We start from the raw sequence: 47,034 nt of genomic DNA, 5'->3' as shown, positions 1-47,034 counted from the left end.
GCCCCCCGCCGCGCCCGCCGCGGCGGCCCCCGCCCCCGCCGCGCGGGCGCGCCCCCCGCCACCGGGCCGCGCCCCTTCTCGATGTTGTCGCTAGCCGGCGCGGCGGCGGTTGCCGCCGCCGCCACCGCCACGGGACTGGCGGCGCTGCTGCTTGCGCTCGGTCGCCGCGGACGGCGCGATGTCGTCGTCGTCCGTGGCCAGGTCGGGCGACTGGAAGATCACCGCGAACGGGCTCGGCGGGATGATCCGCTCCGGCTCCTGGCGGACCGGCGGCGGAGGCGTGGCCAGGAAGCTCGGCTCCGGCACGGACTCCACGACCGGCGCCCTCACCGGCTCCACGACCGGCTCCACGACCGGCTCGGCGACCGGCTCGGGCGCGGCCTCGGCCGCACGGCGCCTGGAGGGCGCCTCGGCGGCCTTCTCGCGGGAACGCATGTCGGGGGCCTCGGCCTGGTCGGCCCTGCGGGAGCGGGTCCGCTTCGCCGGGGTCTCCGGCGTCTCGGTCAGCGCCTGCTCGATGGCCGACGACGCGGCCCCCCTGCTGCGGACGCGCGTGCGCTTCGGCTCTGCGGCCTGGACCTCGTCGGGCGTGAAGATGGCGGGAGTCTCCTCCGTCTTGGCGGCCACGATCTCGACCTCCGGCGTCTCGGGTGCGGTTTCGGCCAGCTCTCTGCCGCCGCGGGTGCGGCGACGCTGGCGCGTGGCGCGGGCCGGGCGCTCCTCGCGCTCTTCCCGCTCCTCGCGACGGCGGTTGCCGCCGCGGGTCCGGGCCCGGCCGGTCTCACCGAGGTCCTCGATGCGCTCGGCCGACAGCCCCGCGCGCGAACGGCTCGCGTGCGGCAGGACGCCCTTGGTGCCCGCGGGGATGTTCAGCTCGGTGTAGACGTGCGGTGAGGTGGAGTAGGTCTCCTCCGGCTCGGCGAAGTCGAGGCCGAGCATCTGGTTGATCATCTTCCAGCGGGTCAGCTCCTCCCACTCCACGAAGGTGACCGAGATGCCCGTGCGCCCGGCCCGGCCGGTACGGCCGATGCGGTGCACGTAGGTCTTGTCGTCGGAGGGGCAGTCGTAGTTGACCACGTGGGTGACGTCGTCGATGTCGATGCCGCGGGCCGCCACGTCGGTGGCCACCAGCACGTCGATCTTGCCCGCCCGGAAGGCCCGCAGCGCCTGCTCGCGCTGGCCCTGACCGAGGTCGCCGTGGACGGCCGCGACCGCGAAACCACGCGTGTCGAGCTGCTCGGCGACCATGTCGCAGGCCCGCTTGGTCTCGCAGAAGACCATGGTGAGCCCGCGGCCCTCGGCCTGGAGCAGCCGGGCGACGATCTCGATCTTGTCCATCCGGTGGGCGCGCCAGACGATCTGACGCACCTGCGGGGTGGCCTCGCCCTCGCCGCTCTCCATCTCCGCGCGTACGTGGGTGGGACGGTTGAGGTATTTGCGGGACAGCGAGACGATCTCGCCCGGCATGGTGGCCGAGAACAACATCGTCTGCCGCTCCGCGGGGATCAGCTTGAAGATCCGCTCGATGTCGGGCATGAAGCCCAGGTCCATCATCCGGTCGGCCTCGTCGAGCACGAGGGACGTGACCTGGCTGAGGTCGAGGTGCTTCTGCTTGACCAGGTCGAGCAGACGTCCCGGGGTGCCGACGATGACGTCGACCCCGGCCTTGAGCGCCTCGATCTGCGGCTCGTACGCCCGGCCGCCGTAGACGGTCAGGACCCGCGAGCCGAGCTTGCCGGCCGCGGTGACCAGGTCTTCGCTGACCTGGACGGCCAGCTCACGGGTCGGCACGACGACCAGCCCGCGGGGCTTCTTGCGGTTCTTGCGCGGCTTGCCGATGCTCTGGAGCATCGCGATGCCGAACGCGTAGGTCTTGCCCGTACCCGTGCGCGCCTGGCCGATGAGGTCCTGGCCGCTCAGGGCGAGCGGTAGCGCCATCTCCTGGATGGGGAACGGTGTGACGATACCCTCGGTCTCGAGGGCATCGGCGATTTCTGGTGTGACTCCGAGGTCTCGGAAAGTCGTCAGCGTGGCCTGCCTCAGTCTCAAATGAAGGCGGGCCTGCCGGGACCGACGGGCGGAAAAACAGCCCCCGTTACGTGGGTCCTCGCGGTAGAGCCAGCCCTCTCGCGTCATCGCGACCGCGCACCCGGGGAATCGGGGGTTATCGGGGGAATCCCCCGAACTAACACAGTGCGGTCGCACTTTCACAGAGCAGTGTACTCGATACCACAACGCTGGCCGAGCTCGCTTATGTTCCCGAAGATTCAGCGAAGTACGCTGCCCCCATGAAGGAGTCTCCTGGAGTCGTCGACCTGCTCGGTGTTCTAGCTTACGCGGAACTCAGCGCGTACGCCCGGATGACCGAGGACGCCACCACCCTGGCACCCTCGCTCGCCGACCGTGCCGCGCTCAGCGAGCTGGCCGCGGCCGAGTACGCCCACTTCCGCCTGCTGCGCGACCGCCTGGCCGAGCTGGGCGCCGATCCGGAGCAGGCGATGACGCCCTTCGTGACGGCCCTGGACGCCTGGCACGCCCAGACCCGGCCGGCCGACTGGCTGCAGGCCCTGGTCAAGACGTACGTGGGGGACGGGATCGCGCTCGACTTCTACCGCGAGGCCGCCCGGCACCTGGAACCGTCGATCGGCAAGCTGGTGGACGAGGTGCTGGTCGACGAGGCGCGGTCGCAGTTCGCCGTCGAGCGGGTCAGGGCGGGGATCGAGGCCGATCCCACGGCGGGCGGACGGCTGGCGCTGTGGGCCCGGCGGCTCGTCGGCGAGGCGCTCAGCCAGGGGCAGCAGGTGGCGGCGGCGCGGCCGGAGCTGGCGATGCTGCTGGTGGAGTCGGCCAAGGCGGCCGGCGGGGAGGCGGCCGACATCTCACGCCTCTTCGCGACCCTGACGGAGGCGCACAACAAGCGGATGGCCGCACTCGGCATCTAGCTCCCCATCGACGCTCACGAGAGCTTGTGGCGTCCGGGGAGGGAGCCGCCGCGATGGTGGAGGTCGATGACGTGCTTGGCGCGGGGGCGAGGAGTTCGGGGGCCGGACCGCCCGCCGTACGGGATCGAGGGGGCGGGCGATGCTCAAGCTGGTCACCCGGCGGGAGCTGCTCGCGGGCCGGGGCGTCGAGCATTTCGGTACGGCTTGCAGATGTTGAAGATGCCGGTCTGGTCGTGGAGGGGGGCGAGGGTACAAAAGGGATGTAACGTGCCAGACATGAGGGCCTCGCGCCGCTACGGCAGTTCCTTGACGAGATGTGGGCCGAATCGCTGGACCTCGCGCGCTGTGTTGCGGAGGGGGAGCGCTGAGTGTCCGACGGGCGAGCCGAAACGGGATGACGCCGACCGGCGCCGTCCCGCCCGAGGCTGCCGGCTCACGGACCCACGCGACCACCCCGGCCACCCCTGACCTCGGCTCACCTGGCCTCGGCGCCCCTGACCCGTCACATCAGACCGCCGCCACGTCAGACCTCCGGCCCGTCGGAGCCCGGCACGCCTGACCGTGGCGCCGGAGTGGTGCCCATACGCAGGGCAGGGGGTGTGGCTCGTGAGGTCGCTGGGTTCCCTGGGATGCGGGAGCCCTGGGCCTTCGTGAGGGGATGGGCCCCCTGCGCTGTGGTGCGCGGGAGCCCTGGGCCTGGTGGGGCGTGATGAGGTGTGCCGTGGGCCTCGTGAGGGGTACGGCGGTTGGCCGTACCCCTGGTGGGTGGGTTAGAGGGTGCCGCCGAAGCCGACCGGCCTGGACTCGTCCTCACCGATCTCGATGAACCCCAACGAGGCCACCGGCACGACCACGCGCCGGCCCTTGACGTCGGTGATGGCGAACACGCCGCGATCGACCGACAGCGCGTTCCTGATCTCTTCTTCGACCTGCTCGGCGGAGAGGTCGGTCTCGACAACGAGTTCGCGGTGTACGGAGCGTACGCCGATCTTGACTTCCATCGTGGCTCCCTAGTCGACTGGGCTAGCGCTCAGTCCCATCGTCGCCGCTCCGAGGCCCGGAGACGGTGAATGATCGCGCCCAGCGAACGGGTTATGCCGTACGCGGAAAACCGCTGATCCCCCGCCAGGCAAGCCGCGCCATGAGCTGCTCGGCCGCGTCCTTGGGGATCGAGCCCTGCGCGGTGACCCAGTAGCGGGCGCTCACCTCGGCCATGCCGACCAGGCCGACGCCGAGCAGGTGGGCCTCGTCGCTGGTGCAGCCGGTGTCCTCCTGGATGACCGCGCTGACCATCTCGGCGCACTCCTGGAGGGACCGCTCCACCCGCTGGCGCACGGGCGCGACGTTGCGCAGGTCGGACTCGAAGACGAGCCGGAACGCCTCCCCCTGCGTGGAGACGAAGTCGAAGAACGCGCTGAACGTGGCCTGCACCCGCAGCTTGTTCTCGTGGGTGGAGGCCAGGGCCTCGCGGCACCGGTTGACCATGTCGTCGACGTGCAGGTCGAGCAGCGCGAGGTAGAGCTCCAGCTTGCCGGGGAAGTGCTGGTAGAGCACCGGCTTGCTGACACCGGCCCGATCGGCGATCTCGTCCATGGCGGCCGCGTGGTAGCCGTTCTCCACGAAAACTTCCTGCGCGGCGCTCAGCAGTTGCCGGCGTCGGGCCAGTCGGGGCAGCCGGGTGCCCCGGGGCTTCGCGTCCGGGGTTGCGGTCACGCGGGTCTCCATTGGTCTCTCAGCGAACTGTGCCGACATCCTACGTGCGGCCGGTCGACACCTCGGTGGTCATCGTCATACACGCTCGGTCTGGCGGGTGGCCCGTGGCTCAGCGGTAGTCGTCGTCGTCATAGTCGACGACGCGGTCCTGGTCGGCGGCGTCGGCGGGGTCGGCGTCGAGCGGGACCTCGCGGCGCGCCCCGCCGGCCTCCTGCCGGACCTCGCGATGCTGCTCGGCGGCGTCGGCCTCGGGCGTCTCCGGCGACAATTCCTCTTCTTCTTCCTCCTCGTCGTAGACATTCTCGTCCCCGCGGGTGTCCATTTCCGACATCTCGGTCCCCCTCTTGGTGTGGACGGGTCCAGACTACGCCCGGCCGAAAAGGTCGCCGTGCTTCTCCACTCTGGCGAGTACGTCAGGCGCGGTGAACACCAGGTCATCGGGGTGTTCACAGCCCTCGACCTCCTTCCACAGCAGCGGCGTCGAGACCGTCGGCCGCTCCCTGGCCCGCAGCGAGTACGGCGCCACGGTGGTCTTGGACGGATTGTTCTGGCTCCAGTCGATGAACACTTTGCCCGGCCTGGCCTTCTTGGCCATGACGCTGACGATCTCCTTCGGGTGCTCCTTCTCCAGGGTCTGGGCCAGCCTCTTGGCGTACGCGGAGGGCTCCTCGCGGCAGTCCCAGTCGGCGTAGAGCTGCATGCCCTTGTTGCCGCTGGTCTTGGGCCTGGCGGTGAGCCCTTCGTCCTTCAGCAGCTCGCGCAGCATGAGCGCCACGCGGCAGCACTCCACGATGGTCGCCGGCGCGCCCGGGTCCAGGTCGAACACGAGCGTGTCGGGCGGCAGCGCCGTGCCGTCATCGTCCACGCGCCACTGCGGCACGTGCAGCTCCAGCGCGGCCAGGTTGGCGTAGTAGGCGAGCGTCGGCAGGTCCTCGACCACGGCGAAGTCGATGGTCCCGCGGTTCTTGGTGCTGCCGGGGGCGGGCAGGTTGACCTTCCTGACCCACTCGGGGGTGTGCTCGGGCGCGTTCTTCTCGAAGAAGAACTGTCCGGTGACGCCGTTCGGGTAACGCTTGACGGTCAGGGGCCGGCCCGCGAGGTGCGGCAGCAGGACGGGGGCCACGCGGCTGTAGTAGTCGATGACCTCGGCCTTGGTGAAGCCGATCTCCGGGTAGAGCACCTTGTCCAGGTTGCTCAGCGTCAGCTCGCGCCCGTCGACCCTGACCGGCACCTTCTTCACAACGTCACCTCCGCGGGGACCTTGTCGGCACGCAGTCCGCGCCAGACCGGATGTCTCAGCCGCAGCTCGTCGGTCCACATCGTGTAGCCCACCTCCCCGACGAGATCGGGCCTAACCCACCGATTTCTCCACGGGACCGCGTTCGTGAAGGGGCTGCGCGGGATCTCCAGAGGTTGGAGCGCCTGGTGGAGGTCGTCCAGGATGGCGTCGGTGAACCCGGTTCCCACGTGGCCGACGTACGTCAGCCCTTCACCGGTGAAGACGCCCATGACGAGCGAGCCGATCCCGTTCGCCCTGCGGCCTTTGCCGGGTTTCCAGCCGCCGATCACGACGTCCCTCGTGCTGAGGTGCTTGACCTTGATCCACCACGGCGAGCGCACGCCCGGCCGGTACGGCGAGTCGAGACGCTTGGCCACCACGCCCTCAAGGCCCTGCTCCCGCGTGGCGGTGAGCAGGTCGGAGTCCCCGGGGAAGCATGGCGGCGCCCCGATGTCCAGCTCGTCGAGGAGCGCGCGCCGGTCGCGGTACGGCAGGTCGAACAGCGGCCTGCCGTCCAGGCAGAGCAGGTCGAAGGGCATGTACGTGACGGGGTAGAGCTCCAGCACGGCCGATTCGGGATCGGTCAGGTGCATACGATGCTGGAGCCGGACGAAACTGGGCCTGCCTCGCTGGTCCAGAGCCACGACTTCGCCGTCGATGACGGCGTTCTTAACCCCGAACCCCGAAATTTCGGGGTATCGCCGGGTGTACTCCACGCCGTGCCGTCCGGTCACCCTCAGTCCGTCGGTGAGGTGTACGAGCGCGCGGATGCCGTCCCACTTGACCTCCAGGCCGTACCGGTCACGATCGGAGGGTAGTTCCCCAGGTACGGCCAGCATTGGTTCAACCGGGTATGGCATTCCTTGCCCCATGACGGGTATGTGCCCATATGGTGAGCCCGCTACTGCTGAGGAGTGCCCATGCGCAGCATCTGGAAGGGCGCGATCTCCTTCGGGCTGGTCACCATCCCGGTGAAGCTGTACTCGGCGACCGAGCAGAAGGACGTCAGCTTCCACCAGGTCCACCGGGAGGACGGCGGCAGGATCCGCTACAAGCGCGTGTGCACCGTCGACGGCGAGGAGGTCCCGTACGCGGACATCGCCAAAGGGTACGAGCTGGCCTCGGGCGAGATGGTGGTGCTCACCGACGAGGACTTCGAGGACCTGCCGCTGAGCACGTCGCGCAGGATCGACGTCCTCCAGTTCACCCCGGCCGAGCAGATCGACCCCATCTACTTCGCCAAGTCGTACTACCTGGAGCCCGACGCCCAGGGCGCGAAGCCGTACGTGCTGTTGCGGAACGCCCTCGAGAGCTCGGGGCAGGTGGCCGTGGTCAAGGTGGCGCTGCGGCAGCGGGAGTCGCTGGCCACCCTGCGCGTACGGGATGGGGTGTTCGTCCTGGAGACCATGTTGTGGCCGGACGAGATCCGCGCCCCCGACTTCGAGTTCCTGGAGGAGGACATCGAGGTCCGGGCGCAGGAGCTCAAGATGGCCGAGTCGCTGATCACCACGATGGAGTCGGACTTCGACCCGAGCGAGTACCACGACACGTACCGCGAGGCGTTGCAGCAGGTGATCGAGGCGAAGGTGGCGGGCAAGGAGGTCGTGGCGGCGCCTGAGGAGGAAGAGGCGGGGCCGGCGGTGGACCTCATGGCGGCCCTGCGCGCCAGCGTCGAGGCGGCGAAGCGGGAGCGGACCGGGGAACCGGCCAAACCGAAGAAGGCGGCGGGCGGCAAGTCCTCCAAAGAGGCCAAAGAGGCCAAAGAGTCCAAAGAGTCCAAGGAGGCCAAGGAAGAGGAGAAGGCCCCCCCCAAGCGCAAGGCCCGCAAGTCCGCCTGACCAGCCGTCGGCCCACCGCGAGTACGCCTGCCGGCCCCTTGCCAGTACGCCCCCAACTCACCGTGGGCACATCCGCCCGACCACCGTGAGGATCGGCGCGGTCGGCAGACCCGTCGGCGAGGGCGTGGGGGCCGCGTCGGGTGACCGGCTGCCCAATTCCGTAAGGGCGGCACCGTCTCATGGGTGAACCCGCCGACGTCGTCTGCTCGGCGGCCTCGGGAGCTGAAGACGGCGATCACCCTCTAGGAGGGGCAGAGCGGCTGGCAAGCAGGGGCCCATCCGGCGGACACGTAGCGCTTACCCGCTGGGGGAGCCGGCAACGGCCGAGGCGAGCCGGCCGGAGGCCGTGTGCGGCGTCAGAAGCGGCATATAGAACCCGGGCGGTGGTGGCGGTGAGCACGGCGACGGCGGCGAGGGTCACCCGCCAGTTGAGGTGCCGGCCGACGAGGGTGCCTGTCGGCCCGGTTGGGAGAGGAGGCGGGGAGTAGGGCGGACCGATGGCGATCCCCGCCCTTCCGTGCGATCCCGCCCTTCCGTGCGATCCCGCCCTCGCGTGCGATCCCGCTCTCGCGTGCGATTCCCACCTTTGTGTGCAGCGTCAGCCCGCGCTGTGGTGGACGCCCGTCTGCCCGTGGGGTTGCGGAGGGCGACGGAGATCGCGACAGCGAAGGAGGCGGCCACCACCGGCGCGGCGACGACCTGCGCCGCTGGAAGGGGGCCGAGCGCTCCAGGGCTGACGTGCTGACGATCCCCTGACCTCGGCTGCCCCCACCGCCCCCTGGCATCTACGGCCTGCGGGCTCTACGGTTTCCCAGCTTCTACGCCTCTGTAGCTTCTACGACCCAGCGGGTTCTACGGCCTTGAAGCTTCTACGACCCAGCGGGTTCTACGGCCTTGCGGGTTCTACGCCCCTGCGGGTTCTGGGCTCCCGCATCTACGGCCCTGCGGGTTCTACGGTCTTGGGGTTCTACGGCTTGCGGGCGTGTTGGTGGGGAGGTGGGCACAGCGTCTCGGGCTCACATAGCGCTCATTAGCCATAAAGCGGACATTATCTTCATATCGCAATAAGTGGCACCAATTGCCCGCCGTGAATCGGCTGGGCCTCGCCGCTGGAGAGGGGTGTCGGATTTCCGGATCCCTCAGACTCCGCTCGGCCGACCCGCCTCCGGCGATCATGATAGATTCGGACATATCATGGCATATCAGTCAATAATTGTTTAATGCAAGCAATAAGGCTGTTAATGCATAGCAAAAAGGCGGCGGTTCTGTGTTGCCATGCCCGCGTCCAGGAAATGACATTTCACGGATGGCTCATCACAGGTCGTCCAAGGGCAGTTCCCTGGCAACCGGGGAGCGTTGAGAACGGGGCAACCAATCCTTTAGGGGGAAACGCAATGCCCAAGCTCAAGAGTATTCTCGCAGGCCTCGCCGTCAGCACGGCCATGAGCGGCGGTGTCGTCGCGCTGGGTGCGGCGACCACCATGACCAGTGCCGACGCCGCCACCAGCGCCGGTGTCGTCACGTCCACCAGCTTCCAGGCCGGCTGCTTCCGCAGGTCGCGGTGCGGCGGCTGGGGCTGGGGCGGCGGCGGTGGCTGGGGTAACTGGGGCGGTGGCGGCTGGGGCTGGCGCCGCAACGGCAACCGCGTCGGCAAGGTGAAGGTCAGCATCCACAACCGCAACTTCAACCGTAACCGGGTGACGGAGCGGGAGGACGTGAAGCCTCTCATCCGCCACCGCGACCACGACCACGACCACGACCGCGACGACTGGGGCTGACGAACGGGGAGGGAACCGTCGTCCTCATGAAGGCGGCGCCGCGCTGAATTCGACCACCGGGTACCGGGCTCGGACAACGGTCTGAATCGCGGCCGGCGCGCTGGAGGAATCGTTCTCTCCGTCCCTTCGGAAATTCTGGTGAGGGCTTCATCGGCATCGGCCGGGAAGCCCTCACCTGCGTTTCCAGCGCGACTTACCATGCAAATCTGTGCCTACCGGCAAAAGTGGACAATTGCGGTTTGCTGGCCATACATGGGGATATATCAAGGTCATGGATGGCAGGCAAGGCAAGCCATACCGTCCACGTCGTTTCCTGGGAATCCGGAAGCGTCGATCAACGGGGCATCCAAACCATTAGGGGGAAACGCAATGCCCAAGTTCAAAAGTGTTATCGCAGGCCTCGCCATGAGCACGGCGCTGAGCGGCGGAATGATCGCCCTCGGTGCGGCGACCACGGCCACCAGCGCCGAAGCCGCCACCAACGTCACCGCCGCGGCGACCACCACCACTCTGTCCGGCTGCTTCCGTCGCTCCTGGTGCGGCGGCGGCTGGGGCTGGCGCAACAACTGGCGTCGCCACCGGCTCCCTCGGATCCGCATCATCATCGTCAACCGGAACCGGAACCACGACGTGCTCGCGCGTGACGCTCGTCAGCAGGTTCGCGCTGACGACGACGTCGAGCGTGACTGGCGCTGACCAGAGGCTCTGAATCCGGGGCGCGAACCACGATCGCGCAACTGAGTGCCCGCATTCCGCCGAACCCTCGTTCCCCTTGAGAACGAGCTCTCGGCAGGGAGTGCGGGCACTCACTCGTCTCACCTTCTTGTCCGTACGGTCTCGGGACCGGGTGACGCATCCTGTAGGGCAGGCCCTTGGGGGCGTCTGGAGGGCGGGGGAGGGCGGGGGACAAGGTGAGTGCCCGCATCCGGGGGGTGATCCCCGCTCTCCGTCGAGAGCGGGATCGGCCGGATGCGGGCACTCCTCCGTGTCGGCGTGGTCTCACTTCTCAGGCGAGGCTCTCGCTGAGCGGGCTCTCACCGGGTGAGACCTCCCGCCTAGTTGTCGTTGTGCTCGCGGTCGTCGTGCCGCTGCACGTTGTTGTGGTTGCTGTTGTGGTTCGTGTTGTGGATGACGACGCGGACCCGGGGGGTGTTGTTACGACGCCAGCCCCAGCCGGCACCGCGTCCCCAGCCCCAGCCGCCGCCGCGTCCCCAGCCCCAGCCGCCGCCGCAGCGGCGGTGGCAGCCGCCACCCCAGCGGTTGCCCCAGCTGCGGCCCCAGCCGCCCCAGCCGCACCGGGTCTCCCGGAAGCAGCCGGCGAGGGTGGCCGCGGTGGCCGAGCCGGTGACGCTGGCGGCGTTGGCCCCGGTGGCGGTGGTCGCCGCGCCTACGCTGACCACACCGCCGGTCAGCGCGGTGCCCATGGCGAGCCCTGCGATAACACTTTTGAGCTTGGGCATTGTGTTTCCCCCTAAAAGGATTGATTGCCCCGTACTCGTCGCTCCGCGAAATCCGAGCTTTCTGGACTTCTGTCGGAGCGGCGTGGATGCCCGCTAGCGAACATCCATGTTAGGGATATATCCCACCGAATACCCCACAAACGGACATTGTCCTCTCTTGTCCGACACTATGGCGCATCATGGTGCATAACCGGACATTTCGGACTCGGTAGGGCGAGGGGGTGGGCGGAGCGCGCATTTGAGGGAAAACGCAGTGAGGGCCCCACCGGCAGAATGCCAGTGGAGCCCTCACCGGGAATTGCCGCGGTGACAGAAGAGAAAGGGATCTCAGGCGGCCCCGCAATGTCCGGGTGCGGTCACTTCCTGGGAGCCCAGTACTCGCCGGTCGAATTCACTTCGCCGTGAAGAGCGACCATCCATGGATCACGGGCGCCATCCCCGAGCGATCAGTTCTCGCGGTTCCAACGGTTCTCGCGGTTCTCGCGCAGCTCGTTGTTGGTTCTCGTCTCGACGTTGTCGTTCGTGTTCTCGTTGAAGATCCTGACGCAGACGCCGCCGCCGCGGTGCCGGCGCCAGCCGCCACCCCAGCCGCCGCCGCCCCAGCCCCAGCCGCCGCCGCCCCAGCCGCCGCCCCAGCCGTGGCGGTTCCTGTTGCAGCGGTGGTGGCGACGGTGCCACCAGCCGTGGCCGTCCCCATCGCCCCAGCTGAGGGTCGTCGGGCTGGTGACGTTGTTGGCGGTGCTCGCGTTGGCGGTGGTCGTCGCGCCCAGGCTGACCACGCCGCCGGTCAGCGCGGTGCTGACGGCGAGACCTGCGATAACACTTTTGAGCTTGGGCATTGCGTTTTCCCCCTAAAGGATTGGTTGCCCCGTTCTCGACGTTCCCGAGAGACCCGGAAACAGGTCTTGAACGACTAGCTGATGAGCCATCCGTGAAATGTCATTTCCGGGACAGAGCTACAACAAACAGGAGTGGCCCTATTTTGCTATGCATTAGCAATCTTATTGCTTGCATTACAGCTCTATCGAATGAAATGCCATGATATGTCCGATTATGTACATATGACGGAGTGCCCATCACATCGGGTTCCGGCAGCACCGCCCGCGCTTTTCTCATGGAATGACGGCATGGCCATACGCGCCGGAAGGCGGCGGCTATGCGTGTATTGACGGCTCGCTGAAAATGCTCGCCGCGGCACACCGATGCGCCGGACATGAGAAAAGCGGGACGATGCTGTCGTCGGGATCGTTCGGGGAACGCCATGACGCTTCCCCGATGGAATTCCAGTGGCCGCGACCTTCCGATAGCTGACGGAGAGTGTCCGGTGAGTCGCGCACTGTATCCGCTTCTGATGCTTACCCGTACTGACCCCGGTAAACGGTGACAGACAGCTTTTGCCGCACACTTAAGCTGCCAAGAGATCCATTAGATCTCTATGAGCGGAAATTTCGGGGCTGGTCCCACATGTCCGCCCGCGCGGACGTGCCCACCGATGCGGCTGGAGGGGCATGACACCCCCTTGCGTCCTGTATGTCCATCGATGCTCTGATAGTCGCGGAATGCAGAGCCCGCCTGAGCGCGCTGGTTATCGTGGAAGAGCAACGAGGAGGACGTCATGACAGCGGCGGAGCCGATCCCTCACTGGCCGGGACGCATGATCGGCTCGGTGTACGTGCGATCCACCCCCGAAGACGGTCCCGCCGAGCAGGCGGTGTTCGTCCACGGGCTGGCGGGCTCGGCCACCAACTGGACCGACCTCATGGACGAGCTCAAGGACACCGTCACCGGCCACGCCCTCGACCTGCCCGGCGCGGGCTTCTCACCGGCGCCGGAGGACGGCGACTACACCGTGGCCGGCCATGCCGCCGCGGTGATCGGACTGCTGGAGCACACCGGCCCGGCCCACCTGTTCGGCAACTCGCTGGGCGGCGCGGTCGCGGTACGGGTCGCCGCGTCCCGGCCCGACCTGGTCCGCTCGCTCACGCTGGTCTCGCCCGCCCTGCCCGACCTGCTCCCCAGGTACGGCCCGGTCCGCGTGGCCGCCGCCGCCGTGCCCAGGGTGGGCGAGTGGGTCGCGGGCAAGCTGCGCCTGCTCCCCGCCGAGCAGCGCATCAACGCCTCCTTCGCCATGGTCTGGGCGAACATGAACGCCGTGCACCCCGTCCGCCTGGCCGACGCCGTCGAGGAGCTGCGCCGGCGCGACGACGTCCCGTACGCGGGCGAGGCCATGATCGGTTCGGCGAGGGGCATCGTGGCCGAGTACTTCCGGCGGGGCGAGGACACCCTGTGGCGTCAGGCGGCCAAGGTCGAGGCGCCGACCCTCATCGTCCACGGCCGGCACGACCGTCTGGTGCGCCCGGCCATGGCGGCGAAGGCGGCCCGTACGTTCCGGCAGGTCAGGCTCGTGCTGCTGCCGACGGCGGGTCACGTGGCGATGATGGAGATGCCGCGAGTGGTGGCCGCGGAGGCACGCCGTCTGATCGGTGAGACGAGATTGGGGAATGCCCCACTCGCCGAGTAGGTTTCAGCTAGAGATGTGACCCCCTGAAACGGGAGCGTAGAACGTGTCGTTGCCACCGCTGGTCGAGCCGGCCACAGAGCTGACCGTAGACGAAGTGCGCCGCTACTCGCGCCACCTGATCATCCCCGATGTCGGGATGGCCGGGCAGAAGCGGCTGAAGAACGCCAAGGTGCTGTGCGTGGGCGCCGGCGGCCTGGGCTCGCCCGCCCTGATGTACCTGGCGGCGGCGGGTGTCGGCACCCTCGGCATCATCGACTTCGACGTCGTCGATGAGTCCAACCTGCAGCGCCAGATCATCCACGGCCAGTCCGACGTGGGCAGGCCGAAGGCCGAGAGCGCCGCGGCGTCGGTCCGCGAGATCAACCCGCTGGTCGAGGTCGTCGTCCACAACGCGGCCCTGACCACCGAGAACGTCATGGAGATCTTCTCCGCCTACGACCTCATCGTCGACGGCACGGACAACTTCGCCACCCGCTACATGGTGAACGACGCCGCCGTGCTGCTCGGCAAGCCGTACGTGTGGGGTTCGATCTACCGCTTCGACGGTCAGGCCAGCGTGTTCTGGGCCGAGCACGGGCCCTGCTACCGCTGCCTCTACCCCGAGCCCCCGCCTCCCGGCATGGTGCCGTCGTGCGCCGAGGGCGGCGTGCTCGGCGTGCTGTGCGCGTCGATCGGCTCGATCCAGGTCAACGAGGCCATCAAGCTGCTGACGGGCATCGGCGACCCGCTGGTCGGCCGGCTGATGATCTACGACGCCCTGGAGATGAAGTACCGGGACGTCAAGGTCCGCAAGGACCCCGAGTGCGTGCTGTGCGGCAAGAACCCGACGGTCACCGAGCTGCTCGAGGACTACGAGGCGTTCTGCGGCGCGATCTCCGACGAGGCCGCGCAGGCCGCCAGCGGCTCCACGATCACCGCGCAGGAGCTCAAGTCCATGATGGACAAGGGCGACAACATCTACGTGGTCGACGTCCGCGAGATCAACGAGTACGAGATCGTCTCCATCCCGGGCGCCACGCTGATCCCCAAGGGCGAGTTCCTCAACGGCTCTGCCCTGGAGAAGCTGCCCCAGGACAAGCGCATCGTGCTCCACTGCAAGTCGGGCGCCCGCTCGGCCGAGGCGCTCGCGATCGTCAAGAACGCGGGCTTCTCCGACGCGGTGCACGTCGGCGGCGGGGTGCTGAGCTGGGTCAAGACCGTCGACCCCAGCCTGCCCAGCTACTGAGGCGTTTTCCGGGGAACCGTCCGCCGAGGCGCTTAAGGTCGGTGTCGTGAACCACGCCCGCCCCTGGCCCACTCTGGTGGTGTCCTCCGCGCTGACCCTGGTCTGCGCGGTGGCCGCCGGGGTGGCCGGGAGCGCGGCGGGCACCGAGCTGACCCGCGGGCCGAGCGCGTCCGAGCTGCGGGCCGCCGCCACGCGGGAGGTCGCCGAACGCTGGCGCGCCTGGCCCGCCGGGCGCGTCTTCCCTGCGGCCCTGCCGTACGCGGCCGAGCAGGGCGGCCAGGAACGGGCCGAGCGCATCGGCATCTCGCCGCACACCGGCTGCGGCGCGGAGTCCCTCGACGTGAAGGCGGTCAGGACGTTGCGCGAGGCGGGATGCAGAGGCGTGCTGCGGGCCACCTACATCGACGCGCTGCGCGGGGTGCTCGTCACCGTCGGCGTGGTCGCGCTGCCCGACGAGTCGCGCGCCGTCCGGGCCAGGAGCGCGTTCGCCGACAACGGCAAGCCCGTGCCAGGGGTGCGGCCGCTGGCCTTCAGGGGCACGGTCGCCGAACGGTTCACGTCGTCCATGCGGCAGGCCGGGTCGGTGCGGCAGGCGGGGCCGTACGTGGTGCTGACCACGGCGGGCCAGGTGGACGGCCGGCCCGCGAGTACGGCCGGCGAGTCACGACCGGCCATCTTCGCCTTCGCCACCGAGCTGTCCGAACGCGTGCTGCTCGACCTGAGCACCCCCAGGATGCCCGACTGCGCGGCCGAGGAGTGGCGGTGCTGAGGCGCGGCGCGGCGACGGCGCTGGCCGGGGTGGTGGTCTCCGCAACCCCCGCCGTCCTGCCCGCCTTCGCCGACGACGACGTGCGCGGGGGCCAGCGGGCGGTCATCGAGACGCTCGACCTGCCCGCGGCCTGGCGGACCAGCAAGGGCGCGGGGGTCACCGTGGCCGTGCTCGACTCCGGGGTCGATCCGGCCCACCGCGACCTGGCCGGCTCGGTGACCGTGGGCCGCGACCTCACCGAGGGCGCGAACCCGCCGGGGGTCGCGCCACGGCGGCTGCACGGCACGTACATGGCCTCCCTGATCGCCGGGCACGGCCACGGGCCCGGCGGAAGGCAGGGCGTCATCGGCGTCGCGCCGGAGGCCGGAATCCTGTCGGTACGCGTCATCCTGGAGGACGAGGAGCCGGGGTTCAGGGAGTTCAACTCGGCCGAGCGCTTCGAGGACGTCGTGGCCAGGGGCATCCGCTACGCGGTCGACGAGGGCGCGGACGTCATCAACATGTCGATCTCCAAGGAGCTCGCGACCAAGGAGGAACGGTCCGCCATCCGGTACGCCATCTCCCGGGGCGTCGTGCTGGTGGCCGCGGCCGGCAACGACGGCGACAGGAAGACCGGCGGGGACTTCGCGCCCTACTCCTACCCGGCGTCCTTCCCCGGCGTGGTGTCGGTGGGGGCCACCGACCGGCGGCTGCGCCGGGCGACGTTCTCCAACTGGAACTCCTCGGTGCTGGTGGCCGCGCCGGGCGTGGACATCATGGGCGCGGGGCCCGGCGACGAGTACTGGGTGGGCCGGGGCACCTCGCAGGCGACCGCGCTCGTCTCGGGGGTGGCCGCCCTCATCAAGGCGAAGTTTCCGCAGATGTCGTCGCCGCTGGTCGTCCAGGCGCTCGCCGACAGCGCCGATGACCGGCCGCCCGGCGGTTACGACACCGGCACCGGCTTCGGCGTCGTCAACGCCCGCAGAGCCCTGGCCGAGGCCGCCCGCCTGGCCACGCACACCGAGACCGCGACCGGCCCGCAGGCCCAGGACCCGGCCAAGCCCCTGGCGGGCGGCCCCGCCGGGCCCATCAAGGTCACCACCAGGGACCGCCGCCGCGTGACGATCTACGCGGCCGTCTCCGCCGGGGCCGCGGCCGGGGCGCTCGCGTCGCTGGGAGTCATATTCTTCCTGGTCAGACGCGTACGACGCGACCACGACGCACACGACGCATGATCCGCCGCCTAACGGGGACGAAATAGACACCGACCGAACGCGGGAGCGAGGCCAGGGTGGTGAAGGCACGTAGGTCGACCTCAGGGCTACCGCGCGCCGGCGAGGCCACACCGGGAGGGAGCAACCCGCTCGGGGCGTCGACCGGCCGCCGGTCACGTGTGCGTGCCTGGCCGGCGGCGAACTCCCGTACGCGCACCGCGGCCAAGGAACGCGCCGAGCTGGCGGCCCTCCAGCAGGGCATGCGCTTTCGGCGCATCTTCGTCGTGCTGGTCGGCGCCATCGTGGCCGTGTCGGCCGTCGTGGTGCTGCTGGGCACGATCGGCCTGCTCAACGAGACGCGCTCGCGCCCGCTGACCCCGGCCGAGCAGAACCAGTACAAGCAGGAGGAGATCGCCAGGCGCTGGCAGGCGTGGCCGGCCACGGGCGTCTTCCCCGAGGAGGTCAAGTACCTCGGGCTCGACCGCGCCCAGCAGTACGCCAGACGGGTCGGCATCGCCCCCGAGACCGAGTGCGGCAAGGGCGTGGACGCCTCCGTCGCCGGGGTCCTCGACAGCCACGGGTGCGTCACGATGCTGCGCGCCACGTACGTCGACCAGACCTCCACCTTCGTCATCACCGTCGGCGTGGCCGTGCTGAAGGACGAGGAGTCCAGGGTGTCGGCGAGCGAGCAACTGGGCCAGGACGACCGGGTGGGCGTGCTGCCCGTGGCCTTCCCCGGCACCGTGACCGAACGTTTCGGCACCGAGCAGCGCCAGCGCACCGGCTGGGTGGGCGCCGGGCCGTACATCGTCTTCTCCACCGCCGGGTACGCCGACGGGCGCACCAGGGCCGCCATCCCCCCGGAGGAGATCCTGCACAGTGAGCTCTGGCCGGCGGCCAAGTCCGTCGGCAACCAGATCGCCTACTTCCTGGCGGATCCCCCCAAGGTCCCGCCGTGCACCCAGGGGAACGTGTGCTGACCGCCGTACGGGCGCTCACGGCCACGCTGCTCGTCCTCCTCGGGCCCACGGCCGCCCCGGTCAGGGACCAGCAGCAATGGGTGCTGGACGCGCTCAACGTCGAGCAGGCGTGGAACGTGACCAAGGGCAAGGGCGTCACGGTCGCCGTCGTGGACAGTGCGGTGGACACCGGGATCAAGGAGCTGAAGGACCGGGTGACGACCGGGCCCGACATGAGCTCGGGCGCGGTGGCCCGCGAGGTGCGCCCGGGGCGGCACGGCACCGCCATGGCCGCGCTGATCGCCGGTTCCGGCGCCGACGACGGGCTGATCGGCGTCGCGCCCGAGTCGCGCATCCTGTCGCTGCCCCTGGTCACCGACGACGAGCCGGACCTCGACCTGCTCCCGCCCACGGACGCCCTGTCGCCCGAGAGCTCGCTGGCCCGCGCCCTGCGGTACGCGGCCAACCACGGTGTCCAGGTGGTCAGCATGTCGATCGGCTCCTACGGCCCGGTCAGGTCCGAGCGGGAGGCGGTGTCGTACGCGCTGAGCAAGGGCGTCGTGCTGGTGGCCGCCGTGGGCAACGACGGCCAGACGCCGTACGCCAAGGAGAAGGGCACCTCGTTCTGGAGCTTCCCGGCCGGCTACTCGGGCGTGATCGGCGTCGCCGCGACCGACAGGCAGGGCAGGAAGGCCACGTTCAGCAGCGACAACCTGTCGGTCCTCGTCGGCGCGCCGGGCGTGCAGGTGCCCGTGGTCAAGCGGCCCAGCGGCTACGAGCTGTCCGACGGCACCAGCTCGGCCGCCGCGCTCGTGGCCGGCGTGGCCGCGCTGATCAAGTCGCGCTACCCCGCCCTGCCGCCCGAGCAGGTGGCCCAGGCGCTGGCCTCCAGCGCGCGGGGCCGTCCGGCCGCGGGCTACGACGACAACACCGGGTTCGGCGTGGTGGACGCGGGGGCCGCGCTCAACGCCGCCGAGCGCCTGGCCGGGCAGCAGCGCAGCGTCGCGGCCTCCGGCAAGGACCATTTCGGCCGGGGCGAGGACTCCCCGGTGCCCAGCCGTCCCGGGGCCGATCCGTGGCGGTTGTGGCTGTACGGAGGCGGTGTCCTGGTCGCGCTGGTGACGTTCTGCGGGGCGATCATCGTTCTCAATCAGCGCAAGGAGTGATGAACCGCTCGTACTTCGTCCGCGTGGAGGGTAAAGATCCGCTATGGTCGCGCGTCATGGGATACGAGCTGCGGGTGGTGCGCGAGTCGCCACTCGCCTTCGCGGAGCTCGCGAAGGCCATCGCGCCGGCCGGTTTCGAGCTGCGCGGATCTGAGGAGATCGTGGCCGGCCACGACGGCGGCCGGCACGCGGTGGCGCGCTGGCAGGGCCAGGTCGTGGGCGAGCCCGGCTCCGACTGGCAGGTGGCCCAGCTCCTGCGGCTGTCGGCCGCACTCGGCGCCCGCCTGGTGGGCGAGGACGGCGAGGTCTACGCGCTGCGCGACGGCGTGATCGAGGTACTGTCCGGCGGGACGGTGATGGAGATCGGCAAGTTCGAGGAGATCATCGACGCGGGCCCGGCCGCATGGACCCCCTGAACCCCTTCGCCGAGCGGGTGCTCGACCTGGTCGAGCGCATCCCGCCCGGCAAGGTCATGGCCTACGGCGACATCGCCGAATACCTGGGCGAGGGCGGCCCCCGCCAGGTGGGCAAGGTGATGTCCACCTTGGGCGGCGGCGTCCCGTGGTGGCGGGTCGTGCACGCCGACGGCAGCGGCGCCGCCCCCGACCACCTGCGACGATGCCTGGCCCACTGGCAGGAGGAGGGCACCCCGCTGCGCGGCGAACGCGTCGACATGAGGCGGGCCCGCTGGGACGGGCGTTCAGCGGATTTTCAGTAAGGTGTCTGACCTGCGGTTTCGCTGTTGAGGCGATTCTGTGACATGTGACTCCCATTACCATGGGCTGAACACTGACAGGCCCGAAAGGCGGTGCCTCCACGATGGCCACCGGCGTCACAGCCCAGCGCCACAGCGGCGACACGCTCGCCGACCGCCTCAAGGCTGTCCAGGATCTCTGCGATCGTGGCGAGCCTCTTGAGGCGGTCATGCGTGCCGCCGGGCCCGGCGGCCGCGACGCGGCGTTCGACACCGAGCTGCTCAGCGGGCCCCTGGGGTCGCGCATCGACCTCGCGGTCAAGCGCGGCCCGGCGCGGCGCCGCGAGCTGCTCACCCTGATCCGCCCCTACCTGGCCGGCGTGTCCGCGGAGGTCAAGCGCGACCTGCCCGTCGCCCGCCGCGTCATCTGCCACCTGATCGAGCACCGTCCCGACGACGAGCTGATCGACGGCGAGACGCTGGTCAAGGTCGTCACCGCGGCCGCCGAGCCGTCCAAGCGCATCCGCAAGGGCCTGAGCTGGTACGCCGACCTGCCCCTCCGCGACGAGCTGCCGCCCGACCTCTACCGGCTGCGCCGCGCCGACATGGTGCCGGTGACCCACATCGACGACATCGTGTGGGTCGACGGCAAACTGCGTGTCACCGGTTTCGCCTACCTGGCCGGGCTGTCCGTCCGGAGCCGCAGGTTCAACTGGGCGACCGTGGTGCTGCGCGGGCCGCGCTGGCTGCCGCCGATCCGCATGCGGACCAAGCGGGTGCTCGCGCCCGAGGCCACCCACGGGGCCCGCGAGCCCGGCTGCAACTACGACTGGTCCGGCTTCACCGCCGAGCTGAGCCCCTGGCCGCTGCGCTGGCGCGGGGCCGTGCGCGGCATGGTGCACGCGGTGCGGCGGCGGTTGCGCCACCGTCCGGGGGTGCCCGACGCGACGACCTGGCGGGCCGAGATCGTCTTCTGGAGCCGTGGCGCGCGGGCGATCGGCCTGCTGCGCGGCTCGGCCATCGGCAGGCCCGAGCGCCCGGCCGGGCTCAAGCTGCGGCCCGGCTGGTGGGTCCGTCCGGTCTGGACGTCCGACCGCGCGCTCCAGGTCGTGCTCCAGCCCAACAGGGCCGAGCTCACCGGCGTGTCCGTCCAGGACGAACGCCTCGAACTCAAGATCTTCCTGCCCGGCCGCAGCGTGACCAAGGGCCACGCCAGGCTGGGCGGCCACCGCATCGCGGCCGACTTCACGCCGTCCGGCGGCGGCACCGAGGTGCTGATCGGGCTGGCCGTGCCCGCCCTGCTCCAGGAGAAGGACGGGCGGCGTCTCTGGGTCGAGCCCAAGGGCGATCCGGCGGCCTCCGTCATGCTCGCCGACCTGGTCGAGACGCGCACCCCGGTGGGAGACCGGGAGATCACCGTGCTCGGCGACCGGCGCGACCGTGTCGTGGTCTCCGCCCACCGCATCCGGCCCGTGATCACCTCCGCGGTCTGGGAGGGCTCCACGCTGGTCCTGCGCGGCAACTACCCCGACGCGCCCGGCCCCCGGGTGCTGACGCTGCGCCACCGGTCGGGGCTGATGTACTCGCTGCCCATGGAGCGGTCGGGCGACGACTTCTCCGTACGCGTGACGCCCTCGTCCATGGACCGCTTCGGCGAGTCCGTGCCGCTGGCGGCGGGCAGCTGGAACATGTCCTTCCGGCACCCGTCGGGCGAGATCGTGCCGTTCCGGATGGACCACGCCGCCCTGCCGGGGCTCGACGAGGAGCCGCGTACGGCCGACGGCCGGGCGTACCGGATGATCTCCACCCGGTTCGACGTGCCGGTGATCACGGTCGAGGAGGAGCGTCCCAACGACGAGCGGGGCGTGGCTGGCACCCACGTGCTGCGCCGCGTCTTCTACCCGGCCCAGCGCACCGAGCCGCTGCACGACGCGACCGTCTACGTCGTCAACGACGGCCGGCTCTACGCCGACAGCGTGCGCGCCATCTACGAGGAGCGGCTGCGCAGGGGCGACGACCGCGAGCACATCTGGATCGTCAAGGACGCCGCGTTCGTGCCGCCGGGCGGCGCGCGGGCCGTGCGGGCGGGCAGCCGCGAGCACCACGCCGCGCTGGCCCGCTCCAGCCACATCGTCACCAACTCGTTCCTGCCCGCCTGGTTCCGCGCCCGCGAGGACCAGGTCGTGCTGCAGACCTGGCACGGCACCCCGGCCAAGCGCATCGGCAACGACCAGCCGCACATGGCCCGCGACCCCCGGCCGCCGATCTGGCACCGGCAGGCGGCCGAGGTGCGCGGCTGGGACGTGCTGCTGTCGCAGTCGCCGTGGGCCACCACCGTGCTGCGCAGGGCCTTCGGCTACAAGGGCGAGATCCTGGAGAGCGGCCTGCCCAGGAACGACGTGCTCAACTCGCCCGAGCGCGAGGCCAGGGCCGCAGCCGTCCGCGAGCGGCTCGGGCTGGTCGAGGGCAAGCGGGTGGTGCTCTACGCGCCGACCTGGCGCGACTACGACCGCAAGAACGCCATGGTCAAGCTCGACCTGGCCAAGGCCCGCGAGGCCCTGGGCGCCGACCACGAGATCCTGGTACGCGCCCACCCGATGCAGGCCATGCCCGCCGTCCCCGACATCGCTCACGACGTCACGACTTATCCGGACATGGCGGATCTGCTGCTGGTGACCGACGTCCTCGTGACCGACTACTCCTCGGTCATGTTCGACTTCGCCGCCACCGGTCGGCCGATCGTCTTCTACGGCTACGACCTGGCGAAGTACTCCTCCAAGCGGGGGCTCTACCTCGACCTGCCCGAACAGGCGCCCGGCCCGGTGCTGCCGACGTCGGCCGAGGTGATCGAGGCGCTGCGCTCCATCGACGAGGTGGCCGCCGCGCACGCCGACCGCTACGACGCCTTCCGGGCCACGTTCGCGCCCAAGGACGACGGCAAGGCGACGGCCCGCGTGGTCGACCACCTGTTCTCCTGAGGGCGGCTCAGAGGTCGATCGGCAGGTCCGAGAGCATGAAGGGCTTGCCGGCGTCGTACCCGAAGGTGGGCGGCGGGGCGGGAAGGTGCTCAACGAGCAGGTAGAGCAGCGCTGACAGGGTCGTGGCGCACACGATCTCGCCGGCCTCGACCAGGCGGCGGATGCCCGACAGGTGCACCCACTCGATCCGCTCGGCCTCCCACGGGTCGCTGGGCGGGCCGATGTGGGTGGCCGAGTCGGCCCGGTAGATGTGGTTGAGGCTGTCGGTGAAGCCGTTGGTGGGCTGGACGGACATCAGCGGGCGCAGCGGCCCCGGACGCCAGCCGGTCTCCTCCTCGACCTCGCGGGCGGCGGCCACCATCGGCATCTCGCCCTCGTCGACCTGGCCGAGCGGGACCTCCCAGCCCCAGCTGTCGGTGATGAAGCGGTGGCGCCAGATCAGCAGCACCCGGTCCTGCTCGTCGGTGACGACCGCGCCCGCGCCCGGTGCGGTGCGGACGAGCCGGTGATCGAGGTGCCGCCCGTCGGGCAGCTCCACATCCGCGATCCGGATGTCCAGCCACTGGTCGGCGTAGAGCGACGTTTCGGAGTGGACCTGCCAGCGCATGTGACCAACCCCCAGCAGAGGCACGGGTATCAACCCAACGTTACAAGAGACAACGCTGCGTGTGTGGGGCAATCGTGCTGATCGTTGCATCGTCCGAGGCGGCGGGACGCTCACGGCGAAACCCGGGCCCCGGCGTGTCGCACGATATTCGGATATTTGCCTCGATACGGTGGGCGGATCGCGGGGGAGGCCGGGCAAGACGGCACGATCTGTCCCTGTGGTCTGGTGGAATCTAGTGCTGTGAGTGGTCAGACCTGGCGGTTGGTGCGGCGTGGCAGCGGGAGCCCTGTTGGGCCTCCTGCGCTGGATGAACACCAGCGTGCCGTGGTCGAGCACCGGAGCGGCCCGCTCCTCGTCCTCGCGGGGCCCGGCACGGGCAAGACGACGACGATCGTCGAGAGCGTGGTCGAGCGTATCGAACGGCGCGGGGTCGACCCCGAGCGGGTGCTCATCCTGACCTTCAGCCGCAAGGCCGCCGAGGAGCTGCGCCAGCGCGTCACCGGCCGGCTGCGGCGCACCACCCGCTCGCCCCTGGCGCTGACCTTCCACTCCTACGCCTACGCGCTCCTGCGCCGCGAGTCCGTGCTGGAGGGCAAGGCGCCGCCGCGCCTGCTGACCGGCCCCGAGCAGCTTCTGGAGATCCGGCGGCTGCTCCACGGCGAGCTGGAGACCGGCGCGCTCGACTGGCCGCCGTCGCTGCGCGAGGCGCTCAAGACGCGCGGCTTCGCCGAGGAGGTGCGCGACTTCCTGTCCAGGGCTGCCGAGCGCGGCCTCGACGCCGAGCGGCTGGTCGCGCTCGGCCGGCGGCACGGCAGGAGCGACTGGATCGCCACCGGCCGCTTCTACGAGCGCTACCAGGACCGCTTCGACCTCGACCCCGAGGAGACCTACGACTACGCCGAGCTGATCGGGGCCGCCTCGGCGCTGCTGACCAGGCCCGAGGTGCGCGAGCGCGAGCGGGCCGCCCACGACGTGCTGTTCGTGGACGAGTACCAGGACACCGACCCGGCACAGGAGCACCTGCTCGGCCAGCTCGCCGGCGACGGGCGCGACCTCGTCGCGGTGGGCGACCCCGACCAGTCGATCTACGGGTTCCGGGGCGCCGACGTCCACGGGATCATGAAGTTCCCCGAGCGGTTCAGGACGCTCGACGGGCGCGAGGCGCCGGTGCTGGCGCTGCGCGTCTGCCGCCGGAGCGGGGCCGACCTGCTGGAGGCGTCCCGCCGGGTCGCCGCCCGCCTGCCGATCGCCCCGGCTCCCGACCACGACCAGCGGCACGGCCACCGTGACCTGGTCCCGACTGCCGACGCCGACCTCGGCGACGTGCGCGTCCTGCTGGCCGACAGCACCAGCCAGGAGGCCGCGATCGTCGCCGACACGCTGCGGCGGGCGCACCTGATCGAGGGGGTGCCCTGGAAGCGCATGGCGGTGCTGGTGCGTTCGGCCAAGCGCCAGGTGCCGCTGCTGCGGCGGGCGCTGGTCAACGCCGGGGTGCCGACGATGATCGCCGGTGACGAGGTGCCGATCGCCCAGGAGCCGGGGGTGCGGCCGCTGCTCACGATGTTGCGGGTGGCGCTCGACCCGGCGCAGCTCGACGAGGGGGTGGCCGAGGAGCTGCTGACGGGCCCGCTCGGCGGCACGGACATGATCGGCGTACGCCGCCTGCGCCGGGCGCTCAAGATAGCCGAGAACGAGGCCGTGGCTGCCGAGGAGACCGCCGAGGAGCCTGCCGAGGCTCGATCGTCCGGCGAGCTGCTGGTGGCGGCCCTCCAGGACGTCCGGGAGCTCACCCGGGTCGAGCCGCACGTCGCCGTCCCCGCCGAACGCGTCGCCAAGCTGCTCGCCGCCGCCCGCGAGGCCGCCGCGGAGGAGGGCACCGCGGAAGACCTCCTGTGGGCCGTGTGGCACGCCAGCGGCCTGGGCCGGCGCTGGTCCGAGCAGAGCCTGTCCGGCGGCTCCCGCGGCGCGCAGGCCGACCGCGACCTCGACGCGGTGGTGGCGCTGTTCGACCACGCCGCCAAGTTCGTCGACCGCATGCCCAAGGCGGGCCCCGAGGTGTTCCTCGACAACCTGGCCGCCCAGGAGATCCCGGGCGACACGCTGGCCGACCGCGCGCCCGACGGCGACGCCGTACGGGTGCTGACGGCCCACCGGTCCAAGGGCCTCGAATGGGACATCGTGGTCTTGGCGGGCGTCCAGGAGGGGGTCTGGCCCGACCTGCGGCTGCGCGGGTCGCTGCTGGGCGCCGACGACCTGGTGGAGGTGGTCGAGGGGGCCGAGCCGAGCGCCGCGTCGCTGGCCTCCAAGCTGCTGGCCGAGGAGCGCCGGCTGTTCTACGTCGCCGCCACGCGGGCCAGGCGGCGGCTGGTGGTCACGGCGGTCGGCGGCGAGGACACCGACGAGCGGCCCTCCCGGTTCCTGTCGGAGCTGATGCCGGGCGAGGTCGAGTCGGCGACGGTCGACGACCGGGCGCGCTGGCTGACCATGTCGGCGCTGGTGGCCGACCTGCGCAGCGCGGTGACCGACCCCACCAGACCGGCCAAGGTCCGGCGGCGCGCCGCGCGGCAGCTCGCCCGCCTGGCCGCAGCCGGGGTCCAGGGCGCCCACCCCAACGACTGGTACGCCCTCACCCCCATCACCGACGACCGCCCGCTGAGCTGGCCGGACGACATCGTCAACATCTCCCCGTCCGCGGTCGAGAGCTTCACCAAGTGCGGCCTGCGCTGGCTGCTGGAGACGGCGGTCGGCGCCGCGGGCACCAGCACCGCCCAGGGCCTCGGCAACGTCATCCACGCGCTGGCCATGCTGGCCGCCACCGACCTGCCCGGCGAGGACGTGCTGAGCGAGCGGCTCGACCAGGTCTGGAACGAGCTCGACTTCGGCGGCGTCTGGTACAACCGCAAGCAGCGCCAGGTCGCCGAGCAGATGATCGGCAAGTTCCTGCGCTGGCAGAAGGACAACCCGCGCGAGCTGGTCGCCATCGAGGAGTCGTTCGTCGCGATGGTCTCCGAGGGCGTGCAGATCAAGGGCCGGGTCGACCGGGTCGAGCGCGACGACGACGGCCGGGCGGTGATCATCGACCTGAAGACGGGCGGCTCGAAGCCCAAGGCCGGCGAGCTCGACCGTCATCCGCAGCTCGGCGTCTACCAGCTCGCCGCGCTGCTCGGCGCGTTCGCCCGGCACGGCATGACCGAGCCCGGCGGCGCCGCGCTGGTCCAGCTCGGCAAGGCGGCCGGCAAGAACGCCGCCACCGAGCAGCGGCAGGGCGCGCTGGCCGACGACAGGAACCCCGGCTGGGCCGCCGACCTGGTCGACACGGTCGCCACGGGCATGTCGGGCCCGTTCTTCCAGGCCAAGGTGAACGACGGCTGCCGCACGTGCGCGGCGCGGGCGAGCTGCCCGGTCAACGACAACGGGGGCCAGGTGTGCTGAACCCGGTCGAACTGGCCGACAAGCTCGGCATCCTGCCGCCGACGAGCGAGCAGGCCGCGGTCATCGAGGCGCCGCTCGAACCGATGGTCGTCATGGCCGGCGCGGGCTCGGGCAAGAGCGAGACGATGGCCGGGCGGGTGGTCTGGCTGGTGGCCAACGGCCTGGTCAAACCGGAGAACGTGCTGGGGCTGACGTTCACCCGCAAGGCGGCGGCCGAGCTGGCCGTCCGGGTCAGGGAGCGCCTGACCGGGCTCGCCGAGGCGGGCCTGGTCGCGCCCGGCGCGCTCGACAACGAGCCGACCGTCTCCACCTACCACGCCTACGCCGCCCGGCTGGTCACCGACCACGCCCTGCGCGAGGCGCTCGAACCCACCATGCGCCTGGTCACCCCGGCGGTGTCGTGGCAGCTCGCCTCGCGGGTGGTGGCCCTGTACGACGGGCCGATGGACAAGATCGAGCTGGGCCCGCCCTCGGTCACCGCCGCCCTGCTCGAACTCGCCGGCGAGCTGTCGGAGCACCTGCGCACCGCGGCCGACGTACGGCGGATGGGGGAGTGGCTGGAGGCCCGGCTGGGCGCGCTGCCGGGCCGTACGACCCTGGCCCAGCGCAAGCCGGTCGGCGTGCAGGCGGCCAGGGAGCAGCTGCTGCCGCTGGTGGAGGCGTACGAACGGCTCAAGCGCCGCCGCGAGGTCATCGACTACGGCGACCAGATGTCGCTGGCCGCCCGGATCGCCGCCAACCACAAGGAAGTGGGCGAGATCGAACGGTCCCGCTACTCCGTGGTCCTGCTCGACGAGTACCAGGACACCAGCCACGCCCAGCTCGTCCTGCTGCGCTCGCTCTACGGCGGCGGCCATCCGGTCACCGCCGTCGGCGACCCCTGCCAGTCCATCTACGGCTGGCGCGGCGCCTCGGCGGGCAACCTGCGCCGCTTCCCCCGCGACTTCCGCACCGGCGCCGGTGAGCAGGCGCCGGTCCGCCAGCTCAGCGTCAGCTTCCGCAACGGCGACCGGGTGCTCGACGTCGCCGCCCGCGTCCAGCTCCCGCTGCGCATGGAGGCCCGCGAGGTCCCCGTGCTGGTGCCGGGGCCCAACCGGGTCGATCGGGGCCGCGTCACCTGCGCCTTCCACGAGACCGCCGAGGACGAGGCGAAGTGGATCGCCGACGGCGTGGCCAGGATCCTCGGCCAGGAGACCGCGCCCGACGGCCTGCCCTGGGGCGAACGGGAGCGCAAGAAGACGCTCGCCGTCCAGCCCCAGGACGTCGCGATCCTGGCCCGCAAGCGCTCGCAGTTCCCCGCGCTGCGCAAGGCGCTCGAAGACCGCGACATCCCGGTCGAGGTGGTCGGGCTCGGCGGCCTGCTGACCGTGCCCGAGGTCAACGACATCGTGGCGACCCTGCGGGTGCTCTACGACGCGACCGCCGGCGACGCGCTGGCCAGACTGATGGCCGGGCCGCGTTGGCGGGTGGGCCCGGCCGACCTGCGGGTGCTGGGGGAGCACGCCAGGGAGCTGGCCCGCGAGCTGAGCGAGAGCCACCGCGCCGACGACCCGCTCGACCAGGTGGTGGCCGACCTGGCCGAGGAGCGCGGCAGCCTGGTCGACGCGCTCGACGAGCTGCCCGACCGGCCCGAGTGGCTGGAGTCGTTCTCGCCGTTGGCCCGTACGCGGCTGGTCGCGCTCGCCCAGGAGTTGCGCCAGCTGCGCGGCCACACCGCCCAGCCGCTGCCCGACCTGGTCACCGAGGTCGAACGCAGGCTCGGCCTGGACATCGAGGTGGCCGCCCGCAGCGGCACGGTCTCGGCGTTCGCCGCGCGGGCCGACCTCGACGCCTTCATCGACGCGGCCGCCAGGTTCGCCGGCGATGCCGAGGACCCGACGCTGGGCGCGTTCCTGGCCTATCTCCAGGCGGCCGAGAGCGAGGAGTTCGGGCTGGAGGCCGGCCGGGTGGGTGAGAGCAACAGCGTCAAGCTGATGACCGTCCACGCGTCCAAGGGGCTGGAGTGGCCGATCGTGGTCGTGCCCGGCCTGTCACAGCTCGTCAGCTCGAAGGGCACGATCGCGACGGGCAGCGTGTTCCCGGCCACGCCGGTGATGAACAGCCGCTGGACCGACAACCCGCGCAAACTGCCCTACCCGCTGCGCGGCGACGCCGCCGACCTGCCCCGGCTGGGCGGGCTGAGCAAGGAGGAGCTGGCCGCGTTCGACGAGCAGTGCCGCGAGCGCGACCTGATGGAGGAGCGGCGGCTGGCGTACGTGGCCGTCACCCGGGCCCACTACCACCTCATCGCCTCCGGCTACCGCTGGGGCACCGCCACCAAGCCGCTGGAGCCGTCGGAGTTCCTGCTGGAGATCCGCGACACGGCCGACCGGGTGTCCTACTGGGCGGGCGACCTCGCCGAGGGCGCCACGAACCCGCTGCTCGCCGAGCCCGCCGAGGCCGTCTGGCCGGTCACCCCCGAGGGCCTGCGCTACGAGTCGGTGCTCGACGGGGCCCGGCTGGTCGAGGACGCCCTGGCCGGCAACCTGGGCGAGGACGACGACGAGCCGCTGCGCCCGTTCGAGGAGGAACGCCTGCGCGCCTGGGAGCGCGACACCGACCTGCTGCTGCGCGAGCGCGAGCTGAACCGGCGCAGACCGGCCACCACCGTCGAGCTGCCGGCCAAGCTGACGGTGTCGTCGCTGGTCACGCTGGCCACCGACCCCCGCGAGCTGGCCCGCAGGATCCGCCGCCCGGTGCCGCGCAAGCCGGCGCCGCTGGCCCGCCGGGGCACGTCGTTCCACAAGTGGCTGGAGGGCCGCTGGGACCAGCAGCGGCTGATCGACGACTTCGACCTCGACCCGCTGGACGAGCTGGAGGAGGCCGACGTGCGGCTGGCCGAGCTGCAGGAGCGGTTCGAGGAGAGCGAGTGGGCCGACCGGCGGCCGGTCGACCTGGAGGTGCCGTTCGAGACCATGATCGCCGACCGGCTGGTGCGCGGGCGGATGGACGCCGTGTTCGAGCTGCCCGACGGCGGTTACGAGGTGGTCGACTGGAAGACCGGCGTCCCGCCCAGGGGCAAGGCGGCCCGGACGGCGTCGGTGCAGCTGGCCGCGTACCGGCTGGCGTGGTCGCACCTGGCCGGGGTGCCGCTGGAGAAGGTGGGCGCGGCCTTCCACTACGTCCGGGCCAACACGACCGTGCGGCCGGTGAACCTGCTCGACGCCGCCGGGCTGGTCGCGCTCATCGAGGCGGTCCCGGCGGCGGAGCCGGTCTCAGAGTCCTAGGTGGTGGAAGGCGGGCTCGGGGTGCATGAGGAAGTCGTGGTGGGAGATGTTCCAGGCGTAGGCCCCGGCCATGCCGAACACCACCCTGTCCCCCACCCGCACCGAGGTCACGACGTCCCGGGCGAAGACGTCCTTGGGGGTGCAGAGCTGGCCCACGAACGTCACGGGCTCGTCGGCGACCCCCGGCCCGCGGCCGCCCGTGGGCAGGATCGTGAACGGCTGGTCGTGGCCCTTGGTCACCGGCGTGCGCAGGTGGTGCGTCCCGCCCAGGACGATCGCGTACGCCCGCCCGCGCACCCGCTTCACGTCCACGACCTCGGTGACGTAGTGGCCGCAGTAGGCGGTGAGCGACCGGCCCGGCTCGACGCGCAGCCGCCGCCCGGCCCGCAGCGCGGCCAGCCCCTCGCCGTACGCCGCCCAGTCGAACCGCTCGCCCGACGTGTACGACACCGCCATCCCCCCGCCCAGGTTCACCTCCGGATGCCCGGTCTCCAGCAGGGCCTCGGCCAGCCGGAGGAGCTGGGCGGCGGCCAGTCCGCTGGCCAGGTGGGCGTGCAGGCCGCGCAGCCGTACCCGGTCGGTGAACAGCGGCAGGCACTCGGCCAGGCCCGCCTCGTCCATGCCGAACGGCCCGCTCATCGTCAGCGCGGCCCCCTCGACCGGCAGGTCCGGGTTGGCCCGCAGCAGCACGTCCGCCTCCAGCCCGGTCGCCAGCAGACGGCGCAGCTCGTACGGCGACTCCACGTGCAGCCGGTGGTGCGGCAGCCGCAGCTCGGCGTCGGTCTTGCCGGGCCCGCCGAGCGCCAGCCGCGCGCCCGGGAACAGCGCCGAGACATGCGCGTGCTCGCCCGCCGACGACACCTCGAACCCGTCCACGTGCGCTGACAGCACCCGCAGCAGCTCGGCGTCGGGGTTGGCCTTGACCGCGTAGAACAGCTCGACCTCGCCCAGCGCCGCGCGCACCGACGCGGCGTGCTCGTCGAGCGCGGGCAGGTCGTAGAGGTAGGCGGGCAGCGCGGGCAGCCGGGCCGCGGCCTCCAGGACGCGGTCCGGGCGAGCGGGCTCGCGCTCCAGGACGCCGCTCACGCGAGCGGGTTCGCGATCGGGACGTAACCGGCGCCGCGGTCGGCCGCCCTGGCCCACCGCACCCGCAGGTTCGCCTTGGCGGGCAGCGGCGCCCCGGCCAGCAGGTCGCGCAGCGGGAGCGGCCGACCGAGCTCGGCGGCCTGCCGGTCGAGCAGGTCGCGGGCGGCCCGCCACAACACCCGCAGCAGCCCGTCGTCGTGGCCCGCCAGGGTGGCGGCGATCTCGGTGAGGTGGTTGACGAACAGGCAGTAGACGACGCGGGCCCAGCCGCGCGCCGGGTCGTGGGTGAGGGCGGAGGCCACGGCCGGGTGCAGTCCGCCGAGGTCGTGGCGGCCCGCGACGAGCTTGACGCCCTCCAGGTCGCGGAAGATCGCCTGGACGGGCGTCCCGGCGGCGTCCAGGCCGACGAGCACGTTCTGAAGGTGAGGCTCCAGGACGACGCCGTGGGTGAAGTACAGGTCCAGGACCGGGAGCGCGACCGCCGACACGTACGCCGTCCACCAGGCCAGGGGGTCCGCGGGGGCGGCGTCCAGGGCGAGGGCGGCGGCGAGCACCGGGGTGACGCCGGGGTCGCAGACGGTCCACGGGCTCGCCCTGACGATCACGCCCAGGCCCTCGCGCTGCCCGAGTGCCGTGCGGTAGCCGGGCTCGGGGAGCCAGCGGGCGGCCGGGTGACGCGTGGCCACCTCGGCCAGGACCGGGGCCAGCCGGGAGGTGAGCTCGACGGCTCCGGCCAGCTCGTACCAGGCGTTCTTGCGTACGCAGTTCGTGATCCGCACGTCCAGGGAGAACTTCAGGCACACCTCCGCGTCCGGGACGTACACCGTCCGGACCGACGAGGTCGGCACCGCGACCGGCCCCGGCCCCAGATCGACCAGCTCGGGGCCGTACGCGGGACGCAGCAGGGCGAGCTGCCACGGATGGGCGGGCAGCAGCCGGTAGCCCCCGGCCGCCGGTCCCAGCGCGTCGAGGGCCGTCAGGTCGCCTTCCTCGGCGAGCGCGTCGTGGCGTACCGCGAGGAGCCGGAGGGGGAAGGCGGCGTGGGCCTCGGGCGCGTAGCGCAGCCAGTCGGCGCCGTCGCGGGCCTTGGGGGTGGGATGGAAGGGGTGGCCGTACACGAGCGCCTGCTCCGAGGCCAGCCAGGGATCCGCGGGCGGCTCGGCCGCCGGCCTGGCCGCCAGGATCGCCGCGATGGCGTCCCGGCTGGCGGCCACCTGGCCGGCGAACTCGCCGTTGGGTTCGACGGGGAGGTGCGCCGGACCGGCTCCCAGCCCTTGGCGCGCGTGCTCGTCCTGCCGGTCGGCCAGGTCGGCTTCGGCCAGCCGGACCAGCTCGGTGACCGTCAGCGGCCGCCAGGAGCCGCCCTCCAGGCGTTCGGGCGGGCCGTCCAGGCGCAGCGCGGCCCCGCCGTGGGTACGGGCGCGCAGCAGCGTCCCCGCCACCCGCAGCAGCACGTACGGCGGCGCCGGCCAGACCAGCCCCCTGGGCCCGGCCACCTCGCGCACGCAGCAGCGCAGCAGGGCCGCCAGCGTCGCCTCCTCGGCCGGCGTCCCGATGGCCAGGACGTCCATTCACGCTCTCCTCAGGTAGTTGGGCCCGCTGATGCCGTAGAACTTGTTCACGTCCCGCGCCCCGGACCGCTCCTTGGCCACGAGCGTCCCGGCGGTGACCATGGACTTGCCGGTGAGCCTGGCCGCGCCGAGCGTCCTGGCGCGCAGGAGCCGGGCCATGGGGTGGTCGCCGTGCTCGTCCAGCGCCGCGGCGAGCGTGTCGCGCACCAGGGCCGCCGCCCGCGCCGGCGGCAGCACCGCGAACGCCACCGCCGCCGCGGCCAGGTGCAGCGTGATCGTGACGAACACGTCGGCCAGCGCGTGCGGGTCGTCGGTGAGCATGCGACCGTCGGAGAAGTCGGGCACCTCGATCCCGGCCGCCGCCAGCCTGGCCGGCGAGGCCAGCAGGCCGTCGTTGTCCTTGACCAGCAGCCGCAGGTCGCCGTCCCGCAGGACGAGGGCCAGGTTCTGCTGGTGGGTCTCCAGCGCGACGCCGTACCGGACGAACAGCCGCACGTTCCAGCGCAGCAGCAGGCGCAGGTAGCGGGGCAGCACGTCCGGCCCGAGCCCGTCCAGCACGCCGGGCACCGACAGCGCCGCGACCGGCACGATCGTGCCCGCCGGCAGCCGCCTGACCATCCACGCCAGATACTCGTGGCCCGCGTGCGCGTGGGTCTGCTCGTCGGCCAGCAGCACGCCGGGATCGGCCAGCCGGCGCAGCAGCAGCTCGGCCCTGGCGCCGTCCTCCAGCGTGCCCGGCCTGATCGAGCGCCGGTTGCGCACGCCGAGCGTGCTCACCGGCAGCGGCAGCTTGAGGTGCGTACGCGGCCCCACCTCGACGGTCCGCATGGACAGGGTGGGCCGTACGGTGACCGCCTCCTCGGCCAGCACCCGTACCCCGTCGATCTTCGCCACCTCCTCGACGGCCATCGGGTGCACCGGGAACAGCACGCCCTCGCCCGCCGGCCGCGGCACGTCCGCCGGCAGGCCCGTCGCCGCGTGCGGGACGACCGCCCACCGCAACGCGAACGAGGGCGCGAACTCCGGCGCGTACGCCTGCAGGTCCCGGTCCGAGGCGCCGATCCTGGCCCGCGAGGTGGGATAGACGGGATGGTCGGCGAACGCCGCCAGCGACTCGTACGACGGCCCGCGCCGCAGCACCTCCTCGGCGTGCGCGTCGTGCAGCTCCAGCGCGGACAGGGCGGTCAGGCACTCGTCGAAGAAGGCCGCCACCCCCTCGGCGTCGGCCGGGTCGGCCACCTCCACGAGCGTCTCCAGCACCTGCTCCAGCCCCAGCCGCTCGTCCGGCGCCACCACGAAGTCCTGGAACGGCGATCCCGGGACCAGCCGGACCCACCGCCCGTCGGCCAGCAGCAGCCCGGCCCCGGCCCTGGTCCGGTCGAGACGGGCGGCCAGCCCGCCGTAGTCCTCGCGGACCAGCGCGTCCAGCACCCGGGCGGCCAGGTACGCCTCCCGCGACCTCACCCGACCACCCACGGCCGGGCCGCCCGGTAACGCTCGACGGCGGCGTCCACGCGGGCCCGGTCCGGTCCCACGGCCCGGATGACGCCCAGGTAGTCCCGGTTCGTGTGGGTCAGCTCAACGACGTCCCCGATCGCCCGCAGCGGCCGGTGCCACAGCCGTACGCCGCCGTCCTCGACGTCCTCCTGCGGCGGCGCCTCCCGGACGACGCCCGGCCGGTCGGCGACCACGCTGACCGCGCAGCCGTGCCGGGACGAAGGCGGCGGCCCGGGCACCGGCTCCCCGAGATGGGTGCGCAGGATCCACTCGAACAGCGGCACGCCCAGCACGTCGGCCAGCAGGAAGTCGCAGTGGTCGCCGATCGCCCGGTAGTTCACCTCGACGATCCGGGGCCCGGCGGCCGTCAGGACGTACTCGGTGTGGCAGGCGCCGAAGCCCACGCCGAGGGCCCGCAGCGCGGCGAGCACGTGCGCGTCGGCGTCGGGCGCCCAGTCGAGCCGCTCCTCCACGAAGTGCGGCAGCGCGCCCAGCGTGGTCGCGAACCCGCCCAGCACCCGCGTCGCGGAGCCGTCCCCGAGGGTCTCCAGGGTCCGCAGCGGGCCTTCGAGGTACTCCTCCACGACCAGCGTCTCGCCCGGACGCCGCCGTCTGGCCTCGGCCACGGCGCGGGGGAGGTCGTCCTCGACCAGTACGACGTCCTCGCTGGCCACCCCTTCGCGCGGTTTCAGCACCACGGGACAGGGCAGGCGCTCGGGCGCCGGGTCGGCGGGCGCGAGCCGCACGGTACGCACCGCCTCGACGCCGGCCTCCAGCAGCCCCCGTCGCATCAGGAACTTGTTCTTGGCGGCCAGGCAGGCCCGCCAGTCCTTGCCCGGAAGCCCGAAGTACGACGCCGCGAGAGCGGTCTCCGCCTGGAGGTGATCGGAGTTGGAGAAGATCGCGTCGGGTCTGCCCAGGTGCTCGACCGCGTCGATCAGGGCCCGCGGGTCGCGGACGTCGCAGCGTACGGAGCCGGGATGCCGCTCGGGCCGGTCGGTCAGCACGATCACCTCGCACCCGAGGGCCCGCGCGGCGGGCAGGAAGCCGTACGTCACCGAGTCCGTCGGCTTGAGGGCGGTCAGGTAGAGCCGCAACTAAGGCACCCCCGAGGAAGAATCAGGTAAGGCTAACCTAACTCGACGATCCTAGCCTGTCGATGATCGTTCCGGGGCCCGCACAGCCTAATCGGCGGCTAACCGCGAGGTCATAGGATGACAAGGAACTTGGGGAGGGGCGGCCAGTGGAAAAGACCGCGGAAGAGCAACTCATCGGCCCACTGCTCCTGGCACGGGGGACCATCGACAGATCGTCGGCGCTGCGCGCCGACGATCGATGGCTGGAGAAGGCGTGGGCCGACCCCGGGACCAGGGTGCTGGTGATCGACAACGGCCACACTCTGGTGCGGCGGTCCGGGGACGAGGTGCACGCGGTGCTCTACACCCCCGCCGACGCGCCGCCGGGCGAGCGTTACCTGCTCGGCGTCGAGGGCGGCACGGTCTACTTCGCGGTGTCCGCGCCGCTGCCCGGCACGCCGGCCGGCGACCTCAACGGCCGGGTGACGATGCCGATGAGCCTGTCCGACACGCCCGAGGGCCGTCCGGTGCCGGCGGGGCTGCGCCAGGTGGGCGGCCTGCTCGGCGACCGCGACGCGGGCCTGCTGGTCCACGCGGTGGCGCTGGAGGCCTGGCACGCCACCCACCAGTTCTGCCCGCGCTGCGGCGCCCGCACGGCGGTGCAGGCCGGCGGCCACGTCCGGGTGTGCCCGGAAGACGCCAGCCAGCACTTCCCGCGCGTCGACCCGGCGGTCATCATGCTGATCAGGGACGAGGACGACCGCTGCCTGCTGGCCCGCGGCCCGCAGTGGCCCGAGGGGCGGCTGTCGATCCTGGCGGGCTTCGTGGAGCCGGGCGAGTCCCTGGAGTACGCGGTGGTCCGCGAGGTCGCCGAAGAGGTCGGCGTCAACGTCGTCAACCCGCGCTACCTGGGCAGCCAGCCGTGGCCGTTCCCGCGCAGCCTCATGCTCGGCTTCTTCGCCGACGCCACCACGACCGCGCTGATCCCCGACGCCGACGAGATCGCCGAGGCGCGCTGGTTCAGCCGGGAGGAGCTGGTGGCCGCCCTGCGGTCGGGCGAGGTGCGCCTGCCGCCCCCGGTGTCGATAGCCCGCCGCCTGATCGAGACGTGGTACGGCGGCGAGCTCATCGGCGACTGGTGATCAGGCCGCGCCGAGCAGGGCCTTGACCTCCCGAGCGGAGGGGTTGGTCCGGACGACCCGGCCGTGGGCGGTCTCGATCACCACGGTCGGAACGGTCTGGTTGCCGTTGTTGACGCTCATGACGAATTCGGCGGCGGCCGGGTCGCGCTCGATGTCGACCTCGTCGAACGCGATGCCCTCGCGGGCGAGTTGCGACTTGAGCCGCTTGCAGGGGCCGCACCAGGTAGTGCTGTAGACCGTGAGCGCCATGTCGGGTTGTCCCTCCAAGGTCAGGAAATCAGGCGCTCCGTGCAACAACGTGGAGGCGTCCGCTTAATCCCTACCCGAGGCGCTCTAGCCGATGCGCTCGGCGATCCACGCCTGCACCCGCTCGGCCACGCCCGGTTCCCGGTAGAGAGGAGCGCTGTGATTGGTGCCCGGCGCCGTGATGATCGTCATCGGCACGCCCACCTGACCGAGCATCTGCTTGAGCAGCTGGCTCTGCGTCGGCGGCACGAACTCGTCCTCGGAGTGCACGGTGAGGATCGGGGCGTCCTTGGCGCTGGCGTGCCAGGCCACCTCCATGCTCGCCCACACGCGCGAGCACTTGCCCTTGGGCTCGCAGCCGCCGGCCAGCCGGATCGCGGCCTCGCGCAGCTTGCGCTTGTCGTGGTCGGCGGTCTTCTCGCCGTCGGCGTACGCGCGCAGCGGCGAGATGATCGGCGACAGCCCGACCACGCCCTTCAGCCCGGCGATGCCGTTGCCGTACGTGCCGACCGAGGCGGCGATGTGCCCGCCCGCCGAGAAGCCGACGACGACGTACTTGCTCGCGTCGAAGGCCCAGCGGTCGGCCTGCTTGCGTGCCAGGGCGATGGCGGCCAGCGCGTCGGTGCGCTGCGCCGGCCAGGCGGCCTCGCCGGAGAGGCGGTAGTTGAGGTTGAAGACCGTGTACCCGAGGTCGGCGTAGCTGCGGGTGATCTCCTTCATGTACTTCTTGTCGCCGCTCGACCACCAGCCGCCGTGGATCAGGAAGACGCCGGGGCGCTTCTGGCCGTCGGGCGTCCACCAGACGTCCATGTCCTGATGACGCTGGGAGCCATAGGAAAGGGTCTCCGTGGCCAGCCCGCCGAGACCGTCGGGGTCTGTGGGGTTGGTCACCACGGGCACGGGCGGCTCGGTCGCGAACGCGACGGCAGGTGTGAGCGCCACCGCAGCGAGCGCGAGCGCGCTCACCGTAACCGCTGTTCGCACGGCCTTCCTTTCCCCCATGCAGCATGGTCGGCCCCATTGTGGGGGAAGAGACCATTCCTTTGCATCTCGGTGACTATGAACATACGTCGGGCCGCATGTTGCCAGAATAAAGTGCTTCGGCGCCACTTGCGGGGAGGAAGATCGGGTGAACAGCGTGGATGACGTCCTGAGCGGCCTCGACCCGGAGCAGCGGGAGGTCGCCGAGGCGGTGCGCGGCCCCGTGTGCGTGCTGGCCGGCGCCGGCACGGGCAAGACGAGGGCGATCACCCATCGCATCGCCCACGCGGTGCGCACCGGGGTGGTCGACGCGCCGAGCGTGCTCGCGGTGACGTTCACCACCCGGGCGGCGGGGGAGTTGCGGCAGCGGCTGCGGGCGTTGGGGGCGCCGGGCGTCCAGGCCCGGACGTTCCACGCGGCCGCGTTGCGCCAGCTCACCTACTTCTGGCCCCGGGTGATCGGCGGCGAGGCCCCTTCGGTCATCGAGTCGAAGTTGCCGGTGCTGGTCGAAGCCTGCCGCCAGATCCGGAAAAATCCCGACCGGTCCGAGCTGCGGGACATCGCGGCCGAAGTCGAATGGGCCAAGGTCTCCCAGGTCGGCCCGGAAGACTACGTGGCCGCCGCCGCCAAGCACCACCGCACGCCGCCCGGCTCCCCGGAGGAGGTGGCCCGGCTCTACGAGGCGTACGAACGCATCCGCCGCGAACGCCACCTGGTCGACTTCGAGACCATCCTCGAACTGACCGCGGCCGTGATGACCGAGCACCAGGAGGTCGCGGCCCAGATCCGCCAGCAGTACCGCTACTTCGTCGTGGACGAGTTCCAGGACGTCAACCCGCTCCAGAAGCTCCTGCTCGACACCTGGCTCGGCGGCCGCGACGACATCTGCGTGGTCGGCGACCCCAACCAGACCATCTATTCGTTCACCGGCGCCAGCCCCCGCTACCTCACCAACTTCGCCGTCGAGCACCCGGGGGCCGCCGTCATCAGGCTGGTCCGCGACTACCGTTCCACCCCGCAGGTGGTGAACCTGGCCAACCTGGTGATCGCCAAGTCGAAGACCACCAACCGCCTCGAACTCATCGCCCAGCGCCCCGACGGCCCCAAACCGGTCTTCTCCGACTACGACGACGAGCCGGCCGAGGCCGCGGGCGTCGCGCGGGCGATCAGGAAGCTGATGGACAAGGGCGTGCCCTCGCGCGAGATCGCCGTGCTGTTCCGGGTCAACTCCCAGTCGGAGTCCTACGAGGAGGCCCTGTCCAAGGCCGAGATCCCGTACGTGCTGCGCGGCGCCGAGCGTTTCTTCGAGCGTCCGGAGGTGCGGCAGGCGGTCGTGCTGCTGCGCGGCGCCGCCCGGTCGGCCGCGGGCGAGCCGCTGGCCTCGGAGGTGCACCACATCCTGGCCGGGGTCGGACTGACCCCCTCCCCGCCCGGCGGCGGCAAGGCCAGGGAGAAGTGGGAGTCGCTGAAGGCGCTGGCCGACCTGGCCGAGGACATGGCCGCCGACGGCGCCGACCTGCCCGCTTTCGTCGCCGAGCTGGAACGCCGCGCCTCCGAGCAGCACGCGCCGCCGGTGGAGGGCGTCACGCTCGCCTCGCTGCACGCCGCCAAGGGCCTGGAGTGGGACGCGGTCTTCCTCGTCGGCGTCACCGACGGCATGATGCCGATCATCTACGCCGAGACCCCCGAGCAGATCGAGGAGGAGCGCCGCCTGCTCTACGTCGGCGTCACCCGCGCCCGCGAGCACCTGTCGCTGTCCTGGGCGCTGGCCCGCGCGCCCGGCGGGCGCAAGAGCCGCCGCCCTTCCCGCTTCCTCGACGGGCTCACCGGCCGCGCCTCGACGCCGCCCCGCATGAGCACCCCGGCCGGCGAACGCCGCCAGGTCGCCGCGCCGGTGAGCTGCCGGGTCTGCGCCAAGACGCTGGTGGCCGCCGCCGAGCAGAAGCTCGGCCGCTGCGCGACCTGCCCGGCCGACTACGACGAGGCCCTGCTCGAACGCCTCAAGGTCTGGCGCACGGCCACCGCCAAGGAGGCCAAGATCCCGCCGTACGTCGTCTTCACCGACGTCACCCTCCAGGCCATCGCCGAACGTGCGCCGGCCACCGAGCAGGAGCTGCTGTCGATCGCTGGCATCGGCCGGGTCAAGGTCGACCGCTACGGCGAGGCCGTCCTCGGCCTGTGCCGCGGGTGAGATCCCTCACGTACGGCCGGGCCCCTCACGCGTGTGACGTCCTTCGCCACCGGCCGAAACGATGGCCAGGCGGTTTTCCGCCAAGGCAGGGCGGGTTTGGGGGAACAGGCGGGGCACGTCAGACTTGTCCGTGGAATGTTCGTCTGTGAGGGGGCCCTGTGAACGAGGCGCTGAAGGAGCTGCTCGACCTGCTCGACCTTGAGCAGATCGAGCTGGACATCTTCCGGGGCAGAAGCCCGGAGGAGCGCATCCAGCGCGTCTTCGGCGGCCAGGTGGCCGCGCAGGCCCTCGTGGCGGCCGGCCGCACCGTCCCCAAGGACCGGCACGTCCACTCGCTGCACGCCTACTTCATCAGGCCGGGCGACCCGTCCATCCCCATCGTCTACAACGTCGAGCGCCTGCGCGACGGCCGGTCGTTCACCACCCGCCGGATCGTCGCCGTCCAGCACGGCAAGGCGATCTTCACGATGTCGGCCTCGTTCCACATCTTCGAGGAGGGCGTGGAGCACCAGGCGTCGGTGGCGCCGGTCGTGCCCGCCCCCGAGACGTTGCCGACGTTCCAGAACAGGATGTCGGAGGTGCTGGGCGACCACCCCGAGCTGCGGGAATGGCTCTCGCGCCCGCGGCCCGTGGACGCCCGCTACGTCTCGCCGCTGACGTGGGAGGCGCACCTGAACCCTGAGCTGCGTAGCGCCCAGACCAACGTGTGGTTCCGCTACGACGCCGATCTGCCGGACGACCCGCTGCTGCACGTCGTCCTGGCCGCCTACGCCTCCGACTTCACCCTCGTGGACACGATCCTGCTGGCCCACGGGATGGCCTGGGGAGCCTCGAACGTCATCGGCGCGTCCCTCGACCACGCGATGTGGTTCCACCGCCCGTTCCGGGCCGACGACTGGCTCCTGTACGCCCAGGAGGCCCCCTGGTCGGCGGGCGCCCGGGGCCTGGCGCGCGGCGAGATGTTCACCGCGTCGGGCGAGCTGGTGGTCTCCGTCGTCCAGGAGGCGATGATCCGCGTGGCGAAGTAGTCGCGTCACAGCGGGTTGTGACACCGTGGTTGTGTCACAAAATCGCAGGTAGAAAATATGTTGCCCCTTCCCGGCTTCCCGGTTTAGGGTCATGGACAAGCGAGTCGGACACTCCTGTTTCCGACGATCAAATGAGTGGAGGTGAGCCCCGGTGATGAGCATCAAGATGTCGGCCACGCAGTGGCTCGCTTCCGCACGCCGTGACTCGGTGAGGCTCGCCGATGGGCCGGCCAAGCTGCGGCAGGAGAAGTCTGCCCGTATCCAGGCCCCCGCCTTCCGCGCGAGGGCTCACGCGGGTGTCGCCGCTCCGCAAGGCGTTCCTGTCTATGGCGCAGGTATCGCTGCCCCGACCAACCAGCTCACCAAGGGTGGACTGTGCGGTCCGCAACCCTGGAGGGATGCTCCGGTCATAACCTGACCGGCACATAGCAGCCCCCAGGCCGCGGATCCGCACACAGGATCCGCGGCCTCTTTGTTTTTCCGCGATCCCCGACCACCTCCGAGGTGCCCGACCAAGATCAAAAAGCTCGATCAAAAGGAGAAGCAGATGGGGGCGAAGACGATCATGGACCTGATCGACGAAGCCAAGATCCCCTGTCGTACCGACCCTGACCTGTGGTTCGCAGAGTCACCCGAGGACGTCGAGTTCGCCAAGGCTCTCTGTGGCGGCTGCCCGATCCAGCAGGCCTGCCTGGCCCGCGCGCTGGAGCGCGAGGAGCCCTGGGGAGTCTGGGGCGGCGAACTGATCCTCAGGGGAACGGTTGTTCCCCGCAAGCGTCCGCGCGGGCGTCCCCGCAAGCACCCGGTCGCTGCCTGACCACCTTCCGGCCCTACGAACAAGAAAGAACCAGAACACCGATGAACACTTCTTCCACCAGGAGCCTGGCCGTGCCGTATCTGTTTCATGACTTGGTGAACGACCGAATACAAACTCTCCACCGAGAGGCGGAGGAGCAGCGTCTCATCCTGCGCGTAAGCCGCGTACAGCGGGCGCGACGCGAGGTCAAGCGGGCCAACGACCGCTTGCGAAGGGCGCTGGGTCAGCAGATGTGATCGCGGAGGTCCTGCCGCCGGCGCAGGATCTCCTGATCTTCACCTGCACCAGAAGAGCCGGGCGCACCCAGCGCCCGGCTCTTTCCATGTGACTGCTTCTGCACCGACCTCCGTCACGCGCCGGTGCAGGGCGATTCCTTCAAGACCTCCGCCTCTGTCACGCGCCATGAGGTCGGGGGTGGTTCTTCCGAGCGCCTCTCTGTACCGGCCTCCGTCACGCGCCGTCTGGCCGCCGGGCTTCACCCCGATCCGCAACCCAGGGCCTTGGCGCGTTTGTGATCCCGTTGGGCGGCCTTCTTGAGGGGCGGCAACCGGGCCTTCCGGCTTTGGGGCCCCATCGCCCTTGTGCGGAGCTGAAGGGGTACGGGCCCGCTGTGAGCTGGGAGTCCTGCGGCGCGTCCCGCCCTCCGAGCGACGTACGATGGCCCATGTGACCAGCAGACCCGCCGAAGCGCAGCACCTGCGTGACCTCGCCCTGCTGCGCCGCGTCCGCGACCGCATCGACCGCGACTACGCCCAACCGCTCGACGTCGAGGCCCTGGCCCGCGGCGTGAACATGTCGGCCGGCCACCTGAGCCGCGAGTTCCGCCGCGCGTACGGCGAGGCCCCGTACGGCTACCTGATGACCCGCCGCATCGAACGCGCGATGGCGCTCCTGCGCCGCGGTGACATGAGCGTCACCGAGGTCTGTTTCGCGGTCGGCTGTTCCTCGCTGGGCAGCTTCAGCACCCGCTTCGCCGAACTGGTCGGCGTACCCCCCAGCGTCTACCGCCGCCGCGCGGCGAGCGCGACCGCGGGCATGCCGTCGTGCGTGGCCAAACAGGTGACCAGACCCATCAGGAACCGAGAGACCGCGCTTACCTGACCCCAATTAGCGTGACTTCCATGGACATCACCATCCACTCCAGCTTCCTCCCACAGACCGACCCGGAAGCCTCCCTGACCTTCTACCGCGACGTCCTCGGCTTCGAGGTCCGCAACGACGTCGGCTACAAGGGGATGCGCTGGCTCACGGTCGGCCCGGCCGGGCAGCCGGACACCTCCATCGTCCTGCAACCACCGGTCGCGAACGGCTACGGCATCACCGACGACGAACGCCGCACCATCACCGAGATGATGGCCAAAGGCACCTTCGCCGGCGTGAACCTCGCCACCACCGACCTCGACGCCACGTTCCAACGACTGAAGGCCAACGGCGCCGAGATCGTCCAGGAACCGATGGACCAGCCGTACGGCGTTCGCGACTGCGCCGTACGCGATCCTTCCGGCAACCTGATCCGCATCCAGGAACGCCGCTCCTGACCCGCACTCGGCACCGTCGCCCCGGGCGCGTCCTTGAGGCCGTCCCCTGCCCCACGTGCAGGAACGTCACCCCAGCGATGGCCTCGCCGCGCGCAACACCCTTCCGAGGCTCCGCCTGCGACCAAGCGTCCAGAGACGGCGTCTCAAGGGGATCCGCCACCTCCGCGCCCCAACCCGTACGGACCTCACAAGGACCAGCCGAGCCCAGACGAACGGCCACCCTCTCCCTGCCCATGACACGATGGCGACATGATCCTTATCCGAAGGGACGATGCCGCGTAGGTCACCAGGCGTCGTGCGCGCCATGCATCGTCCAGGGGCTCAGGCTCCGAAGCCCGGCGGCCACCTTGACGCCACTGGTCCCGGAGCGAGGACGTCCGGAGGCGATGGCCCCCGTCGACCACCCGGGCGCTTGAGCGTCATGACGAGTTCCTGCGCGGTTGCTGCTTCCGCGCAGAGCGGCAGTTGGGTGCCTGGTGGTGACGGAGGCCGCACGAACAGACCTGAACGGCCGATCACAGACGGCCTGCCGTGGACCTGGGCATGCCGCCACGCGCGGTGACCGGCGAACCCCACGAAGATGGGCTGCCGCATGGCCCTCGACCAAGATCTCGGACAAGTCCCAGATGTGTGCGTGTCAAACGCTCTTCAGAACACGATCAAGTGCCGCCCGGCCCGCAGGTCCCCAGTGCGGCTTGCCGCCGGGAAGGCCCCGATCTCCGTTCTGTCCCATGAGCACCAGGAAGAGGCTCTTCATGGCGGCCAGCCCGCGGGCGCGCCGGATCGCCGCCTCGTCCGCACGCCCGTACCTGTCGAAGAACCGTGAGGCCGTGCCCGCGGGCAGCAGCACCCATGCGGCGGCGAGATCCCACGCCGGATCACCGGCGAACATGGCACCGAAGTCGATGACGCCCGAGAGCGTTCCGTCCGAGACGACGACGTTCGCGGGATGAAGGTCGCCATGCACCCACACCGGCGGCCCCTCCCACGCGTGGGCCGCAACGGCGTCGGCCCAGACGGCCCGGACGTCGGCAGCGATGTCGTCGAGGGCAACGGCCTGGAGGAAGTTCTCGAAGCCGTCCGTGCAGTCCCTGGGATGGGCGCCGAGGTCCGTACTGATCGGCGCCTCGGCGGGCGCCTCCACATGGAGTGCCTTGAGGAAGTCCGCCAGTGTGTCGGCCGCGTGGGCGCCGCGGCTGATCGAGCCGTGGTCCAGCGGCTCGCCGGGAACCCACGTCATCACGGTCCAGTGCTTGGGGAAGCGCTCGGACGGTTCGCCGAACCGGACCGGGTTCGGCACCGGGAGCGGCAGGCGCGGGGCCAGTACGGGCAACCACCGCCGCTCGTTGAGCTGGAGCTCCGGGGTGGGGTCCATGCGCTGCATGCGCACGACCAACTCGTCGCCGAGGCGCCACATCTGGTTGCCCCAACCGCCCACCACCTCGCGGATGGCCAGCCCCGCAAGGTCTGGATGTTGCTCCTGCAGCAAGTCGCGGACCAAATCTGCGGTGATCTCGATCTCGGTGTCGGTCATGCGAAGTCACAGTACCGAGGCGTCAGGCGGACCGGCTCTCGCTCAGGAGAAGCAGACATGTGCAAGTCGGCAAGGGTCACGTGCATGCCGCAGGAGCCGGGCTCGCCCCGACGACCGTCGAAGTGCTCCACGAACTCCTGCCCGGCGGTGCGTCGGTTCCTTGACGCATCCCCAACAGGCCCCAGCAAGACGGCCGGTCGGAGTCCTTCGAAGCACACTCCACCCAACAGAGCACCCCACTCTCCCCCGAGCGAGAGCGCCGTCCAGGTCAGCCGATCGCCAGAGCCTCGTCGTTCGGGTCGTCGGCGAAGCCCGGGACCCAGCGGATCACCTCGTCACGGAAGCGGGCCGTCGTGCCCAGCTGGCAGAGGACGCCGACGCCGGCCGCATGCACCCGGTGGATGAGCACGTACGACGGCGGCAGGTTGAGCTGGCGGACCACGTTCGTCGGCCGGAGATCCGCGACGCTGGCGGCCTGGGCCTGCAGCCACTCCCGGCTGAAGGTGAACTCCTCCACCGCCGTCGGCTCCACGTACGGTGCCAGGAAACCACGCAGGGCGTCGGCATCGATGTCGATGTCCTCGCGGATGAAGCCCTCCTCGCGCAGACCCGTCATCACCGTGCCCATGTCGCCCTGGTTGAAGATGCGCGTGAGCTGCCCGAAGACCTTCGGATACCCCTCAGGCAGACGGTTGACCGCGCCGAAGTCGAGGACGCCGAGCTTGCCGTTGGCCAGGACGCGGAAGTTACCCGGATGAGGATCGGCGTGCAGCATGCCGACCCGGGCGGGGGAGCAGAACAGGAACCGGACGAACAGCAGCCCCGCATGATCACGCTCCTCCTTGCTGCCCTCGGAGATCACCCGCGACAGGGGAGTGCCGTCCATCCACTCGCTGACCAGCACCATCTCGTTGGCCGCCACCACGTCAGGGACGTGGAAGTCGGGATCGCCGTTGAACTCCAGCGCGAAGGCGTGCTGGGCCTCGGCCTCGCGAAGGTAGTCGAGCTCCTCGGCGATCCGCTCGCGCAGCTCGGCCAGCAGCGCCTTCATGTCAAGGCCCGGCAGCAGCGCCCCGAACATCTTGCCCAGCCGGGCCAGCTGGGTGAAGTCGCCGAGCAGCGCCTTGCCCGCCCCCGGGTACTGGATCTTGACGGCCACCTCGCGCCCGTCGTTCCAGACGGCCTTGTGCACCTGGCCGATCGAGGCGGCGGCCGTGGGCCGGTCGTCGAACGAGAGGAAGTGCTTGCGCCAATCGTCCCCCAGCTGCTCGGTGAGCACCTTGTGGACGGTGGCGACCGGAAGCGGAGGGGCGGCGTCCTGGAGTTTCGTCAAGGTCGCCCGGTAGGGGCCGACGATCTCCGGCGGAAGCGCCGCCTCGAAGATCGACAATGCCTGCCCGAGCTTCATCGCCCCGCCCTTGAGCTCGCCGAGCACCTTGAAGATCTGTTCGGCAGTACGCTGCTGAACCTCCTGGGCCACGATTTCTGCTGATTTGCCGCCGATGCGCTTGCCCAGGCCGAGGGCGGCCCGCCCGGCGAACCCGAGCGGAAGGGTGGCCAACTTGGCAGAGCGGGTGACTGCCCGGCGCGGAAGATCGCTCACACTCATGCGCGGAACCTCTCCCGAGATGCCGCTTCCCCCCTTCGTGGTCGTCCCCTGAGCACGTCAGTCGCTGGTAGGTGACATGTCCATTGTTAGCGAATAAGGATTGTTTCGCATACAACGACATTGCGGATGACTGCTCCACGACCGCGTTTTCCAGCACCAATCAGGCATTACGTCCATTGTGCCGTTCGTCACAGAGGACGCACGGCCTTCGAGATGAGCAAGCGCATGGCCGGTCGCCGCGGCCGCGACGAGCGTGGCGAGAGTCGTGTCGCAGGCGATCTCCCCGGGCGGATAGCCCCCCAGCCGGGCGGTGACGATCGGCCAGGCGGGGTCGTGATCCCGGCGCGTCAGGTCGAGACAGTGCAGGCACGTCGTCTCCCCCGGAAGCACCAGCGGGCCGACGGACCCGTGCCCCTCGAAGGCCGACGCCAGCAGATGCGGGATGCCGAAGTCGGCCAGCTCGTTGACCAGCACCCCGTCAAGAGGCCCGACGGGCGCCAGGACGACGAGATCGGGACGCGCGGTCCCGTCCCCCAGATGAGGAGCGCCGGCCAGAACGTTCGAGGACGGGACGACATCCTGACCCACCTCAGGCACGCCCCGCTCCTCCACCCCCGGCGAGGAGGGCGGCCCAGCAGGGGAGACACGGGCGCCGCCGGTACGAGGCGACGCGCCGTCCGAGCGCATCGGCCGAGCAGCGGTGCCGGCCGCCGCGATACCCGGCCGCCTGGGCGGGACGCCGACATCCCCGGACGATGCAGGAACCTTGCGCACAGGTCGGCCCCCACCGGACGGCGCCGCGCTCCGAACCGTTGGCTGCGAGGACGAGGTGCGACTTCGTGCCCGGCCCCCGCCCCCGCCCCCGCCCCCGCCCCCGCCCCCGCCCCCGCCCCCGGCC

General features: G+C 71.0%; 39 protein-coding genes. 21 read left to right on the top strand and 18 right to left on the bottom strand.

The window, feature by feature from the left end; genetic code table 11:
* Positions 1 to 90 precede the first annotated feature (90 nt).
* Positions 91 to 1,938, bottom strand: coding sequence for a DEAD/DEAH box helicase (locus tag AB0J97_RS47580; protein ID WP_364102813.1), 1,848 nt, complete (start codon positions 1,936 to 1,938; stop codon positions 91 to 93).
* Positions 1,939 to 2,288: 350 nt separating this feature from the next.
* Between AB0J97_RS47580 and AB0J97_RS47575 the strand changes: the two genes are divergently transcribed.
* On the top strand, positions 2,289 to 2,942 hold the full coding sequence (locus tag AB0J97_RS47575; RefSeq protein ID WP_357708336.1) for a ferritin-like fold-containing protein: 654 nt from the start codon (positions 2,289 to 2,291) through the stop codon (positions 2,940 to 2,942).
* A 770-nt stretch (positions 2,943 to 3,712) separates the two neighbouring features.
* Here the strand turns inward: AB0J97_RS47575 and AB0J97_RS47570 are convergent.
* The 5 genes from AB0J97_RS47570 to ligD (AB0J97_RS47550) form a co-directional block, all read right to left on the bottom strand.
* On the bottom strand, positions 3,713 to 3,943 hold the full coding sequence (locus tag AB0J97_RS47570) for a DUF3107 domain-containing protein (protein WP_357708335.1): 231 nt from the start codon (positions 3,941 to 3,943) through the stop codon (positions 3,713 to 3,715).
* Positions 3,944 to 4,034: 91 nt separating this feature from the next.
* Positions 4,035 to 4,655 carry a TetR/AcrR family transcriptional regulator gene (locus tag AB0J97_RS47565; RefSeq protein ID WP_352319259.1) on the bottom strand — a complete coding sequence of 207 codons (621 nt, stop codon included), beginning with the start codon at positions 4,653 to 4,655 and terminating at the stop codon, positions 4,035 to 4,037.
* A 109-nt stretch (positions 4,656 to 4,764) separates the two neighbouring features.
* Entirely contained in the window at positions 4,765 to 4,986 is a 222-nt protein-coding gene (locus AB0J97_RS47560) for a hypothetical protein (protein WP_364102808.1), read from the bottom strand.
* Between the two features lie 33 nt (positions 4,987 to 5,019).
* Entirely contained in the window at positions 5,020 to 5,895 is an 876-nt protein-coding gene (ligD, locus tag AB0J97_RS47555; RefSeq protein WP_364102805.1) for a non-homologous end-joining DNA ligase, read from the bottom strand.
* Positions 5,892 to 6,773: a non-homologous end-joining DNA ligase gene (gene ligD / locus AB0J97_RS47550; RefSeq protein WP_364102802.1), complete on the bottom strand. Its 882-nt coding sequence runs from the start codon at positions 6,771 to 6,773 to the stop codon at positions 5,892 to 5,894. The genes ligD (AB0J97_RS47555) and ligD (AB0J97_RS47550) overlap by 4 nt, the downstream gene beginning before the upstream one ends.
* Before the next feature lie 81 nt (positions 6,774 to 6,854).
* Between ligD (AB0J97_RS47550) and AB0J97_RS47545 the strand changes: the two genes are divergently transcribed.
* The 3 genes from AB0J97_RS47545 (at position 6,855) to AB0J97_RS47535 (ending at position 10,246) form a co-directional block, all read left to right on the top strand.
* Entirely contained in the window at positions 6,855 to 7,772 is a 918-nt protein-coding gene (locus tag AB0J97_RS47545) for a Ku protein (protein ID WP_364102799.1), read from the top strand.
* A 1,394-nt stretch (positions 7,773 to 9,166) separates the two neighbouring features.
* Positions 9,167 to 9,550 carry a hypothetical protein gene (locus AB0J97_RS47540; protein WP_364102796.1) on the top strand — a complete coding sequence of 128 codons (384 nt, stop codon included), beginning with the start codon at positions 9,167 to 9,169 and terminating at the stop codon, positions 9,548 to 9,550.
* A 369-nt stretch (positions 9,551 to 9,919) separates the two neighbouring features.
* Positions 9,920 to 10,246 carry a hypothetical protein gene (locus tag AB0J97_RS47535; protein ID WP_357708325.1) on the top strand — a complete coding sequence of 109 codons (327 nt, stop codon included), beginning with the start codon at positions 9,920 to 9,922 and terminating at the stop codon, positions 10,244 to 10,246.
* Positions 10,247 to 10,605: 359 nt separating this feature from the next.
* Here AB0J97_RS47535 and AB0J97_RS47530 read toward each other — a convergent pair whose 3' ends face one another.
* Positions 10,606 to 11,010, bottom strand: a complete 405-nt coding sequence (locus AB0J97_RS47530) for a hypothetical protein (RefSeq protein ID WP_364102793.1) — start codon at positions 11,008 to 11,010, stop codon at positions 10,606 to 10,608.
* A 446-nt stretch (positions 11,011 to 11,456) separates the two neighbouring features.
* Positions 11,457 to 11,849: a hypothetical protein gene (locus AB0J97_RS47525; RefSeq protein WP_364102790.1), complete on the bottom strand. Its 393-nt coding sequence runs from the start codon at positions 11,847 to 11,849 to the stop codon at positions 11,457 to 11,459.
* Positions 11,850 to 12,625: 776 nt separating this feature from the next.
* On the opposite strand from AB0J97_RS47525, the gene AB0J97_RS47520 reads away from it, so the two are divergent.
* From AB0J97_RS47520 to AB0J97_RS47480, 9 genes are all read left to right on the top strand, one after another.
* Positions 12,626 to 13,531 (top strand): alpha/beta hydrolase, encoded by a 906-nt coding sequence (locus tag AB0J97_RS47520; RefSeq protein WP_357708322.1) that lies wholly within the window; start codon positions 12,626 to 12,628, stop codon positions 13,529 to 13,531.
* 43 nt (positions 13,532 to 13,574) lie between these two features.
* Positions 13,575 to 14,756, top strand: a complete 1,182-nt coding sequence (moeZ, locus tag AB0J97_RS47515) for an adenylyltransferase/sulfurtransferase MoeZ (protein WP_364102787.1) — start codon at positions 13,575 to 13,577, stop codon at positions 14,754 to 14,756.
* Positions 14,757 to 14,802: 46 nt separating this feature from the next.
* Positions 14,803 to 15,525: a hypothetical protein gene (locus AB0J97_RS47510; protein WP_357708320.1), complete on the top strand. Its 723-nt coding sequence runs from the start codon at positions 14,803 to 14,805 to the stop codon at positions 15,523 to 15,525.
* On the top strand, positions 15,519 to 16,739 hold the full coding sequence (locus tag AB0J97_RS47505) for a S8 family serine peptidase (RefSeq protein ID WP_364102783.1): 1,221 nt from the start codon (positions 15,519 to 15,521) through the stop codon (positions 16,737 to 16,739). Before AB0J97_RS47510 ends, AB0J97_RS47505 begins: the two co-directional genes overlap by 7 nt.
* 158 nt (positions 16,740 to 16,897) lie before the next feature.
* Positions 16,898 to 17,698 (top strand): hypothetical protein, encoded by an 801-nt coding sequence (locus tag AB0J97_RS47500; protein WP_357708317.1) that lies wholly within the window; start codon positions 16,898 to 16,900, stop codon positions 17,696 to 17,698.
* Complete coding sequence (locus AB0J97_RS47495) at positions 17,674 to 18,843, top strand: S8 family serine peptidase (protein WP_364102780.1); 1,170 nt, start codon at positions 17,674 to 17,676, stop codon at positions 18,841 to 18,843. Before AB0J97_RS47500 ends, AB0J97_RS47495 begins: the two co-directional genes overlap by 25 nt.
* A gap of 56 nt (positions 18,844 to 18,899) precedes the next feature.
* Positions 18,900 to 19,259 (top strand): hypothetical protein, encoded by a 360-nt coding sequence (locus tag AB0J97_RS47490; RefSeq protein ID WP_357708315.1) that lies wholly within the window; start codon positions 18,900 to 18,902, stop codon positions 19,257 to 19,259.
* Entirely contained in the window at positions 19,247 to 19,561 is a 315-nt protein-coding gene (locus AB0J97_RS47485; RefSeq protein WP_357708314.1) for an MGMT family protein, read from the top strand. Before AB0J97_RS47490 ends, AB0J97_RS47485 begins: the two co-directional genes overlap by 13 nt.
* Positions 19,562 to 19,662: 101 nt before the next feature.
* The gene (locus AB0J97_RS47480) at positions 19,663 to 22,515 is read left to right on the top strand and encodes a CDP-glycerol glycerophosphotransferase family protein (RefSeq protein ID WP_364102776.1); all 2,853 of its coding nucleotides are present in this window, start codon (positions 19,663 to 19,665) and stop codon (positions 22,513 to 22,515) included.
* A gap of 7 nt (positions 22,516 to 22,522) precedes the next feature.
* Here the strand turns inward: AB0J97_RS47480 and AB0J97_RS47475 are convergent, their stop codons facing one another.
* Entirely contained in the window at positions 22,523 to 23,122 is a 600-nt protein-coding gene (locus tag AB0J97_RS47475; RefSeq protein WP_364102774.1) for an NUDIX hydrolase, read from the bottom strand.
* Between the two features lie 264 nt (positions 23,123 to 23,386).
* On the opposite strand from AB0J97_RS47475, the gene AB0J97_RS47470 reads away from it, so the two are divergent.
* Positions 23,387 to 26,554, top strand: a complete 3,168-nt coding sequence (locus tag AB0J97_RS47470; RefSeq protein WP_364102822.1) for an ATP-dependent DNA helicase — start codon at positions 23,387 to 23,389, stop codon at positions 26,552 to 26,554.
* On the top strand, positions 26,548 to 29,820 hold the full coding sequence (locus AB0J97_RS47465; protein ID WP_364102771.1) for an ATP-dependent DNA helicase: 3,273 nt from the start codon (positions 26,548 to 26,550) through the stop codon (positions 29,818 to 29,820). Before AB0J97_RS47470 ends, AB0J97_RS47465 begins: the two co-directional genes overlap by 7 nt.
* Here AB0J97_RS47465 and AB0J97_RS47460 read toward each other — a convergent pair.
* Genes AB0J97_RS47460 through AB0J97_RS47445 form a run of 4 tightly spaced genes read right to left on the bottom strand, consistent with a single transcriptional unit; the run spans position 29,809 to position 35,071 of the window.
* Positions 29,809 to 30,906 (bottom strand): type III PLP-dependent enzyme, encoded by a 1,098-nt coding sequence (locus AB0J97_RS47460; protein ID WP_364102768.1) that lies wholly within the window; start codon positions 30,904 to 30,906, stop codon positions 29,809 to 29,811. The genes AB0J97_RS47465 and AB0J97_RS47460 overlap by 12 nt on opposite strands.
* Positions 30,903 to 32,477, bottom strand: a complete 1,575-nt coding sequence (locus AB0J97_RS47455) for an IucA/IucC family protein (RefSeq protein ID WP_364102765.1) — start codon at positions 32,475 to 32,477, stop codon at positions 30,903 to 30,905. The genes AB0J97_RS47460 and AB0J97_RS47455 overlap by 4 nt, the downstream gene beginning before the upstream one ends.
* Positions 32,478 to 33,941, bottom strand: coding sequence for an IucA/IucC family protein (locus AB0J97_RS47450; RefSeq protein ID WP_364102762.1), 1,464 nt, complete (start codon positions 33,939 to 33,941; stop codon positions 32,478 to 32,480). It lies immediately after the preceding gene.
* A complete protein-coding gene (locus tag AB0J97_RS47445; RefSeq protein WP_364102759.1) occupies positions 33,938 to 35,071 on the bottom strand; it encodes a siderophore biosynthesis protein in 1,134 nt (377 codons plus the stop codon). Before AB0J97_RS47445 ends, AB0J97_RS47450 begins: the two co-directional genes overlap by 4 nt.
* 146 nt (positions 35,072 to 35,217) lie before the next feature.
* On the opposite strand from AB0J97_RS47445, the gene nudC reads away from it, so the two are divergent.
* Positions 35,218 to 36,192 (top strand): NAD(+) diphosphatase, encoded by a 975-nt coding sequence (gene nudC, locus AB0J97_RS47440; RefSeq protein ID WP_357708303.1) that lies wholly within the window; start codon positions 35,218 to 35,220, stop codon positions 36,190 to 36,192.
* Here nudC and AB0J97_RS47435 read toward each other — a convergent pair whose 3' ends face one another.
* Both AB0J97_RS47435 and AB0J97_RS47430 read right to left on the bottom strand, forming a co-directional pair.
* Positions 36,193 to 36,441 (bottom strand): mycoredoxin, encoded by a 249-nt coding sequence (locus AB0J97_RS47435; RefSeq protein WP_357708302.1) that lies wholly within the window; start codon positions 36,439 to 36,441, stop codon positions 36,193 to 36,195.
* 84 nt (positions 36,442 to 36,525) lie between these two features.
* The gene (locus AB0J97_RS47430; RefSeq protein WP_357708301.1) at positions 36,526 to 37,422 is read right to left on the bottom strand and encodes an alpha/beta hydrolase; all 897 of its coding nucleotides are present in this window, start codon (positions 37,420 to 37,422) and stop codon (positions 36,526 to 36,528) included.
* A 154-nt stretch (positions 37,423 to 37,576) separates the two neighbouring features.
* Between AB0J97_RS47430 and AB0J97_RS47425 the strand changes: the two genes are divergently transcribed.
* From AB0J97_RS47425 to AB0J97_RS47405, 5 genes are all read left to right on the top strand, one after another.
* Positions 37,577 to 39,610: an ATP-dependent DNA helicase UvrD2 gene (locus AB0J97_RS47425; protein WP_364102819.1), complete on the top strand. Its 2,034-nt coding sequence runs from the start codon at positions 37,577 to 37,579 to the stop codon at positions 39,608 to 39,610.
* A gap of 158 nt (positions 39,611 to 39,768) precedes the next feature.
* Positions 39,769 to 40,638, top strand: coding sequence for an acyl-CoA thioesterase II (locus AB0J97_RS47420; RefSeq protein ID WP_189652464.1), 870 nt, complete (start codon positions 39,769 to 39,771; stop codon positions 40,636 to 40,638).
* Positions 40,639 to 41,185: 547 nt separating this feature from the next.
* Positions 41,186 to 41,455 carry a WhiB family transcriptional regulator gene (locus tag AB0J97_RS47415; RefSeq protein ID WP_125636897.1) on the top strand — a complete coding sequence of 90 codons (270 nt, stop codon included), beginning with the start codon at positions 41,186 to 41,188 and terminating at the stop codon, positions 41,453 to 41,455.
* A 657-nt stretch (positions 41,456 to 42,112) separates the two neighbouring features.
* On the top strand, positions 42,113 to 42,556 hold the full coding sequence (locus tag AB0J97_RS47410) for a helix-turn-helix transcriptional regulator (RefSeq protein ID WP_352352820.1): 444 nt from the start codon (positions 42,113 to 42,115) through the stop codon (positions 42,554 to 42,556).
* A gap of 20 nt (positions 42,557 to 42,576) precedes the next feature.
* Positions 42,577 to 42,993: a VOC family protein gene (locus tag AB0J97_RS47405; protein WP_364102753.1), complete on the top strand. Its 417-nt coding sequence runs from the start codon at positions 42,577 to 42,579 to the stop codon at positions 42,991 to 42,993.
* A 637-nt stretch (positions 42,994 to 43,630) separates the two neighbouring features.
* On the opposite strand, the gene AB0J97_RS47400 is transcribed toward AB0J97_RS47405, so the two are convergent.
* From AB0J97_RS47400 to AB0J97_RS47390, 3 genes are all read right to left on the bottom strand, one after another.
* On the bottom strand, positions 43,631 to 44,527 hold the full coding sequence (locus AB0J97_RS47400) for an aminoglycoside phosphotransferase family protein (protein ID WP_364102750.1): 897 nt from the start codon (positions 44,525 to 44,527) through the stop codon (positions 43,631 to 43,633).
* 268 nt (positions 44,528 to 44,795) lie between these two features.
* Complete coding sequence (locus AB0J97_RS47395) at positions 44,796 to 46,130, bottom strand: AarF/UbiB family protein (protein ID WP_364102816.1); 1,335 nt, start codon at positions 46,128 to 46,130, stop codon at positions 44,796 to 44,798.
* A 63-nt stretch (positions 46,131 to 46,193) separates the two neighbouring features.
* Positions 46,194 to 46,733 carry a hypothetical protein gene (locus AB0J97_RS47390; protein ID WP_364102747.1) on the bottom strand — a complete coding sequence of 180 codons (540 nt, stop codon included), beginning with the start codon at positions 46,731 to 46,733 and terminating at the stop codon, positions 46,194 to 46,196.
* Positions 46,734 to 47,034 lie beyond the last annotated feature (301 nt).

The organism is Nonomuraea sp. NPDC049607 (genome assembly GCF_040675375.1).
Classification (GTDB): domain Bacteria; phylum Actinomycetota; class Actinomycetes; order Streptosporangiales; family Streptosporangiaceae; genus Nonomuraea.
Note: the sequence above shows the minus strand (reverse complement) of the source record. Positions and strands in the feature narration are given on the sequence as shown.

Excerpts from the sequence above, each read along its gene's own strand:
- AB0J97_RS47580 (WP_364102813.1), bottom strand. The coding sequence starts at position 1,938 with ATGGCGCTACCGCTCGCCCTGAGCGGCCAGGACCTCATCGGCCAGGCG.
- AB0J97_RS47575 (WP_357708336.1), top strand. The coding sequence starts at position 2,289 with ATGAAGGAGTCTCCTGGAGTCGTCGACCTGCTCGGTGTTCTAGCTTAC.
- AB0J97_RS47570 (WP_357708335.1), bottom strand. The coding sequence starts at position 3,943 with ATGGAAGTCAAGATCGGCGTACGCTCCGTACACCGCGAACTCGTTGTC.
- AB0J97_RS47560 (WP_364102808.1), bottom strand. The coding sequence starts at position 4,986 with ATGTCGGAAATGGACACCCGCGGGGACGAGAATGTCTACGACGAGGAG.
- ligD (WP_364102802.1), bottom strand. The coding sequence starts at position 6,773 with ATGCTGGCCGTACCTGGGGAACTACCCTCCGATCGTGACCGGTACGGC.
- AB0J97_RS47545 (WP_364102799.1), top strand. The coding sequence starts at position 6,855 with ATGCGCAGCATCTGGAAGGGCGCGATCTCCTTCGGGCTGGTCACCATC.
- AB0J97_RS47540 (WP_364102796.1), top strand. The coding sequence starts at position 9,167 with ATGCCCAAGCTCAAGAGTATTCTCGCAGGCCTCGCCGTCAGCACGGCC.
- AB0J97_RS47535 (WP_357708325.1), top strand. The coding sequence starts at position 9,920 with ATGCCCAAGTTCAAAAGTGTTATCGCAGGCCTCGCCATGAGCACGGCG.
- AB0J97_RS47530 (WP_364102793.1), bottom strand. The coding sequence starts at position 11,010 with ATGCCCAAGCTCAAAAGTGTTATCGCAGGGCTCGCCATGGGCACCGCG.
- AB0J97_RS47525 (WP_364102790.1), bottom strand. The coding sequence starts at position 11,849 with ATGCCCAAGCTCAAAAGTGTTATCGCAGGTCTCGCCGTCAGCACCGCG.
- AB0J97_RS47520 (WP_357708322.1), top strand. The coding sequence starts at position 12,626 with ATGACAGCGGCGGAGCCGATCCCTCACTGGCCGGGACGCATGATCGGC.
- AB0J97_RS47490 (WP_357708315.1), top strand. The coding sequence starts at position 18,900 with ATGGGATACGAGCTGCGGGTGGTGCGCGAGTCGCCACTCGCCTTCGCG.
- AB0J97_RS47485 (WP_357708314.1), top strand. The coding sequence starts at position 19,247 with ATGGACCCCCTGAACCCCTTCGCCGAGCGGGTGCTCGACCTGGTCGAG.
- AB0J97_RS47480 (WP_364102776.1), top strand. The coding sequence starts at position 19,663 with ATGGCCACCGGCGTCACAGCCCAGCGCCACAGCGGCGACACGCTCGCC.
- AB0J97_RS47475 (WP_364102774.1), bottom strand. The coding sequence starts at position 23,122 with ATGCGCTGGCAGGTCCACTCCGAAACGTCGCTCTACGCCGACCAGTGG.
- AB0J97_RS47455 (WP_364102765.1), bottom strand. The coding sequence starts at position 32,477 with ATGGACGTCCTGGCCATCGGGACGCCGGCCGAGGAGGCGACGCTGGCG.
- AB0J97_RS47435 (WP_357708302.1), bottom strand. The coding sequence starts at position 36,441 with ATGGCGCTCACGGTCTACAGCACTACCTGGTGCGGCCCCTGCAAGCGG.
- AB0J97_RS47415 (WP_125636897.1), top strand. The coding sequence starts at position 41,186 with ATGGGGGCGAAGACGATCATGGACCTGATCGACGAAGCCAAGATCCCC.
- AB0J97_RS47410 (WP_352352820.1), top strand. The coding sequence starts at position 42,113 with ATGGCCCATGTGACCAGCAGACCCGCCGAAGCGCAGCACCTGCGTGAC.
- AB0J97_RS47405 (WP_364102753.1), top strand. The coding sequence starts at position 42,577 with ATGGACATCACCATCCACTCCAGCTTCCTCCCACAGACCGACCCGGAA.
- AB0J97_RS47400 (WP_364102750.1), bottom strand. The coding sequence starts at position 44,527 with ATGACCGACACCGAGATCGAGATCACCGCAGATTTGGTCCGCGACTTG.